The organism is Cupriavidus consociatus (assembly GCF_017814975.1).
GTDB lineage: Bacteria > Pseudomonadota > Gammaproteobacteria > Burkholderiales > Burkholderiaceae > Cupriavidus > Cupriavidus consociatus.
The window spans coordinates 56,270-98,814 of the sequence record NZ_JAGIQA010000031.1; the positions used below are offsets into that span (position 1 = coordinate 56,270).

Sequence of the window (42,545 nt, forward strand, 5' to 3'; positions counted from 1 at the left end):
GGCATCGTCGACAATGCCGCCGCGCGCAAGATTGACCAGCGTCGCCGTCGGCTTCATCAGCGCCAGCTCGGCAGCGCCGATGGCATGGTGGCTCTGCGGGCCATAAGGCAGCACCAGCAGCAGGTGGTCGGATTGGCGCAGCAGGTCCTCCTTGCTGACATAGCGGGCATTGAGCGTGCGCTCGGTGTCCGCAGGCAACTGGCTGCGGTTGTGGTACAGCACGCTCATGCCAAACCCGCTGGCACGGCGCGCCAGTGCCTGGCCAATGCGGCCCATGCCCAGGATGCCGAGCGTGCTGCCGTACAGATCCATGCCGACCAGCATGTCGTAGCTCCAGCGCTGCCACTTGCCCGCGCGAAGGTAGTGCTCGGACTCGGTGACGCGGCGCGCGGTGGCCATCAGCAGCGCCCAGCCGAAGTCGGCGGTGGTCTCGGTCAGCACGTCGGGCGTGTTGGTGGCGACGATGCCCGCAGCGGTCAGCGCCGGCACGTCGAGATTGTTGTAGCCCACGGCCATGTTGCACACCGCGCGCAGCGACGGCAGCGCGGCGACCAGGTCTGCGTCGATGCGGTCGGCGGCGTTGGCCAGCACGCCGGCCTTGCCTGCCAGCCGGGCCTTCAGCGCGGCGGCGTCAAGCACCGCGTCCTGCTGGTTGTCGTCGACATCGAAATACTGCACCAGGCGGTCGATCACTTCGGGATAGATGGCGCGGGTGACAAGGACGGACGGCTTCATGGCATCACACGTGGAAGAAGAGGAAGGTCATGATGACGAACAGCGGCATCAGGAAGATGCCCGAGTACAGCATGTAGCCGAAGAAGCTCGGCATGCGTACGCCGCGGTTCTCGGCAATGGCCTTGACCATCAGGTTGGGCGCATTGCCGATATAGGTGTTGGCGCCCATGAACACCGCGCCGGCGGAAATCGCGGCCAGAGTCGAGGCGTCGCGCGTCATCAGCGTGGCGGCGTCGCCCCCGGCGGTGTTGAAGAACACCAGGTAAGTTGGCGCATTGTCCAGGAACGACGACAGCAGTCCGGTCGCCCAGAAATACATGCTGTCGACCGGCTGCCCGTTGCTGTCGCTGACCGCGCGGATCACGCCGGCAAAGGCGCCGTCGGTGCCGGACTTGAGCATGGCGATCACCGGGATGATGGTCAGGAAGATGCCGGCGAACAGCTTGCCCACTTCCAGGATCGGCTCCCAGTTGAACTCGTTGCCCGCGCGCGCGGTGTGCGGCGTGACCAGCAGCGACACCACCGCCACCACGATCAGCAGCGCATCGCGCACCGCCGCCTGCAGCGGCACGTCGGTACCGAAGACATTGAACGAGATGGCCGGCTGCCACAAGCCGCTCATCAGCACCAGGCCGATCAGGGCCAGCAGCAGCACGAAGTTGATCTTGCCGTCGATCGTGATGCCGTTGGAGTCCGGCGTGGGATCGTTCTTCTGCGGCAGTTCTTCTTCCTTGTTGCGGTAGTAGTGGCGGTCGACCAGGTAGAACACCACCAGCAGCACCGCGCAGATAAACAGTGTTTCCAGGTAGATGTTGCGCATGGTCCAGAAGAAGTCCACGCCCTTCAGGAACCCGAGGAACAGCGGCGGATCGCCCAGCGGCGTCAGCGAGCCGCCGGCATTGGCCACCAGGAAGATAAAGAACACGACCACGTGCGCCACGTGCCGGCGATTGTCGTTGGCACGCAGCAACGGGCGGATCAGCAGCATGGCCGCGCCGGTAGTCCCCATGAAACTTGCCAGCACCGTACCAAGCGCCAGGATGCCCGTATTGAGCCCCGGTGTCCCATGCAAGTTGCCACGCACGCAGATGCCGCCCGCGACGATATAGAGCGAAGCGATCAGCGAGATGAACGGGATGTACTCGGCGAGCAGCGCATGCACCGCGCTGGCAGCGGCTGCATGCGTGCCGAACACCGCGGCGAACGGCAGCAGGAACAGCAGTCCCCAACCCGCGGCGATCTTGCCATAGTGGTGGTGCCAGAACTTTGGCGCGAGCAGTGGCCACAGCGCGATCGACAGCAGGATGCCGGCAAACGGCAGGCCCCATAGCGGCGACAGTGCGGCCCCGGCGAGGTCCGCGGCATGCGCGGCCACAGGGAAGACAGCAAGAACAGCTGCCAGCATGGTCAGCATCGGCAACTGTACGAAGGCACGTCGCATCAGGCAGGATCTCCTCGGGAACGCAGCATTCATGGTGCATCGAGCCCCGGCAACGAATGGCATGCGGGCTCTCACGGCAAGCCTGCAAGTGTAATCCAAGCTCCTCGCGCGACCGCGCTCCGTCGCGCGTTTACAGGCGATTCTTATGCTGGTGCCGACCCATGCATCAAGCCTGCTCGACCACGATCACATGCACCCGATACGGGCCATGCGCACCCAGCACGATGGTCTGCTCGATATCCCCGGTGCGCGACGGGCCGCTGATGATATTGGTCGCGCGCGGCAGCTCGCCGCGCTCGCTGCGCACCAGCGCAAAGGCGTCTTCCAGACCGGCGACCACGCGCGAGCGCGGCACCACCGCGATATGCGTTTCCGGCAGCAGCGCGGCGGAGGCAAACGTCGTCGGTCCCGACAGCAGCATCAGAGAGCCCGTCTCGGCGATCGCGCAGAAGCAGCCGGTGATCCCGACCAGATCGCCATGATCGCGGTCAGCCTCGACCTCCCGCAGAGGCGGACGGCATTCGACCACGATGCCGGCGTCCTGCCAAGGCAGCGTGCCCAGCGCATCCCATGCCACCGCGCGCTGCACCAGGTTCAGGCTGTCGAGAAAACGTCGCGCTGCCGCTGGCACCTGGTCCATGGTGTCGACACGATCGACGGTAGACGCCATGCGCTGGGCCTGCCCCAGGAAGGCTTCGACGAGATTGGCAGCCGGCACCGGGCGCGGGCCTTGCGGATGGCGCGCGAGGTAGTCGGCCACCGCGGCGCGTTCGCCCTGCGTGGGCTGGCGCGGCCTGCCCTGTGCGGCACGGATGCGGGCGAAGATGCGGTCGCGGGCGTCGTTGGTTTCCATAAGGCCTGGCAGTGCGGTTGGCGAGGATGCGCCGATTATAGTTGCCGCGGCACGGCACGGCGCGCCGAAATCCCCGCTATTGCCCCCGCTATGCCGGATGGACCGAGAACACCTGCCGCAGGTAGGACAGGTAGCCGGAATCGTCGCACATGGTCTTTTCCGGTGTGTCCGACAGCTTGGCCACGGGCTGGCCATTGCAGCGCACCATCTTGATCACGATCTGCAGTGGCGTGTAGCCAAGATCGTTGGTCAGGTTGGTGCCGACGCCGAAGGCCAGCCGGCAGCGGCCGTGGAAGCGCTGGAACAGCTCGATCACGCGCGGCACGTCCAGGCTGTCGCTGAAGATCAGCGTCTTGGTGCGCGGGTCGACGCGGTTGGCGGCGTAATGCGCCACCATGCGCTCGCCCCACATGATCGGGTCGCCCGAGTCATGGCGCACGCCGTCGAACAGCTTGCAGAAGTACAGGTCGAAGTCGCGCAGGAAGGCATCGAAGCCGTAAGTGTCGGACAGTGCGATGCCAAGGTCGCCGCGGTACTCGCGCGCCCAGCGTTCGAGCGCGTACACCTGCGAATCGCGCAGACGCGGCCCCAGTGCCTGGCAGGCCTGCAGGTATTCGTGCGCCATCGTGCCGAGCGGCACCATGTTGTGCAGGCGGGCGAAATGGACGTTGCTGGTGCCGGCGAGCTGCGGACCGAGCTCGCGCCGCATGGTCAGCAGCACTTCTTCCTGCCAGTCGCGCGAGAAGCGCCGGCGCGTGCCGTAGTCGGCGATGACGCAATCGGCCAGTTCCGGCGGCTGCAGCAGGGCAAGCTTGTCTTCCAGGCGGCGACGGCCGCCGGCGAGATCGGGCCGCGGCTGGGTGCGGCGGAAGTAGACCTCGTTGACGATCGCCAGCACCGGCACTTCGAACAGGATGGTATGCAGCCAGGGGCCGATGATCGAGATCTCGATCTCGCCGTTGCCCTGCGGCGCCTCGCGCACCGACACGTACTTCTCGTTCAGGTGGAACAGGCCGAGGAAGTCAATGAAATCGCTCTTGATGAAGCGCAGGCCGCGCAGGTAGGCGAGCTCGTCATCGGTAAAGCGCAGCTGGCACAGGTGCGCAATCTCGGCACGGATCTCGTCGATATACGGCGTCAGGTCGACGCCGGCGTTGCGGCACTTGAAGCGATATTCGACCTGCGCCTGCGGAAACTGGTGCAGGACTACCTGCATCATCGTGAACTTGTACAGGTCGGTGTCGAGCAGAGACTGGATGATCATGGCTAGCCAGACGGCGATGTGCCGGGTCAGTCCGACATGCTAACCGAGACTGCGCGGGTCCGGGGCGGTCAGGCGCCGTCGAGGAAGGGCTGCGGCGCGCGCAGGACCGGCTTTCCGGCCGCCCTGCCCTGCAGGCACCACAGCGCCCGGCCGTCGCGCCCGGGGCACGAAACCAGCGTGGCGGCGCTGCGCGGCACGCGTTGCGGCAGCGGTTCGGCAAAGGCGCCGTCCTCGGCAAGGATGCGCTCGGTGTAGACCGCCGCCCCCGCGCGCTCGAAGCGCAGCACCTGCATCCGGTCCCCCGGCTTCGGGTTCAGCTCGGGACCGCAAGGCATCAGGCCGGCGCGGCCGCAATGGGCGATGGCTTCGCCCGCGGGGGAATCGGTCACGGTGAAGTGGTCCCAGTCGAAGCCGGTCAACGCGGGCAAGGCGACCGGCGCCTCGGAGCGCGCGCGCCATGCCACCAGCCGGGACACCACGCTGTCCGCCATGCCCGGCTGGACCAGGGCTTGCGCACCGGCGGACGTTGTCATCGCGGGAAATGCCGCCAGAATCACAAGCAAGGGCAGCAAGGCGGCGCGGCGGCAATCACGAAGCTGGCGTAGCATATGAATCTCCCGGCGTGGAGGCATGGGGCACTCAGGCGGCCTCATCATGCCTGCGGTCGCGCAAGCACGCCAGCGTGCCCGCCATGTCTTGGATCAAAAGCACATAAAGAAATAAGAAAACTATCTGATCCAGCTATATAGACCCGCTATCCTTGCCAGAAGGCTCGGCTACAATACCGGTTCCCGAAAGGCCACGGCCGGCGCTCGTCCCGCCCATACCTGCCCGCCAAGGCAGATGGAGGCGTCCGCCGGCAAGAAGCGGCCCAACAGTTTCCCATCAAAAGCCGACCCGTTTTCCTGGAACCGAAATGACTCACGTTGTCACCGAATCCTGCATCCGTTGCCGCTATACAGACTGCGTTGACGTATGTCCGGTGGATTGTTTCCGCGAAGGCCCGAACTTCCTGGCCATCGACCCGGATGAGTGCATCGACTGCGCCGTGTGCGTGGCCGAGTGCCCGGTGAATGCCATTTACGCCGAGGAAGACGTGCCGGGCGACCAGCAGCAGTTCATCGAACTCAACGCCGAGCTGGCGCGCGCCTGGCCTTCCATCACCAAGACCAAGGCCCCGCTGGCCGAGGCCGAGGACTGGAAGGACACCACCGACAAGCTGCAGTACCTGGAGCGCTGAGCGTACCAGGCAGCAAAGAAAGCCGTCCCCACGCGCTTTCCGCAATGCCGGGCACCCGCGTGCCCAACCAACGTATCAGGACGAATATGGACTTGAGCATTCCAAATCCCGTTGCCGACGCGACCAAGCAGGTCGAAGGCGGCAGCCCCGCTGGCGGCCAGCCGCTCGAAATCGACGCGCTGATCGTCGGCGCCGGTCCGGTGGGCCTGTTCCAGGTGTTTGAACTGGGCCTGCTCGAAATCAAGGCCCACGTGATCGATTCCCTGAAAGTCGTTGGCGGGCAGTGCGTGGAGCTGTATCCGGACAAGCCCATCTACGACATCCCGGCCGTGCCCAGCTGCACCGGCCAGGAGCTGACCGACAACCTGCTCAAGCAGATCGAGCCGTTCGAGCCGACCTTCCACCTGGGCCAGGAAGTCTCCGTGGTGGAGCGCCGTGACGACGGGCGCTTCTTCGTCGAGACCTCGCTCGGAACCCGCTTTATCACCAAGACCATCTTCATCGCCGCCGGTGTGGGCTCGTTCCAGCCGCGTACGCTGAAGGTCGAGGGCCTCGACAAGTTCGACGGCAAGCAACTGTTCTACCGCGTCAAGGATCCGAGCCGCTTCCATGGCCGCAACCTGGTGATCGTCGGCGGCGGCGACTCGGCGCTGGACTGGACGCTGGACCTGGTCGGCAAGGCCGAGTCGGTGGTGATGATCCACCGCCGCGACGGCTTCCGTGCCGCGCCGGCCTCGGTGGCCAAGATGAAGGAACTGTGCGAACAGATGGAAATGCAGTTCCTGGTCGGCCAGATCGGCGGCTATGAAGAGAAGGACGGCGTGCTCACCGAGATCAAGGTGACGGGTGCCGACGGCGTGACCCGCCGCCTGCCGCTGGACGACCTGCTGGTGTTCTTCGGCCTATCACCCAAGCTCGGCCCGATCGCCGAGTGGGGCCTGGACCTGGAGCGCAAGCAGATCAGGGTGGATACCGAGAAGTTCCAGACCAACATCCCGGGTATCTTCGCGGTGGGCGACATCAACACCTACCCGGGCAAGAAGAAGCTGATCCTGTCGGGCTTCCACGAGGCCGCGCTGGCCGCGTTCGGTGCTGCGCCGTATATCTTCCCCGAGAAGAAGATCCACATGCAGTACACCACGACCTCGCCGAAGCTGCACAAGGTCCTGGGCGTGGAATCGCCGGTGTTCGACTGATCCGGCGCTGCACGGTGCCACAGAAAAAAGCCGCCGCAAGGCGGTTTTTTTCTGGCACAAACTAAAAACCGTCGCTATAATGCGGCCTCGCTGTCGAACACCAACGTGGGACGCAGCAGCCAGCGGCTCCGAAACACCTGACGACAAACAAAATGTTGACAAGGTGTTGACGACAAAAAGAGAAACTGGCTATAATCTTTTTCTCAGCTGTTCCCCGATAGCTCAGTCGGTAGAGCGACGGACTGTTAATCCGCAGGTCCCTGGTTCGAGCCCAGGTCGGGGAGCCAACCGATACGGAAGCCCGGTGCAAACGCACCGGGCTTTTTCGTTTGTGCCGTTTGTGGCTTGCGCCCGGGGCTGCCGCAGCCCCTGCCCCTCGCCACCCCTTCCCTCCGCTTTTATCCCTGCAGTGAACCGCCTGCGGCCTTCAGTGCCACAACGATAGCCTCCGCATTGGCCTCGACCCGATGCAGCGGGCCTGCCACCGACATCCCGTAGACAACGCCGCCGAGCGAGACCGGAATGGCGATGGCCCCCAGGTCCCGGAACGACTCGCCGAAATTCGGATACCACCCCTGCGCCTGCCATTGCTGCATCGCCGCCTCGAATACCCGCAGCGAGTCCACCGTGCGCCCGGTGCGCGACGCAAAGCTAACGCCGGCCAGCAGTTCCGCGCGGCTCTCCGCGGTCATGGTGCCGAGGATGGCGCGGCCGATGGAATTGACATGCGCGTCGCGCAGTTCGCCCGGCGCGGCGATATAGCGCACCGGGTTGGCGGACTCGCGCACCTCCAGGTACAACACGCGACCGTCGTCCTGCAGCTTGCCGAAAATCACGGTTTCGCCGGTGTCGTCGCGCAGCGACTCGAGTACCGGCTGCACGCGTTCGAGCAGCGGGTCGTTGCGCGCGATGCGCTGGGCGATATCGAGCAACCGCCGCGTGGGGTAATAGCCCTGGCGGCGGCCGGTTTCGTACAGGTAGCCCAGCGACGCCAGCGTGCGGATCAGCCCCAGGCAGCTCGACATCGGTGCGCCCAGCAGCTTCGCCAGTTCGGTCAGCGTCAGCGAGCGCCCTTCCCGCGCATAGATCTCCATGATCTCGATCACGCGCAGCGCCGTCTTGACGCTGCCATAGCCGGATTTTTCCGCCGCTTCGTTTTCTGCCATCGTAGGCTTCCTCGACTTCCGTGTGCTTTGGCCGGAATTGTACGCGGCGCGTTGGTACGCGACATGCGGGCGGCACCTGCCGATCCCGGTGCGGGCGGATCAGGTGCCGGTGTCGTCCTGCGCCTTTGGCAAGCCTTCCGGCCAGCTGCGGATATTACCGGGCGTGCGCGAGAACCGCGTGGGGATGCCGACGCCGCGCAGGCGTCCTTCGCTCGGATGGTCGTATTCGAACATCATGCCGGTGGCGCGCAGGTGCGGGTCATCCACCAGGCTGTCGAAATGCGGCAGCTCGCTGTGCGGGATATCGGCGTCGCGCAACAACGCTAGCCATTCCGCGGTGGTGCGCTGCGCGACGATCTCGGCCAGCGTGGCGTAGAGTGCGTCGATATTGGCGCTGCGCGCGGCCGGGGTCGCATAGCGCGGATCGCGCGCCAGTTCGGCATGGCCTGACAGGTCGAAAAAGCGCAGCCACTGCGCACTGGTATAGGGCAGCAAAGCAAGATGGCCGTCGCTGGTGCGGTACGGCTTGCGGTGGGCCGACATTACGCGCGGATAGCCGGCAGGGCCGAGCGGCGGCACGAAAGTCTGCCCGGCGAGCTGCTCGGTGGCGAGGAAGGACACCAGCGTCTCGAACATCGGCACCTCGATGGCCTGCCCCTGGCCCGATCGCTCGCGCTCATACAGCGCCATCGGGATCGCATAGGCGACGGTCAGGCCGGCGACCTTGTCGGCAAGGATGGTGTTGACATACTGAGGCCCCTCGTTCGAGTTGGCGCCCTGGAACTGCGCCATCCCGCTGCGCGCCTGGATGATGTCGTCGAAGGCCGGTGCGCCGGCGTAGGGCCCCTCCTCCGAATAGCCATAGGCGCCGCAATAGATCAGCCGCGGATGGTCCGCCCGCAGCGAGGCATAGTCCAGGCCGAGCTTGCGCAACGACTGCGGACGCACGTTGGAGACGAAGACATCGGCCGTGGCGATCAGCGACTTCAGCTCGGCAAGGTCGTCCGGGTGCTTGACGTCGAGCACCACGAACCGCTTGTTGCGGTTCAGGTTGAGAAAGCTGGCGCCCATCGCGGCATGGCGCGCCGGCTCGGCATGGCGGAACACATCGCCGGCGGGCGCTTCGACCTTGATTACCTCGGCGCCCATGTCGCCGAGGATCTGCGTGGCATATGGACCCATTGCGACCGAGGTCATGTCGATCACCCGCACGCCTGCCAGTGGCCCGGTCGCGGGAGGCGCTATGTCTTGCATCGTCACCTCCACGTTCAGTACGACTTGGGCAAACCCAGCACCCGCTCGGCGATAAAGCACATGATCAGCTGCGGGCTGACCGGCGCGATGCGTGGAATATACGATTCGCGCAGCAGGCGCTCGACGCGGTATTCACGCGAATAGCCCATGCCGCCCAGCGTCAGGATCGCGGTCTGGCACGCGTTGTGGCCGGCCTCGGCGGCGAGGTACTTGGCCGCGTTGGCCTCCGCCCCGCAGGACTGGCCCGCGTCGTAGCGCGCGGCGGCCTTCAGCATCATCAGGTTGGCCGATTCCAGCTGCATCCACGCCTGCGCAAGCGGGTGCTGGACGCCCTGGTTCATGCCGATCGGGCGGCCGAAAACCACGCGCTCCTTGGCGTACTGCGTGGCGATCGCCAGCGCCGCACGGCCCAGCCCGATGGCTTCGGCGGCAATCAGGATGCGCTCGGGGTTGAGGCCATGCAGGATGTATTCGAAGCCCTTGCCCTCTTCGCCGATCCGGTCTTCTTCCGGGATGAACAGGTCGTCGATGAACAGCATGTTGGTATCGACGGCCGCACGGCCCATCTTGTCGATCTCGCGGATCTCGATCTTGCTGCGGTCGACCTTCGTGTAGAACAGCGACAGCCCTTCGGTCGACTTCTTCACCTGCTCCAGCGGCGTGGTGCGCGCCAGCAGCAGCATGCGGTCGGCCACCTGCGCGGTCGAGATCCAGATCTTGCGCCCGCTCACCGAATAGCCGCCCGGTACCTTGCGCGCGAAGGTCTTGAGCTTGGTGGTGTCCAGCCCCGCGTCCGGCTCGGTCACGCCGAAGCAGGCCTTCTCCTTGCCGGCGATCAGCGGTGGCAGGAAGCGGCCCTTCTGTTCTTCGGTGCCGAACACCACCACCGGGTTCAGGCCGAACACGTTCATATGCACCGCCGAGGCGCCGGTCATGCCAGCGCCCGACTGCGAGATGGTCTGCATCACCAGCGCCGCTTCCAGGATGCCGAGACCGGCGCCGCCGAACGCCTCCGGCATCGCCACGCCCAGCCAGCCGCCCTCGCACAGGACCTTGTAGAACTCGTGCGGATAGGTGCCGGACTTGTCGAGGCGGTCCCAGTATTCCATGTCGAACTGCGTGCAGACCTGCTGCACGGCTTCGACAATCGATGCCTGTTCTTCGGAGAGATCGAAATTCATGTGCTTGCCTGTCTCGTTGTTTATTCCGGCTGGATGCCCGCGTCTTTCACCAGCCGCGCCCACTTCTGCAGTTCGGCCACGACAAACTGGTTCAGCTCGGCGGGCGTGCTGCCAAACGGCTCGAAGCCCAGCGCGTGGAACTGCGCGGCGTGCTGCTTGCTGGTGGCAATGGCAACCAGTTCGCGGTTGAGGCGCTCCACCACGGGCGCCGGCACGCCGACGGGTGCAAACACGCCGTTCCAGGACGTGATATCGAAGCCCTTGAGTTCTGGCGCACTGCCGACCGGCGGCAGATCGGGCAGCAGCGCACTGCGTTGCGCGGTGGTCACGGCCAGCGCGCGCAGCTTGCCGGCGCGCACATTGGCGATGCCCGCGGCAAAGTCGACGAACATCGCCTGCACTTGGCCCCCCATCACGTCGGTCATCGCCGGCGGCGTGCTCTTGTACGGCACGTGCAGCATCTTCAGGCCTGCCATCTTCGACAGCGTCGCGCCGGCAACAATGCCGGTGCTGTTGCCGCTCGCGTAGCTCATGCCAGGATGCGCCTTGGCGTAGTCGATGAACTCGCGCAGCGTCTTCACCGGCAATTGCGGATTGACCACCAGCATGAACGGCAGGTTGCCCATGCGCGAAACCGGCGTGAAGTCCTTGACCGGGTCGTAGCGCAGCTGTTTCATCAGTGACGGGTTGGCCGAATGCGTGGTGTTTGTGGTCATGAACAGCGTATAGCCGTCCGCCGGCGCCTTGGCGACGAACTCGGCGGCGATGGTGCCGTTGGCGCCGGGCTTGTTGTCGACTACCACCGGCTGCTGCAGCGATTCGCCCAGGTACTTCGCGGTCAGCCGCGCCACGGCATCGGTGCCGCTGCCGGCGGCGAACGGCACTACCAGGCGCAGCGGCTTGGACGGAAATTCATCGGCGGCAAGCGCCGGGGTTGCAAACAGCGCGGCGGCACATCCCAGCACCAGGCTGGCGAAAGCGGTCTTGAAGTACTTCACGGTCTGTCTCCTGTCGTTATATGAACCCTTACCGTGGCCGGCCGCGTCTCAGGCGGGCCGTATCACGCGCTCAGGCGATTCCTCGTACGGTGGGGAATAGATCACCAGGATCCTGGCTGGCTCTTCGCTTACCACCGTGAACACATGCATCTCGTCCGGTGGGAAGAAGCAGCAATCGCCCGGTCCCAGTTCCTTGCGCTGGCCGCCGACCTCGGCAATGGCGCGGCCTTCAAGCACGTAGCACACCTGCTCGATGCCGGGGTGCGCGTGTGGCAGCGCGCCCTTGCCCTTCTCGATAGTGCCGTGGATCACTTCCAGGTGGCGCGAACCGACGGTCTCGGGGCTAATCAGCCGGCGGTTCAGCGTGCCGACGTGGTTGGCGGGGTGGTAGCCCTCGACCTCGTCGGTCGAGATGAAATAAACCGGCGGTTTCGGCACGCTTCTCTCTCCTGTCTGGACCTCGCCATGCGAAGGCGAATAATTCATGTCTATGAATCTTAGTTTATACACATGAATTGCTTCGTCAAACAATTTATGGCGCTTTGCGGGTTTACCGTGAGGCCAGCAACGAGGTCGTCATCGCTGGTTCTGGCGGGAGTGGCCAGCGAGCGCGGAAATGCGGATAATTCGTGGCATGCCGACCTTTCTTGCGGCGCCCATCGCACGCCATTCTTGACAGGCGCGTCGTATACATGCCATAGTTACGGGCGTATAGCATTCATGGAAACCGGTACTGTCAGGCTCCAAGTTATATTCGGACCTGGCGCTATCACCCCTGACACTGGCTGCACGGACTGAAACGTCCACATCTTTCAGGTTCGCGGGGGCGCACCGGGCCTATGCCCAGCGTGCAATACCAGTCGCTCCGGCGACAGCAGTTTCCCCCCGTGTGAACCAGCCGTTACCGCGGCAATCCCCTAAAGGACTGAATTGACCAAGATCGTTTTGAAACCCGGTGAGCCCGTTGAAGTTGCAATGCGGCGTTTCCGTCGTGCCATTCTGCAGACTGGCCTGATCGTCGAACTCAAGAGCCGCACCGCTTACGAGAAGCCGACGACCGAGCGCAAGCGCAAGAAGAAGGCCGCCGAAGCACGCCTGCGCAAGCGCCTGCGCATGCAGATGCTGCCGAAGAAGATGTACTGATTCGGGCAAGCTTCACAAAAAACCGCCAGTTCGCTGGCGGTTTTTTTTATGCCCGCGGGGAATGCGCGTCCGGCCCGCGCTCCAGACTGGCAGCTTTTGCTGCACTGCGCCACCTGAGCGTTGCGCCGATGCCCGGCATAATGACGGATATTGCGTCTTCTGAAGGCGCCCAACGGACCCTGCCTTGACTGCCATCCTCGAGTTGCGCAAGGTGCGCAAGCAATACGGCGATACGGTCGTCGTCGACGACCTCGACCTCCAGGTGTTTCGCGGCCAGTGCTTTGGCCTGCTCGGCCCCAACGGCGCCGGCAAGACCACCACGCTACGCCTGCTGCTGGGCCTGACCACGCCGATGGCCGGCACGCTGACGCTGTGCGGCGAGCCCATCCCCGAGCGCGCGCCGCAGGCGCGCATGCGCGTGGGCGTGGTGCCGCAGTTCGACAACCTCGATCCGGATTTTTCGGTGATCGAGAACCTGCGCATCTTCGGGCGCTACTTCGGACTGTCGTCGGCCGAGATCGAGCGGCGCGTGCCCATGCTGCTCGAATTCGCCCGGCTGGAGAACCGGGCAGACGCGCAGGTACGCGATCTCTCCGGCGGCATGCGCCGGCGCCTGACGGTGGCACGCGCGCTGATCAACGATCCCGACCTGCTGGTGATGGACGAGCCCACCACCGGGCTTGATCCGCAGGCGCGCCACCTGATCTGGGAGCGCCTGAAGTCGCTGATGGCGAGCGGCAAGACCATTCTGCTGACCACGCACTTCATGGAAGAAGCCGAACGGCTGTGCAACTACCTGTGCGTGATCGACGGCGGGCGCAAGATTGCCGAAGGCAAGCCGCACGAGCTGATCGACAGCCAGATCGGCTGCGATGTGGTCGAGGTCTACGGCGATGAACTGGATACGCTGCGCGGCACGCTGACACCGCTGGCGCAGCGCACCGAAATGAGCGGCGAAACGCTGTTCTGCTACGTGCGCGAGCCCGCCCCGCTGCTGGCGGCGCTGCACGGCAGGAACGGCGTGCGCTACCTGCACCGCCCGGCCAACCTGGAGGACGTGTTCCTCAAGCTGACCGGCCGCGAGATGCGGGACTGAACCAGGGACTGACATGAGCGAACAGGATCCCCGCACCGATACGTCCGAAAGGCCCGCCATCGCCACCCGTAGCGCTGGCCCGGCCACGCGCCAGACCTATCCACAGCCGCTGCTGCCGCGAAACATGCGCAACTGGATGATGGTCTGGTACCGCAACTACCTGGTGTGGAAGAAGCTGGCCATTCCGTCGATGATCGGCAACCTGGCCGACCCGATGATCTACCTGTTCGGCCTCGGCCTCGGACTGGGGCTGATGGTGGGCCAGGTCAACGGCGTTTCGTACATCGCCTTCCTCGCCGCCGGCACCGCCGCATCGAGCGTGATGATGTCGGCCAGCTTCGAGTCTATGTACTCGGCCTTCTCGCGCATGCACGTACAGCGCACCTGGGAAGCGATCATGCACGCGCCGCTGACGCTGGGCGACGTGGTACTGGGCGAGATCTTCTGGGCGGCCAGCAAGGCGGTGCTGTCGGGCCTGGCAATCATGCTGGTGGCGGCCGCGCTCGGCTATGCGCAAATGCCGGGCGCGCTGCTGGCGCTGCCGGTGATCGTGCTGGCCGGCATCGCTTTCGCCGCGCTGGCGATGATCGTCACCGCGCTCGCGCCCAGCTACGACTTCTTCATGTTCTACCAGACGCTGGTGATGACGCCGATGCTGCTGCTGTCGGGCGTGTTCTTTCCGGTGGAGCAATTGCCGGAAGGCGTGCAGGCGGCAACCCGGCTGCTGCCGCTGGCGCACGCGGTCGAGCTGATTCGGCCGCTGATGCTGGGCCGGCCTGTGGAAGGCGCCGGCCTGCACCTTGCCGTGCTCGCCGCCTATGCGGCGGCCGCGCTGGTGGTTTCGCTGGTGCTGCTGCGCCGGCGCATGCTTCGCTGAGTTGCGCCGGGATTGGGCGCGGGCAGGCTCAGGCGCTGCCCGCCAGCTTGAGCCCGGCAATGCCGCACACGATCAGTGCGATGCAGCCGATGCGCGCCGCGGTCGCGGGCTCATTGAAGAGTATGATGCCGAGGATCGCGGTGCCGACCGCGCCGATCCCGGTCCACACCGCGTAACCGGTTCCCACGGGAATGTGACGCAGCGCCAGCGCCAGCAGGATTACACTGATGGCCATGCCGGCCAGCGTGATGACGCTCGGCACCAGGCGCGTGAATCCGTCGGTGTATTTGAGCCCGATTGCCCACACCACCTCGAACAGCGCCCTGCCAGGGCCAGCAGTGTCCATGCCATACCGAAAATTCCCGTTGCAACGTATCGTGCGCAACGATAGCGGAGAATCCGCCACCTTGCAGCGCGTTGCCGTGGCGCTGACAGCCGCGTTGGCCACCCTTTCGCTGAACGGCTGCATGGTGATGGCCGTGGGGAGTGCCGCGGTTTCGACCGTGGCGACGGTCGGCTCCGCAGCGGTCAGCGTGGCCTCGACCGCGGTAGGCACCACCTATGACATCACCGCTGCCGGCGTGAAAGCGGTGGCCGGCAGCGACGATCCGTCGCCGTCGCCGTCGCCGGAGCCGGCGCAGTAAGCGCTGCCGGCTTGCTTATTCGCCCAGGCCGCGAAGCAGGTCGGCCTTCAGGTCCTCGACCGACTCCAGCCCCACCGCCAGCCGGATCAACCCTTCTCCCACGCCTGCGGCCGCCTTGGCCTCCGGGCTCACGCGCGCATGCGTGGTGGTGTACGGGTGCGTGATGGTGGTGCGGGTATCGCCCAGGTTGCCGGTGATCGAGCACAGACGCGTGTTGTCGATCACGCGCCATGCGTTGGCGCGCTGCTGTTCGGGCGTGGCGCCTTTCAGTTCGAACGAAACGATCGCGCCGCCGCCGCTCTGCTGCCGCATCGCAATCTCGTGCTGCGGGTGCGACGCCAGCGCCGGGTGGAACACGCGCGCCACAGCCGGATGCGACTCCAGGAACTGCGCCAGCGCCAGCGCGCTGGACGAATGTCGCTCCATGCGGATCGCCAGCGTCTCCATGCCCTTGAGCAGCACCCATGCGTTGAACGCCGACAGCGTCGGGCCGGCGGTACGCACGAACGGGAATACCTTGCCCATGATGTAATCGTGCGAGCCCAGCACCGCGCCGCCCAGCACGCGGCCCTGGCCGTCGATATGCTTGGTCGCGGAGTGCACCACGATGTCGGCGCCGAACTTCATCGGCTGCTGCAGCGCGGGCGAGCAGAAGCAGTTGTCGACCACCAGCAGCGCATTGGCGTTGTGGGCGATGTTCGCCACGGCCGCGATGTCAGCCACTTCGGTCAGCGGATTCGACGGCGTCTCCAGGAAGAACAGCTTCGTGTTCGGCCGCACTGCCGCACGCCACGCTTCGAGGTCGGTCGGATCGACAAAGGTCGTCTCCACGCCGAACTTGCCGAAGATATTGTTGAACAGCGTCATGGTCGAGCCGAAGATCGCGCGCGAGCTGACCAGGTGATCGCCCGCCTGCATCGACGACAGCACCACCGACAGGATCGCGCTCATGCCCGATGCCGTGGCCATGCAGGCCTGCGCGCCTTCCAGCGCGGCCAGCCGCGACTGGAACATCGACACGGTGGGGTTGGTGAAGCGCGAATAGGTGAAGCCCTCTTCCGAGTTGGCGAAGCGTTCGGCGGCCTCGGCGGCGCTGTTGAAGCAGAAGCTCGAGGTCAGGTACATGGCCTCGGAATGCTCCATGAACTCGCTGCGCAGCGTGCCGGCGCGCACGCCAAGGGTATCGATGCCGAGCGATTCAGGATTGAGCGGTTCGTTCATGCTGGTGGCGCGGTCGTACCCGCGCGAATGCAATGGTTGCGGCATGCCGCGGCAGGCGGCCGGCCATGAAAAAAGCCCGTGCGATCGGATGGTCGGATCGACGGGCTTGCTGTTCTGCGGCGGCCTTCGGCGGGCTGTGGTGATTGGTGGAAGCGTTGCGCAGCGCTGTGCGCATTGGCGAATCTTGCCGGCCACCATCTCTTTAGCTGTTTCGGGCTGGACCCGCGTCCGCAAGCTGACTGTCAAATCGACGCCCGGCCATGTTACGGCCGGGCGTCGCATCCGTCAACGAAGGGACGTGCCCGCGTGGCGGGCTTGCGGCTTACTCGTTGTTGCCGGAGCGCTGCAGGTGCAGCGCCGAGCGCTCGGTATCGGACGCGGTGCCGTCGCGGTCGGCCTGGCTGCGCGCGGTTTCCAGGCGGTCCAGGTAGGCCTCGTCGATATCGCCGGTGACGTAACGGCCATCGAAGCACGACGCATCAAAGTCCTTCAGCGCCGGGTTGATGTCGCGCACCGCCTGCTTCATCGCTTCCACGTCCTGGTACACGAGCTTGTCCGCGCCGATGATCTTTGCGATCTCTTCGTGCGTGCGGCCATGCGCCACCAGTTCACTGCGGGTCGGCATGTCGATGCCGTACACGTTGGGGAACTTCACCGGCGGCGCGGCCGAGGCGAAGATCACCTTGTTGGCACCGGCGTCGCGCGCCATCTGCACGATTTCGAACGAGGTGGTGCCGCGCACGATCGAGTCGTCGACGATCAGCACGTTCTTGCCCTTGAACTCGACGCCCATGGCGTTGAGTTTCTGGCGCACCGACTTCTTGCGCACCGCCTGGCCGGGCATGATGAACGTACGGCCGACGTAGCGGTTCTTGAAGAAGCCTTCGCGGTAGTTCACGCCCAGGCGGTTGGCCACCTGCATCGCAGCCGGGCGGCTCGAATCGGGAATCGGCATCACCACGTCGATGTCGCCGGCCGAGATTTCCTGGCGGATCTTCTCGGCCAGGTAGTCGCCCATGCGCAGGCGCGCGTCGTAGACCGGAACGCCATCGATGCACGAGTCCGGGCGTGCCAGGTAGACGTACTCGAAAATGCAGGACGTCAGCACCGGATTGTCGGCGCACTGCTTGCTGTAGAGCTTGCCGTCCAGGTCGATGAAGATGGCCTCGCCCGCTGCCACGTCGCGCTCGAACTTGTAGCCGATGCCCTCCAGCGCCACCGATTCGGAGGCAACCATCCACTCCTTGCCCGACGGGGTCTCGACGCTGCCCAGGCACAGCGGGCGGATGCCGAACGGATCGCGCACCGCCAGCATGCCGTAGCCGGCGATCTGCGCCGCGATGGCGTAAGAGCCGCGCACGCGGCGGTGCATGCCCGCAACGGCCTTGAAGATGGTTTCCGGTTCCAGCGCCATGCCGTTGCTGGCGCGCTGCAGCTCGTCGGCCAGCACGTTCAGCAGCACTTCGGTGTCGGAGTGCGTGTTGATGTGGCGGCGGTCGCGGCGGAACATTTCCTCGCGCAGCTGTTGCCAGTTGGTCAGGTTGCCGTTATGCGCCAGGATGATGCCGTACGGGGCGTTGACGTAGAACGGCTGCGCCTCTTCCTCGCTCGAGGCCGAGCCGGCGGTCGGGTAGCGCACCTGGCCGATGCCCGCGGTGCCCGGCAGGCCGCGCATGTTGCGGGTACGGAAGACGTCGCGCACCAGGCCGTTGGCCTTGTACATGTGGAAAGTACTGCCGTTGGCGGTGGCGATGCCGGCAGCATCCTGTCCGCGGTGTTGCAACAACAGCAGGCTGTCGTAAATCAGTTGGTTGACAGGCGTGGCTGAAACCACACCGACGATACCGCACATGCCAAGCTCCCAGGAAAGGCTTTGAATCAGGGGGGCGCAGCCTGGTCCGGCTATCCTTCCGGACCGCAAGGCCTGCGTACTACTGGCCGGGCACCATGCCCGGCTTCATGTCATGTCTTGACGTACTTCGCCAGCTCCGGCGGCAGCCATGGCTTTACCGATTCCATGGCCTGCATCACGTAGGGGCGGCTCACCGCATCGCGCCAGAATGGTTCCTCCGGCAATTTCGTCAGGCTGGCGAGCGTCACCATCACCATCACGAGCAGCACGCCGCGCAGCAATCCGAACACCAGCCCGAGCCCGCGGTCCGCCGGCTTGAGGCCCGTGCTCTCCAGCAACTGCCCGACCACCATGCCGGCCAGCGACGCCCCGAGCACGGTGCCGATCAGCAGCACCACGAAACCCAGCGCGTGGCGGGCCAGCTCGCCGCCGGGCAGCGACTCGGGCATCCAGCCCGCGGCTACCGCGCCATAGCGGAACGCGACCCAGAATGCCACCACCCAGCCGATCAGCGACAGCACCTCGCGCACCAGGCCGCGCAGCACCCCCAGCGCGGCCGAGGCCAGCAGGATGAAGACCACGGCGTAGTCGAAGAAAGTCGGCTGCATCATTGCTCGCTGCCGCGCCCATGCGCCAGGCAGCGCTAGCCCTTTACTGTTCGATTACCTTCGAGGTCAGGCCCGCCGCGCGCACGCGCTTGTCGGCGGCATCGGCGGCGTCGCGGTCGCTGAAGGGGCCGGCGCGCAGCAGGATGCGCTCGCCGTCGGCCAGCACTTTCTTTTCCACATAGGCCGGCACCTTGCTCGCCTTGAGCTTGGCCAGCCAGGTCTTTGCCTTCTCTTCCGACGAGAATGCGCCAATCAGGATCAGGTACTTGCCGCTGCCCTGGGGCTTGGCCTCGGGCTTGGCTTCAGGCTTTGCGTCGGCCTTGGCCTCGGCGCGCTGGACGGGCTTGTCGGCAGGCTTGTCCGCCGTATTGACGATTTCCTCGCCGGCATCGAGCGCCGCCGCATCGTTGCGGGCCGCCGGCGCCGGCGGCAGCGGATCGGCCTTGCGCGGCTCGACACGGGGCTTGCTGCTGCCCTGCCCGCCGCTCACCTTGACCGCGACATCGTCGGCCACCGGGCGCGGCTTGGTCTCGAACACGATTGGCAGCACGATCACCGCGGCCACCACCAGCACCACGGCGCCGATCAGGCGGCGGCGTGCGCGCTGCTTCTGCGGGAATTCAGGATCAAGCGTGTCGTCGGCATATTCGTCGGCCAGACGGCGCGACGAGGCGATGCCTGCACCCGGGTCGTTGCGCTGGCGGCGCGCACGCTCTGGTGCCGGGTCGTTGCCCTTGCGGGAAGAAAACAGCGAAAGCAGGCCCATAGATTGGTTCGGTGCGACAGCCCCCTCTGACAGGGGCCGGTCGTTGCGTTTGCCGCTCAGTGCCAGGTCAGTTGGCTTGCGTGGCCCGGTAGGCCATCACGCCGGCGACGGTATAGAACGATCCGAAGACCAGAATTCTATCATTCTCGGTCGCTCTCTCCATGGCGTCGCGGAACGCCGCCTCCGGACTGGAAAAGCAGGCGGCGGTGGCGTCGGGGCCGGCGCGGAAACCGCCCCCCTCCAGCGTCGCCAGCACGTCCGCGGCGCTGGCGGCGCGCTCGGTCGGCAGGTCGCACAGGCACCAGTGGTCGACTTTGTCGGCCACGTGCTGCAGCACGCCGGCGATATCCTTGTCCTGCATCGCGCCAAACACCGCATAGGTGTAGCGGAAAAAGCCCATGTTCTCCAGGTTCTGTCCCAGCGTGGCGGCCGCATGCGGGTTATGCGCCACGTCGAGGATCACCGCGGGCCGTCCCGGCAGCACCTGGAAGCGCCCCGGCAGTTCGACGAACGCCAGCCCGTTGCGCACTTCCTGCGCACTCACCGGCAATTGCGGACGCATGGCTTGCAGCGCGGCCAGCACCGCGGCGGCGTTCAGCAGCTGGTTGGCGCCGCGCAGCGCGGGGTAGCCCAGGCCGTTTAGCTTGCGCCCGCCGCCGCTCCAGTCCCATTGCTGGCGTTCCTGGCCTTTGGCAGCGTGGAAATTGAAATCGCGGCCCACCAGCCACAGCTCGGCGCCGATGGCCTCGGCATGTGCCACCAGCGACTTGGGCGGCACCGGGTCGCCACACACCGCCGGCACGCCCGGGCGGAAGATGCCGGCCTTCTCGAAGCCGATTTCCTCGCGCGTGTTGCCCAGGTACTGGGTATGGTCGATATCGACGCTGGTGACGATGGCGCAGTCGGTATCGATCACATTGGTCGCATCGAGGCGGCCGCCCAGCCCGACTTCGAGGATGATCGCGTCCAGGCCCGAAGCCGCGAAGAAATGGATGATCGCCAGCGTGGTGAATTCGAAGTACGTCAGGCTGACCGGGTCGGCAAAGCTGTTGCGCGCACGCTCGACCGCCTCGAAGTGCGGCAGCAGTTGCGCATCGGTCGCCATCTCGCCATTGAGGCGCGCGCGCTCGTTGAACGAGATCAGGTGCGGCGAGGTATGGCAGCCCACCTTGTAGCCCGCCTCCAGCAGGATGCGCTCGAGCATGGCGCAGGTCGAGCCCTTGCCGTTGGTGCCGCCCACGGTGAAGACGGTGGCGTCGATGCGCAGGCCGAGGGCTTCCTTTACGCGCGTGATGCGCGTCAGGCCCATGTCGATGCCCACGGGGTGGCCGGTTTCGAGATGGGTGAGCCATTCGGGGAGCGTGTGGAAGACAGGCATTTCAGGTGGGCAAGGAAAGCGATGGAAAGCGTTTGCTACCAGATTCGGGCAGGCGGGCGCAAAGTCAAGGGCCAGCGCCGCGGGCGTCCAGAAAAGGCGAAAGGCGCGTCAACCACCCGCGCCTTCAGTACAGCGATATTCGTGGCGTTATGCCACCGCGTCGGCCGGCTGCTTCTGCAGCAGCGCCAGCAGCTGCGCCAGTTCGGCGCGCATCTTGCGGCGGTCGACGATCATGTCGACGGCGCCCTTCTGCAGCAGGAATTCCGAGCGCTGGAAACCTTCCGGCAGCTTCTCGCGCACGGTCTGCTCGATCACGCGCGGGCCCGCAAAGCCGATCAGCGCCTTCGGCTCCGCGATCACCACGTCGCCCAGGAAGGCGAACGAGGCCGACACGCCGCCCATGGTCGGGTCGGTCAGGACGCTGATGAACGGCAGCTTGCTCGCGCTCAGCTGGTTCAGCATGGCCGTGGTCTTGGCCATCTGCAGCAGCGACAACAGGCTTTCCTGCATGCGCGCGCCACCGGTGGCGGTAAAGCAGATGAACGGCACCTTCTGCTCGAGTGCGGCCTGTGCGCCGCGCACGAAGCGCTCGCCCACCACCGAGCCCATCGAGCCGCCCATGAACTCGAACTCGAAGCAGCTCGCCACCACCGGGATGGTGTGGATGGCACCGCCCATCACCACCATGGCGTCGGTCTCGCCGGTCTCGTCCATGGCCGCCTTGATGCGGTCCGGATACTTCTTCGAATCCTTGAACTTGAGCGCGTCGACCGGCACGATCTCCTGGCCGATCTCATAGCGGCCTTCGGCGTCGAGCAGCGCGTCCAGGCGCGCACGCGCGTTGATGCGCATGTGGTGGTCGCACTTCGGGCAGACGTGCAGGTTGGCCTCGACATCGGTCCGGTACAGGGTGGACTCGCACGACGGGCACTTGACCCACAACCCCTCCGGGATACCCTTGCGGGTACGGGGGTCGGTCTGTTGAATCTTGGGGGGCAGGAGTTTATCCAACCAGCTCATGAAAGCTCCTTTCGGATAGCTGCGCGCCGCCGGCAAACCCTGTATCAGGGCGAACTTCGGCAGGTGGCAGGGAATCAACCCGCAAATTTACCACGGCGGGCCGGTGACCTCGAAGCGCGGCGCATGTATTGAGCACGTCACGCCACTTTTTGAAGTCCATCGGGCCATGGTTAGATCACTTGGCGTCCAGCGCCTGGCGGATCTCCGCGATAAACGCCTGCAGCGCCACCACCGCCTGCTTGCGCGGCGTGTCTTCCAGCAACTGCACCAGGCGGCTGCCGATCACCACCGCGTCGGACACGCTGCCGATCGCGCGCGCGGTCTGCGCGTCGCGGATGCCGAAGCCCACGCCCACCGGCAGGTTGGCGTGCTGCTTGATCAGCGGCAGGCGCGAGGCCACGCTGTCCAGGTCGATCGATGCGGAACCGGTCACGCCCTTGAGCGAGACGTAGTAAAGATAGCCGCTGGCGACCTTGGCCACCGCCTCGATCCGCGCATCGGTGGAGGTCGGCGCCAGCAGGAAGATCGGGTCCATGCCGTTGTCGCGCATCAGCCCGGCGAACGACTCGCACTCCTCGGGCGGATAGTCGACCACCAGCACGCCATCCACGCCGGCCGCGCTGGCGGCCCTGGCGAAGGCCTCTTCGCCCATGCGCTCGATCGGGTTGGCGTAGCCCATCAGCACCACCGGGGTCCCGGCATTGGTCTGGCGGAATTCGCGCACCCACTGCAGTACCTGCGTCAGCGACACGCCCTGCGCCAGCGCGCGCTCGGAGGCGCGCTGGATCACCGGGCCGTCGGCCATCGGGTCGGAGAATGGTACGCCCAGCTCGATCACGTCGGCGCCGCCCGCCACCAGCGCGTGCATCAGCGCCACGGTCAGGCCGGGCTCGGGATCGCCGGCGGTGATGAACGGAATCAGGCCCTTCTTCTGTTGCGCGGCCAGTGCCGCGAACGTCTTCTGGATACGGGACATATCAGGGAATCAGGTGAGGCCGCGGCGCCGGCGAGGCGTCGTCATTGGCGGCGGCCAGGGTTGGGGTGGCGTCAGGCTCGATCGCGGGCATGGCTTGCGCGGCCGCGGCCACGCGCCCGCACGCCACCTGCACGTACTCCGGGTTGATCTCGTAGCCGACAAAGCGCCGGCCGTGGCGCAGGCACGCCACCGCGGTGGTGCCGCTGCCCGCGAACGGGTCCAGCACCAGGCCGCCCGGCGGGCAGCTCGACAGCACCATGCGCTCGACGATCTCCAGCGGCTTCTGCGTCGGGTGGTTGGCGCGTTCGGGATCCTGCCGATGGATGCGCGAGATGCTCCACAGGTCCTTGGGGTTGTAGCCCACCTCCAGCCACTTCTTGCCCTCGAAGCGCGGACGGCTGCGCGCCTTCTTGGTCTCGGGGTCGTACGGAATGCGGACCGGGTCGAGATCGAAGTAGTAGTCGCGCGCCTTGGCAAAGAAGCCGATGTTGTCGTGCACCGACGAAAACTTGCGCGTGGTGCCGCCCATGCTGGGCACGCGGCGATCCCAGATGATCTCGTTGATCATCGTCAGGCGCCGCTTGAGCATCACGAACAGCTCCGGCGAATACTGCCAGGTGCAGAACAGGTAGAGCGTGCCCTTGGGCGCGAGCTTGGGCACGACCGCATCCATCCAGCGCTCGGACCAGTCCAGGTAGGCCTGGCCGGACAGCAGGTCGGAATCGTTGCCGTAGTCCTTGCCCAGGCCATACGGCGGATCGGCCACGATCAGGTCGACCGAGCCGTCCGGCAGGCGGGCAATGCCCTCGAACATGTCTTCCTGGAACAGGTGCAGCGGCGGCGCATCGGTCGCGCCGGGCAAGCAGTCGGGACCGCCGACGGCAAGGCCCTGGGGGTGGGGCAGCGCGCGCATCAGAGCTTGAGCCCCGCGCGCTCGGCCACGGTATGCATGTCCTTGTCGCCACGGCCGGACAGGTTCACCAGCAGCAGCTTGTCCTTGGGCAGCGTCGGCGCCAGCTTGCAGGCGTAGGCGATCGCGTGGCTCGATTCCAGCGCCGGGATGATGCCCTCGATGCGGCAGCAGTCGTGGAAGGCCTTGAGCGCTTCCTCGTCGGTGATCGGCACGTACTGCGCGCGGCCGCTGTCCTTGAGCCAGGCGTGCTCGGGGCCGACACCCGGGTAGTCCAGGCCGGCCGACACCGAATGGGTCTCGATGATCTGGCCGTTGTCGTCCTGCAGCAGGTAGGTGCGGTTGCCGTGCAGCACGCCGGGCGTGCCGCCGGTCAGCGAAGCCGCGTGGCGGCCGGTGTCCAGGCCGTCGCCGGCGGCTTCCACACCGATCAGCTGCACGTCCTGGTGCTCGATGTACGGATAGAAGATGCCCATGGCATTCGAGCCGCCACCCACGCAGGCGATCACGGCATCCGGCTGGCGGCCGGCCAGCTCGGGCATCTGCACCTTGGCCTCTTCGCCGATCACGCACTGGAAGTCGCGCACCATCATCGGGTACGGGTGCGGGCCGGCCACGGTGCCGATGATGTAGAAGGTGTTTTCGACGTTGGTGACCCAGTCGCGCATGGCTTCATTGAGCGCGTCCTTGAGCGTGCGCGAGCCGCTTTCCACTGGCACCACGGTCGCGCCCAGCAGCTTCATGCGGTAGACGTTGGCGGCCTGCCGCTTGACGTCCTCGGCGCCCATGTAGACCACGCACTCCATGCCGAAACGGGCGGCGATGGTGGCCGTGGCCACGCCGTGCTGCCCTGCCCCGGTCTCGGCGATCACGCGCGGCTTGCCCATGCGCTTGGCCAGCAGCGCCTGGCCGATGACGTTGTTGATCTTGTGCGCGCCGGTGTGGTTCAGGTCTTCGCGCTTGAAGTAAATCTGCGCGCCACCCAGCGTCTCGCTCCAGCGCTGCGCGTGGTAGATCGGCGACGGGCGGCCGACGAAGTGCTTCAGCTCGCGACGGAATTCGGCATCGAACTCCGGGTCCTTCTGGTAGTGCGCATAGGCTTCGCGCAACTCGTCCAGCGCGTGGACCAGCGTCTCGGAAACGAAGGTGCCGCCATAGGGGCCGAAATGGCCACGGGAATCGGGCAGGTCGTACATGTCTAGGCTCTTCGGAACAGCGGCCTTGCCTCACTCGGCAAGGCTCGCCTGGTTGACTGGGTGCGCGATGCCCGCTATGGATATGTGAAAGCGGCGGGCGCAGCATGCGGAGGGAATCGGGCTTCGATCCGGCTCATCCGGCTCTGGCGCCGCGGACAGCGCGCACGAACTCGGCAATGCGGGCATGGTCCTTCACGCCCTTGGCGGCCTCTACCCCGCTGCTGACGTCCACAGCGTAGGGCCGCACGCGCTCAATCGCGCCAGCGACGTTTTGCGCGTTCAACCCACCACTCAAAACGATGCGAGGAGCGCCGCTTGCGTTCGGGTTGCCGGTTGCCGTAACCGGAGGATTGGGCGGAAGCCATGCCGGAGGAATCAGGGTCCAGTCGAAGACGTGGCCGCCACCGCCATAGCCTTCGACGAAGGCATCGAGCAGCAAGGCAGCGGCATCACGGTATTGATCGGCAAATTCTACCAAATCAAGCCCCGGGCGGACACGGGCGGCGCGCAGGAACGGCAGCCGGCAGCGCTGCGCGGCCTGGGTGCAGAACTGCGGGGTTTCGTCACCGTGCAGTTGCAGCAACGTCAACGGCACACGCTCCGCCACGTGGGCGATGTCTTCCAGTTCGGCGTTGACGAACAGGCCAGTCACCGCGACGAACGGCCCGGCGGCCTCGGCCAGCGCCGCGGCTTGCGCCACCTCGACGTAGCGCGGGCTCTTCGGGTAGAACACCAGCCCGATCGCGTCCGCGCCGGCATCGACGGCGGCGCGCACGTCATCCTCGCGGGTCAGGCCGCAGATCTTGATGCGGGTACGCTGCGGCAGGTGCACCGGACTGCCCTCAGGCTGCGTCATCGAACACTCCATGGAACAGGCTCGCGGATGGGTCGGCCGCGGGGATCGGGTAAGCATCAGGATACTTGACCCCGACCAGGTAGAGGCCGTCCGGCATGAACGTGGGCGCCGCCAGCTTGCGGTCGCGCCCGGCCAGCACCTGCGCCAGCCATTGCGGCGGGTAGCGTCGACGGCCCACCGCCACCAGGCAGCCCATCAGGTTGCGCACCATATGGTGCAGGAAGGCGCTGGCACGGAAGCGCAGGAACACCCACTTGCCGTCGTCGCGGATAGTGACGTCATACATGGTCTTGACCGGCGACTTGGCCTGGCACTCCGCGGCGCGGAACGCGGAAAAATCGTGCTCGCCGATCAGATGCGCCGCGGCTTCGCGCATGGCGTCGACGTCGAGGCGTTGTCCGGGCGGCAGCATCTGGTAGCCGGCGCGGCCATGAACCATTGGCACCCGGTGCGGACCGGTGTAGAGCGCGTAGTAATACATGCGCTCGTACGCAAGGAAGCGGGCATGGAAGCCGTCGTCGACCGGCAGCGCCCACTGCAGCGCGATCGACGCCGGCAGGAAGGCATTGACGCCACGCACCCAGGAAAAAGGCTCGCGTTCCAGCTCGGTATCCAGGTGGATCACTTGCCCCAGCGCGTGCACGCCGGTATCGGTGCGCCCCGCAACGGTGGTCGGCAGGCGCACGCCGGCGAAGCGCTCGATGGCGTCTTCCAGGTGGTCTTGCACGGTGTTGCGGTGCGGCTGCGACTGCCACCCGGAAAAGGCGGCGCCGTCGTAGTGCAGGCCAAGTGCGATGCGGTTCATGTCGGGGGAAAATACATGGCGGCGAGCAAGCAATGCGCGCCGGAAAGCAAATGCGCCGGAAGGGACGCTTCCGGCGCATCGCTTCATGCTGCGGCAGCGCGTGCCGCGGCGGACCGCCAATGATAGCTCAGGCCACTTCCAGCAGCAGCGAACGGGCTTCCGCCTGCAGCGGGTCCTGCGACTGCTCGACCACTTCCTGCAGCAGCTCGCGGGCACCTTCCTTGTCGCCGATCTCGATATAGGCGCGTGCCAGGTCGAGCTTGATCTGCATGTCGCGCCCACCGTCGACACCATCGATCGACAGCGTGCTGGGCGAAACGCCGCGAGCGGTGTCGGGATTGGTCTCGTCGGGAACGCGCGACAGGTCGATCGGCGAGGCCAGCTTGCCACCATGCAGCATGGTCGTCGCGGGCAGCGGCGCGAAAGGCTCGTCCGCCCCGGCAGCCGGCGAGCCGCTGGTGCCCGAAGGCTCACTGCCCAGGTCCAGTGACAGCGCCGACATGTCGAACTCCAGCGGCCGCGAGCGGGTGGGCGTTTCCAGGCGCGGCACGCCGTGCGCGTGCTCGTCCATACCGTCGGCCAGCGGGTCGGTGGCACCGGCCGGGAAGTCCAGGTCCAGTCCGCCGTCCAGGCGCACGGCCGGCTCGGTCGGGTCCGAATCCCCACCGAACATCATCGCCGCCGACGCCGGCGCCACGATCGGGTCGCCCGCCGCGGGCGCCGGGAAGGCGTCCAGCGGCAACGCCAGGTCCCCCAGCGAGGGCTCCAGGCGCGGGATCGAAGCCGGATTCTGCGAGGGGTCCTGTGTGCGCCACTGGTCCGTCGCCGGCGAGGCCGTATCCGGACCCGCGGCCTCCGGCGTCACCACCAGGTACATCGCGTTGCCCGGCTCGAGCGCGCGCCCCATTTCTGCTGCCTTCAACCATTCCGCACCGTGCCCGCCGGTCTGGGCGAACATTTCTTCTGCTATCACGCGGAAACCTTCCACATCCCGTCTGTTGCTGTAAATCTCCAGGAGCTTGAGCCGCACCGGCTGCTGCTCCGGGTTTTTCTCCAGGGCTTCGCGCAGGATTTCTTCCGCCTGCACATCGCGCCCGTAGGCGATATAGACCTCGGCCTCGGCAATCGGATCGACCTCGTTGGCTTCCGGCGTGTTGTTGCCGATGCGGAAGTCGGCACCAAACACGCTGTGCTGCGAGGTGTCGACACTCTGGCCGCCGGCGGCACCGAACAGCGAATTGGTGCCGGCCATCACGGTGCTTTCCTGCGACAGGATGCTGTCGCCGAAGCCGGTCGCCTCGCCTTCCTTCTGTTGCCGGCGGCGGCGATAGATCGCATAGACGCCGAGCAGCGCCACCACCAGGCCTCCGCCGGGCAGCAGCATTGGGTTGGCCAGCAGGCCGTCGAGGAACGACGGCTCCTGCACCGGCGCGGGCTGCGCCACCACAGGCGGCGCCGGCTTGGCTGCGGGGGCCGATGCCGGCGCGGCAGCCGCTGCAGCAGCCTGCGGCGCCGAAGCCCCGGCGGCTGCCACGGCGGGCGCTGCGGCCGCGGCGCCACTGGCGGCATCGGGCACTGCTGCTGCGGCGGCAGCGGCCGCCGCTGCTGCCGGCTCCGCGGCATCGGCCTTCGGCGCCTGGGCAGCCACCACGTTCGGCGCGGCTGCTTCGGGCTTGGCCACCGCGGCCGCCTTTTCCTTCTCCTTGTCGGCCAGCGCCGCCTGGTTGGCCTGGCCCAGCTTGGCGATCTCGGCGTTCTTCAGCTCGAGCAGCTTCTGCATGTCGCCGATATTTTTTTCCAGCTGCGCCAGGCGCGCCTCGGCTTCCTTGACCTGGCGCTCGCGCGCGACGTTGGCCTCGGCCTTGGCGGCCGCATCGGCCTGCGCGCCCCGCTCGGCCTTGCTCAGCTTCAGCTCGTCGCGCGGACCATCGGTCGGGGCCGCCTGTTCCTGCACGCGCGCCGTCACGTTGCCTGATTGCTGGCGGCCGCTATCGGGCTCGACCGACTTGGCCGCGGCGGCACTCGCCAGGCGGCTGCGATAGGCATCGAAGCCCTGCGTGCGGGCCACCACCTCGCGGCGCGCCTCCTTCGGCGTGACGGCCTGCGCCTGTTGCTGGGTCGGCACCTGCAGCACCGCGCCGCTGCGCAGCCGGTTCATGTTGCCGCCGATAAAGGCATTGGGATTGTTGCGATAGAGCGCGACCAGCATCTGGTCCAGCGATACCGATTCGGTGCCCTGCACGGCTTCGCCGGCAATCCCGTACAGCGTATCGCCGCGCTTGACCGTGTAGCCACCACCCGGCGCCATGTCGGCGCTGGCCGCGGGCGCCGCGGACGGGGTGCGCCTGGCTTGGCGTGCCGGGCGCACCGGCGCTGCCGGACGGGCGGATTCGGCGGCGGGCGCGGCTCCTGGTGCGGCTCCCTGCGCAGCCGCTTGCGCCGCTGCGGCAGCCGCAGGCTGCTGCGCCGTGGCGGGCGAAGCGTCGGGCGTTGCCGCCTGCACGACCGTCGATGGCGAGTAGGTCTCGTTGGAGGGCTTGGCCCCGGCGGGATCAAGCAGGAATGTATAGGCGCGCGAAACCTTGCCGCTGGCCCAGCTCATGTCGACCAGGATATCGACGAACGGCTCGCTGATCGGCTGCGTCGAACGGACCTTGGCGACATAGCTGCCGTTCGGGCGGCGCTCGATCTCCAGGCGCAGCGTGCTGACCGCGGGCTGGTATGTCAGCCCCGCCGCGGCATACGCCCCTGGCGACGCCAGCTTGACGTTCAGCGCGGCGGCCTCTTCAGGCGTGACCCCGCTGATGTCGATCTCAGCCTGCAGCGGCTGCCCCAGATTTGACTGAACCCGCAATTGCCCGAACCCCGCGGCATATGCGGCCGGCTGCGCAAGCAGCAGGCCCAGTGCCGTGACGGCCAGCGTTGACCAGCGCTGACGGGCAGTAGGCGCATCTTTCCGGCGATGTTGGCTCACACTCACCTTATGCTCCGTTATGTTTTAGTAGCGATATACATCGACAAACCGACCCCATAAACAGGTCCGGCAAGCTGGCGGGGCATTCTGGTTGCACCCCTTGACCAGCCGGCGCGCAGGCGGCGACCCCTGCGGGCCGGGACGCATGCCGGCGTATTGTGACGCATCGCCCGGGAAAATAGGCGCCCGGATACAACAACGCCGCGCGTGGGCGCGGCGTTGTCGGCAAAGCGGTCGTTTCTGTTGCCTGGCTGCAACGGACACAACCAGGCACGCTGCTATCAGCTAGCCATCAGGATTCGATCAGGATACGCAGCATGCGGCGCAGCGGCTCGGCCGCGCCCCACAGCAGCTGGTCGCCCACCGTGAAGGCCGACAGGTACTCGCCGCCCATCTGCATCTTGCGCAGGCGGCCGACCGGAATCGTCAGCGTGCCGGTGACGGCCGCCGGGGTCAGGTCGGTCATGCTGGCTTCACGCGTGTTCGGCACCACCTTGGCCCACGGGTTGTGAGCGGCCAGCATGCCTTCGATCTCGTCCAGCGGCACGTCCTTGCGCAGCTTGATGGTCAGTGCCTGCGAATGGCAGCGCATCGCACCAATGCGCACGCACAGGCCGTCGACGGCAATCGGCGTGGCGCCGGTTGCGCCCAGGAAGCCTTCACCACGGCCCAGGATCTTGTTGGTCTCGGCGCCGCCCTTCCATTCTTCCTTGGACTGGCCGTTGCCCAGGTCCTTGTCGATCCAGGGGATCAGGTTGCCGGCCAGCGGCACGCCGAACTGCTTGGTTTCCTCGGCGGACAGGCCGTGCTGGGTCGCCAGGATCTGGCGGTCGATTTCCAGGATGGCCGAGGCCGGGTTATCCAGCAGCGACTTGACCGACGCATTCAGCGTGCCGAACTGCGTCAGCAGCTCGCGCATGTGCTGGGCGCCGCCGCCCGAAGCGGCCTGGTAGGTCATCGAGGTCATCCATTCGACCATGTCGGCCTGGAACAGGCCACCCAGGCCAATCAGCATGCAGCTGACCGTGCAGTTGCCGCCGATGAAATTCTTGACGCCCTTGGACAGCGCGTCCTTGATCACACCCTGGTTGACCGGATCCAGCACGATGATGGCATCGTCCTTCATGCGCAGCGACGAAGCCGCGTCGATCCAGTAGCCCTTCCAGCCCGCCGCGCGCAGCTTGGGGAAGACCTCGTTGGTGTAGTCGCCGCCCTGGGCGGTCAGCACCACGTCGCACTTCTTCAGTGCCTCGATGTCGTTGGCATCCTTGAGCGTGGTTTCGTTCTTGGCCATGGCGGGCGCCTTGCCGCCGGCATTGGACGTGCTGAAGAAGACGGGCTCGATGTGGTCGAAATCACGCTCTTCCTGCATGCGTTGCATCAGGACGCTGCCGACCATACCCCGCCAACCGACGAGACCTACAATCATGATTTACCTCGGATGTGATTTTTACTTCCCCGCCATTTTCCTCGCCCGGCGTGGCTGCGCGGGGAAGACGGGCAGGCACGACGAACGGATCTAGGCGATCGCGGTTTTAATAATGGTTTTAATCGTCGTTGCGGTCTGGCCGAGCGAAATTGTGCCGGCCGGGCCGCGGGTGGCGGTCAGGGCGACAACAGCAGTCAGGGTGGACTGGGAAAATCGGGCCATTCGCAGAGTCTACACGATTTTGCGGCGCTGCCGCAGCGTGGAAATCGGGGACAAATAAAACAAAGGGCACCGCCGCAGCGGTGCCCTTTTGGGGGTGCGGCTTACAGTGCCGCCAACACCGCTTCACCCATCTCGCGGGTGCCGACTTGCTTGCAGCCCGGCGTCAGGATGTCGCCGGTGCGGTAGCCCTGGGCCAGCACCTTCTTGACGGCATTCTCGATGCGGTCGGCCTGCTCGGCGCGGTTCAGCGAGTAGCGCAGCATCATCGCCGCCGACAGGATGGTGGCCAGCGGATTGGCCACGCCCTTGCCGGCGATGTCCGGCGCCGAGCCGTGCGACGGCTCGTACAGGCCCTTGTTGTTCGCATCGAGCGACGCCGACGGCAGCATGCCGATCGAGCCGGTCAGCATGGCGGCCTCGTCCGACAGGATGTCGCCGAACATATTGCCGGTGACGATCACGTCGAAACTCTTGGGCGCCTTGACCAGCTGCATGGCCGCGTTGTCGACATACATGTGCGACAGCTCGACGTCCGGGTATTCCTTGCTGACATCGATCACGATGTCTTTCCAGAACTGGAAGGTCTCGAGCACGTTGGCCTTGTCGACGCTGCACAGCTTCTTGCCGCGCTTGGCCGCGGCCTGGAACGCCACATGCGCAATGCGGCGGATTTCCGGCTCGCTGTAGCGCATGGTGTCGAAGGCTTCGCGCTCGCCCTTGAACAGGCCGTCCGGCGCTTCGCGCAGGCCGCGCGGCTGCCCGAAGTAGATGTCGCCGTTCAGCTCGCGCACGATCAGGATGTCCAGTCCTGCGACCAGCTCGGGCTTCAGGCTCGAGGCGCCGGTCAGTTCCGGATAGCAGATCGCCGGACGGAAGTTGGCGAACAGCTGCAGGTGCTTGCGCAGGCCCAGGATGGCCTGCTCGGGGCGCAGCGCACGCTCCAGGCTGTCGTACTTCCAGTCGCCGACGGCGCCGAACAGGATGGCATCGGCCTCCTTGGCCAGCTTCAGCGTGTTCTCCGGCAGCGGATGGCCTTCGGCCTCGTAGCCGGCGCCACCCACGGGCGCGGTTTCCAGTTCAAACTTCTCGTCGAGCGCGTTCAGGACCTTGACGGCCTCCGCGACGATTTCGGGACCGATGCCGTCACCCGGCAGGACTGCGATCTTCATTGTTGTCTTCCTCGGTTGAGTCTTATCCGACCAGGCGGTTGTTCAGCCACGGCATCTTCGCCACGCGCTCGGCCTCAAAAGCCTTGATCTTGTCGGCATGGCGCAGGGTCAGGCCGATATCGTCGAAGCCATTCAGCATGCAGTACTTGCGGAACGGAGCAATGTCGAATTCATAGCCCTGGCCCGACGGCGTGAGCACCACCTGCTTGTCCAGGTCGATGGTCAGCTGGTAGCCGCTGAACGCATTGGTCTCGTTGAACAGTTGGTCGACCTGCTGCTCGCTCAGCACCACCGGCAGCAAGCCGTTCTTGTAGCAGTTGTTGAAGAAGATATCGGCAAAGCTGGGCGCAATCACGGCGCGGAAGCCGTATTGCGTCAGCGCCCACGGCGCGTGCTCGCGCGAGCTGCCGCAACCGAAGTTGCGGCGCGCCAGCAGGATCGACGCGCTCTGGTAGCGCTGCTGGTTCAGCACGAAGTCCGGGTTCAGCGGACGCTTGCTGTTGTCCATGCCGGGCTCGCCGACATCCTTGTAGCGCCACTCGTCGAACAGGTTGGGGCCGAACCCGGTGCGCTTGATCGACTTCAGGAACTGCTTCGGGATGATGGCGTCGGTGTCGACGTTCTCGCGATCGAGCGGGGCCACGAGGCCGCTGTGTACAGTGAACTTGTCCATGTCTCTTTCCTTACTTCTTGGCCGCGCGCTCGAGCGAGCTGCCGGCGGCCTGCGTGTCCTTGCCCAGTCCGGCCATGGTATTGCAGCCAGCCAGCTGCAGCATGCCCAGGCATGCCAGCAATCCGATCAGGGTCCTTTTCATCTGCCGCGCTCCGCTCAGCCCAGCTTGCGGATGTCGACGAAATGGCCTTCGATGGCGGCAGCGGCTGCCATCGCCGGGCTCACCAGATGGGTGCGGCCACCGGCGCCCTGACGGCCCTCGAAGTTGCGGTTCGAGGTCGACGCGCAGCGCTCGCCCGGATCGAGGCGGTCGGCATTCATGGCCAGGCACATCGAGCAGCCCGGCTCGCGCCATTCAAAGCCGGCGGCCTTGAAGATCTTGTCCAGGCCTTCGCGCTCGGCTTGTTCCTTGACCAGGCCCGAACCCGGCACCACCAGCGCCAGTTTCACGTTCGAAGCGATCTTGCGGCCCAGCTTCTGCACCACCCACGCGGCGGCGCGCATGTCTTCGATGCGGCTGTTGGTGCACGAGCCGATGAAGACCTTGTCGATGTTGATGCTTTCGACCGGCACGTTGGGCTGCAGGCCCATGTATTCCAGCGCGCGCTCCATGGCGTTGCGCTTGGTCGAGTCCTTTTCCTTCTCGGGATCCGGCACGCGGTCTTCGATGCTGATGACCATTTCCGGCGAAGTGCCCCAGGTCACTTGCGGGCGGATCTCTTCGGCACGCAGCTCGATAACCTGGTCGAATTTGGCGCCCGCATCCGAATGCAGCGTGCGCCAGTAGGCCACCGCCTGCTCCCACTCCACGCCCTGCGGCGCGTATGGGCGGCCCTTGACGTATTCCAGCGTGACGTCGTCCACTGCCACCAGGCCGGCGCGCGCGCCCGCCTCGATGGCCATGTTGCAGACGGTCATGCGCCCTTCCATGGTCAGGTCGCGGATGGCCGAGCCGGCAAACTCGATGGTGTAGCCGGTGCCGCCGGCGGTACCGATCTTGCCGATGATGGCCAGCACGATGTCCTTGGCGGTGCAGCCGCGCGGCAGCTTGCCTTCCACCTTGACCAGCATGTTCTTTGCCTTCTTGCCCAGCAGCGTCTGCGTGGCCAGCACGTGCTCGACTTCCGAGGTGCCGATGCCGTGCGCCAGCGCGCCGAAGGCGCCGTGCGTGCTGGTATGCGAGTCGCCGCACACCACCGTCATGCCCGGCAGCGTCGCGCCCTGCTCCGGCCCGATCACGTGCACGATGCCCTGGCGGTGGTCGGTCATCTTGAACTGGGTGATGCCGAAGCTGTCGCAGTTGGCATCGAGCGTATCGACCTGCAGCTTCGACACCGGATCGGCGATGCCCTGGCTGCGGTCGGTGGTCGGCACGTTGTGGTCGGACACGGCCAGGTTCGCGCTGATGCGCCATACCGGACGCTGCGCCATCTTCAGGCCCTCGAACGCCTGCGGGCTGGTCACTTCATGCAGCAGGTGGCGGTCGATGTAGAGCAGCGTGGTGCCGTCTTCCTCGACGTGGACGGTGTGGTCATCCCAGAGTTTGTCGTAGAGCGTCTTGGCCATGATGCGATGGCGGGCCGAATGACCGGTCCCTTGCAGGAGGGGTCCGCGGTGACCGCGCAGTAGTTTGCAGGGGTTTTTGTCCGCTTCGGGTCGCGGTGGCGAACACGGGCGTCGATTGCGATGATCGCGCCGGAAGCCGCCTGAAGCGAGCGTTATTTCAAGCGTTGCCGCAATGCTTGACTTGGCAATCGATTATGCCACAGGGGGTAAGGGGATCAGCGCCCTGCCCGGCCGGGACGGCGCCCGGAATGTAATGTGATTGGCGAAAGGGGGCTTTCGCGGATGGCGAAAAGGCCGGCGTGGTGCTGGTTTGCTCCCCTCTCCCGCGCGCGAGGGGCCGGGGTGAGGGCAGGCGCTGGCCGAAGCTTCCGGGTTGGATAAAACCACAGGCCTTGCGAAGGCCGCCATGCCAGAAAAAAAACGTTGGCCTCGCTTCTAGTGGTTCCTTGCTAGTCCACCCCTCACCCCAACCCTCTCCCCATGAGGGGAGAGGGAGAACACCTTGCTTAGGCTAGCTCTGGCGGCTTGGGCGCACCCAAAACCGCTCTCTCCTTCCGGGTTTTCGGGCGGCTTCGTCAGCCGCCCAGGTACGCAGCCTTGATCCGGTCGTTGGCCAGCAGGTTGGCACCGGTGTCGGCCAGCACCACCTTGCCGGTTTCCAGCACATAGCCCCGGTCCGCGACCTGCAGCGCCTTGTTGGCATTCTGCTCGACCAGGAACACAGTGACGCCCTCGTCACGAATGGTCCTGATGATGTCGAAGATCTGCGCGATGATCAGCGGCGCGAGGCCGAGCGTGGGCTCGTCCAGCAGCAGCAGACGCGGCCGGCTCATCAGCGCGCGGCCGATCGCCAGCATCTGCTGCTCGCCGCCGGACATGGTGCCGGCACGCTGGCTGGCGCGCTGGTTCAGCCGCGGGAACAGCTTGAAGACGTGCTCGATGCCAGCCTCGATCTGGTCGCGCTTGGCGAAAAAGCCGCCCATTTTCAGGTTTTCCAGCACCGTCAGGCTCGGGAACACGCGCCGGCCCTCGGGCGAGATCGCCATGCCCAGCCGCATGATCTCGTGCGTCGAGCGATTGGTGATGTCCTCGCCCTCGAACAGCACGCGCCCGCTGGAGGCGCGCGGCGTGCCGCACACGGTCATCATCAGCGTCGTCTTGCCGGCGCCGTTGCTGCCGATCAGGGTGACGATCTCCCCCTTGTTGACTTCGATCGATACGCCCGACAGCGCCTCGACGGCGCCGTAGTGGGTATGGACCTGTTCCAGCTTCAGCATCAGTCCTCTCCCAGGTAGGCCTTGATCACGCGCGGGTCGTTGCGCACTGCTTCCGGCTTGCCGATCACGATCGGCTTGCCGTGCTCCATCACCAGGATGCGGTCGGACACGCCCATCACCAGGCTCATGTCGTGCTCGATCAGCAGCACGGCAATGCCGAACTCGCGGCGCAGCTGGTCGATCAGTTGCTGCAGTTCGACTTTTTCCTGCGGGTTCAGGCCGGCGGCGGGCTCGTCCAGCATCAGCAGGCGCGGCCTGGTGATCATGCAGCGGGCGATCTCCAGCCGGCGCTGGTGGCCGTACGACAGCGTGCCGGCCTCGCGGTTGGCAACCTTGGTCAGGCCCATGCGCTCCAGCCAGACCGCGGCGCGCTCCAGCGCCTCGCGCTCGGCACGGCGATAGGCCGGGGTGGCGAACAGGCCGCGCAAAATGCCGGACTGCACCTGCAGGTGTTGCGCCACCAGCAGGTTCTCCACCACCGTCAGGGACTTGAACAGGCGGATGTTCTGGAAGGTCCGCACCAGACCCTGCCTCGCCACCTTGTGGCTGGGCAGGCCGGCGATGGCGTGGCCGTCCAGCGTGACCTCGCCGGCGGTCGGCTTGTAGAAGCCGCCGACGCAGTTGAACACCGTGGTCTTGCCGGCGCCGTTGGGGCCGATGATGGCGAAAACCTCATCCTTGCGGACATCGAAATCAATGCCGTCCACGGCGAGCAGACCGCCGAAGCGCATCTGCAGGCCGGATACTTTTAGCAGCTCGGCTTGCTGCAAATCAGTCATCGGCGCATTCATCGAGGAAGCTCCACGTGGGGACGGCTCGCGGGCAGCAGGCCCTGCGGACGCCACATCATCATCAGCACCATCACCAGGCCGAAAATCAGCATGCGATATTCAGCAAAGCCACGCGCCACCTCGGGCAGCACGGTCAGCAGGATCGCCGCCAGGATCACGCCCAGCTGCGAGCCCATGCCCCCCAGCACCACCACGGCAAGGATCAGCGCCGATTCGATGAAGGTGAACGATTCCGGATTGACCAGCCCCTGGCGCGCCGCGAAAAAGGCGCCGCCGATGCCGGCGAACGATGCGCCCAGCGTGAATGCCGACAGCTTGATGCGGGTCGGGTTCAGGCCCAGCGAGCGGCACGCGATCTCGTCATCGCGCAGCGCTTCCCAGGCACGGCCCATCGGCATGCGGATCAGGCGGCCGGTGACGAACAGCGTGAAGCCCACCAGCAGCAGCGCCAGCAGGTACAGGAAGATCACCATATGCTGGCCGCTGTAGTCCAGTCCAATCAGCTCATGGAAGGTCCTGGCACCCTCCACGCTCGCGCTGCGCGCCATCTCGATGCCGAACACGGACGGCTTCGGAATGCCCGAGACACCATCCGGGCCGCCAGTCAGGCTGGTCAGGTTGTTGGCCAGCAGGCGGATGATCTCGCCGAAGCCCAGCGTCACAATGGCGAGGTAGTCGCCGCGCAGCCGCAGCACCGGGAAGCCCAGCAGGAAGCCGAAGGTTGCCGACATCGCTGCGGCGATCGGCAGGCATTCCCAGAAGCCCAGCCCGAAATGCTGGTTCAGCAGCGCATAGGTATAGCCCCCGATCGCATAGAACCCGACGTAGCCCAGGTCGAGCAGGCCGGCATAGCCCACCACGATATTCAGGCCCAGCCCCAGGATCACGTAGATCAGCGCCAGCGTGGCCACGTCAACCGCGCCGCGCGAGCCGAAAAACGGCCATACCAGCCCAACCGCCAGCAGCACCCAGATGGCCACGCGTTGCTGGCGCACACCGAGCTGCGGCACCGACGGCAGGCGCACGGCACTGCCGGCACGCGACAGCATCGGCTTGAACAGCTGGAACAGGAACACCGCCGCCACGGCAATCCATACCGGACGCCAGTGCGGCTCGAGCACCACCTTGTAGCCCTCCAGCCTGAGCTGCAGGCCCAGGATGGGAATGGTCAGGATCGCGGTCATCACCGCCGCCGTGATCGCGTTCTTCAGCGATTGCCCCGGCGTCGTGCCGCGCACGACGGCCTTTCCCGCCGGCATTGCAGAAACGTTGTTGGTCATTGTCTCGCCCTCCCTCACACCTTCTCGACATCAGGCTTGCCCAGCAGCCCGGTCGGACGGAACAGCAGCACCAGCACCAGCAAGCTGAATGCGACCACGTCCTTGTATTCGGCCGGCATGTAGCCCGAGGCGAAGGTTTCCGCCAGGCCCAGCAGCACGCCGCCAAGCATCGCGCCCGGGATGCTGCCGATGCCGCCCAGCACCGCGGCGGTAAAAGCCTTGATGCCGGCGATAAAGCCGATAAAGGGATTGAGCTTGCCGATGCTCAGCCCGATCAGCACGCCGCCGACGGCGGCCAGCATCGCGCCCATCACGAAAGTGAACGAGATCACCTTGTTGGTATCGATGCCAAGCAAGTTGGCCATGCGCATGTCTTCGGCGCAGGCACGGCAGGCGCGGCCCATGCGCGAACGGCCGATGAACAGCGTCAGCGCGATCATCATCACCAGCGTCACGCCGACGATCAGCAGGCGCGAATACGGCACGGTCACGGTGAAGTCGCCGCCCATCTGGAACTCGATGGCGCCCGAGATCAGCACCGGCACGGACACGTCGCGTGCGCCCTGCCCGATCTGGACATAGTTCTGCAGGAAGATCGACATGCCGATGGCAGAAATCAGCGGCACCAGCCGCGGACCGCCGCGCAAGGGCCGGTATGCCACCCGCTCGACCGCAAAGCCGTAGACGCCGGTGACCAGCACCGAGACCAGCAAGGCGGCGCCCAGCACCAGCGGCAGCGGGTAGCCTGCCTGGGCGCCGATCGCGGTGAGCGTGACCAGGCCGACATAGGCGCCGATCATGTAAATCTCGCCGTGCGCGAAATTGATCATGCCGATGATGCCGTAGACCATTGTGTAGCCGATGGCGATCAGCGCATAGATCGCACCCAGCGTCAGGCCGTTGACCAGCTGCTGGGTGAACTGTGGAAGGAATTCATTCATTGGGGAAGCCTCAGGAACTTGAAGCCCGATACCAGAACGCCCCGCCCAGGGTACGGGCGGGGCGTGTGCGGGAGGGAGCGCCTGCTTAGTTGGCGGCGGTCTTGCTGGCGTCCTTGTGCCAGGTGTAGACCACGAACTTGAAGGACTTCAGGTCGCCCTTGTCGTCGTATTCGACCTTGCCGATCGGGGTGGTGAAGGCGTTCTTGTGCATGTACGCGGCGACCTTGGCCGGGTCGGTGCTCTTGGCGCCGGCGATGGCGTCGCCGATGATCTTGACGGCGGCGTAAGCCGGCATCTGGAACGGACCGTTGGCGTCACGCTTCTTGTCGGCGAATGCCTTCACCAGGCCAGCGTTGGCCGGATCGGCCGAGAAGTCGGCCGGCAGCGTCACCAGCATGCCTTCCGACGACGGGCCGGCGATCGCGGTCACGTCCTTGTTGCCAACGCCCTCGGGGCCCATGAAGGTCGCCTTCACGCCCTGCTCGCGCGCCTGGCGCAGCAGCAGGCCCATTTCGGGGTGGTAGCCGCCGAAGTAGACGAAGTCCACGCCCTGCGACTTGAGCTTGGTGATGACGGCGGAGTAGTCCGAATCGCCGGCATTGATGCCCTCGAACACGGCCACCGGAATCTTGGCCGCTTCCAGGTCCTTCTTCACCGAGCTGGCGATGCCCTGGCCGTACGACTGCTTGTCGTGCAGCACGGCGACCTTCTTCGGCTTGATCTTGCCGATGATGTACTGGGCGGCCGCAGGGCCCTGCTGGTCGTCGCGGCCGATGGTGCGGAAGATGAACTTGCGCTTCTTGGCCTCGGTCAGCTGCGGCGCGGTGGCCGACGGCGTGACCATCACAATGCCTTCGTTCTCGTAGATGTCCGAGGCCGGGATGGTCGAGCCCGAGCACACGTGGCCGATCACGTACTTGATGTTCTGGCTGACGATCTTGTTGGCCACCGCGACGGCCTGCTTCGGTTCGCAGGCGTCGTCCATCATCACCACTTCGAACTTGTTGCCGCCGGCGCCGCCGGCTGCGTTGATCTGTTCGATGGCGGTCAGCGCACCGGCCTTGACCATGTCGCCGTACTGCGCCACCGAGCCGCTCATCGGGCCGGCAATCGCGATCTTCACGGTTTCGGCGTTGGCCGCGGCGCCAAAGGTGGCCAGCACGGCGGCCAGCGAAATGGACGTGATGCGGGACGTAAGACAGGACAGCGTCATCAGGAGCTCCTCGATTTATGTTTGGGTCATCCGGGCAGAAACGGAATGACCTGCGCAATCGAACAACACCCGCGGACAACAGAGATCGGAACGGCAGAAAGGCAGCCCGAGACGCGGAAGACGGGCCTGCGGAAAAGCTCAAGAGATGCGGGGCCCGGCATGTGTCAGTCCCGCTGTGTATGGGGACCAAGGTTCGGAAAGACAACGTTTGATGCGTTCTCTATTGCGCAAGCGATTCGCCTGCCCCGCTTGCCGCACCGCATGCCGGAGGGATGGCCCGGCTGCCGTCGGCAAAGCAGCCCGCATTATAGGGTCAAATTCCCTGCGTTACGCGACAATCGCACAATAAATGCGGAACCCCTTTGGGAAAACGCGACACAATTTTCCACTAATTGCGCCCCGGACCATTCGGGGTGCAATTTTCTGCCCTTGCCGGCGCTGCAACGCACAACGCGCGCCGCCGCAGAAAAGACAAACGCCCCGGCGGGCCGGGGCGTCTGCAATTGCTGCACTGCGCAGCGGATCGGGTGAGCTTGCGCTTAGCGCTTGGCCACGTCCGGCACGTCGCGCGTGGCGGCGCCGACGAACAGCTGGCGCGGACGGCCGATCTTGTATTCCGGATCGGTGATCATCTCTTCCCACTGCGAGATCCAGCCCGGGGTGCGGGCCAGCGCGAAGATGCAGGTGAACAGCGAGGTCGGGATGCCCAGCGCGCGCTGGACGATGCCCGAGTAGAAGTCGACGTTCGGGTACAGCTTGCGGCTGACGAAGTATTCGTCTTCCAGCGCGATCTTTTCCAGTTCCATGGCCAGCTTGAACAGCGGGTCGTTGTGCAGGCCCAGTTCGTTCAGCACTTCATGGCAGGTTTCGCGCATCAGCTTGGCGCGCGGATCGTAGTTCTTGTACACGCGGTGGCCAAAGCCCATCAGGCGCACGCCCGAGTTCTTGTCCTTGACCTGCTTGATGAACTCGGGGATGTTGTCGACGCTGCCGATCTCTTCCAGCATCTTCAGCGCGGCTTCGTTGGCGCCGCCGTGGGCCGGGCCCCACAGGCAGGCCACGCCGGCGGCGATCGCTGCGAACGGGTTGGTGCCCGACGAACCGGCCAGGCGCACGGTCGAGGTCGACGCGTTCTGCTCGTGGTCGGCGTGCAGGATGAAGATGCGGTCGAGCGCGCGCTCCAGCACCGGGTTCACGGTGTACGGGGCGCACGGCGTCGCGAACAGCATGCGCAGGAAGTTGCCCGAGTAGGACAGGTCATTCTGCGGATAGATGTACGGCTGGCCGATGTTGTACTTGTACGCCATGGCGACCATGGTCGGCATCTTGGCGATCAGGCGGATGGCCGAGATCTCGCGCTGGTGCGGATCGTCGATATCCATCGCGTCATGGTAGAACGCGCTCATGGCACCCACCAGGCCGGTCAGCACGGCCATCGGGTGGGCATCGCGGCGGAAACCGCGCATGAAGAACTGCAGCTGCTCGTGAACCATGGTGTGGTTCATCACGTGGCCGACGAATTCTTCCTTCTGCTTGGCGTTGGGCAGTTCACCCTTGAGCAGCAGGTAGCTGGTCTCGAGGTGGTCGCACTTCTGCGCCAGCTGCTCGATCGGGTAGCCGCGGTACAGCAGTTCGCCCTTGTCGCCGTCGATATAGGTGATCTTGGAATTGCACGAAGCCGTCGACATGAAACCGGGGTCGTAGGTGAACTTACCGGTTTGTCCGTACAGCTTGCGAATGTCGATCACGTCCGGGCCAACGGTGCCCGTATAAATCGGCAGCTCAACGCTGGGGGAACCATCGGAGAACGATAGCGTGGCTTTCACATCGGACGGCGTCATGTCGGATCCTTCAAATGCTGTGAATAATAATGTTGACCAAAACTCAGACCGAACGCAGCAGGTTCACTACGCGCTGCATCGGGGGCGTGTCGAGCTCACCGTCCAGTTCCTTGCGGGCAAGGAGCAGGTCCATCAACTCGTTGTCGCTGAGCTCGAACAGCTGGCTCAGCGCAGCCACGTCCTCGTCGGACAGGCTCTCCTCGTAACGGTTGAAAAAACGTTCGACGATGATGTCGTTCTCCAGCAGGCCGCGGCGGGCGCGCCAGCGCAACCGTGCGCGCTTGTGCGGATCGGCCTGATGGGAGAAGGTGGTGGCAGGACTCTCAGTCATGGCTTCCTACTTTCGGTGCGCCCGCCAGATATAGCCGCTCTGGCTGACCCACCGCTTACTACTTAGACAGCCGCAGGATCACACCGCGCGGCGGACCATCAGCTCCTTGATCTTGCCGATGGCCTTGGTCGGGTTCAGACCCTTGGGGCACACGTCGACGCA

General features: G+C 65.7%; 41 protein-coding genes, 1 tRNA gene and 2 pseudogenes (1 of these 44 cut by a window edge). 7 read left to right on the plus strand and 37 right to left on the minus strand.

The annotated features are described in order from the left end of the window. From J8I82_RS30985 to J8I82_RS31005, 5 genes are all read right to left on the minus strand, one after another. Positions 1–735, minus strand: the 5' portion of a protein-coding gene (locus J8I82_RS30985; protein WP_209763382.1) for a 2-hydroxyacid dehydrogenase. Its footprint begins 261 nt before the window's first position; only the first 735 of its 996 coding nucleotides appear in the window; its start codon is at positions 733–735; its stop codon lies off the left edge, out of view. Positions 736–739: 4 nt separating this feature from the next. After that, positions 740–2,176, minus strand: a complete 1,437-nt coding sequence (locus J8I82_RS30990) for a sodium:proton antiporter (RefSeq protein ID WP_209763384.1) — start codon at positions 2,174–2,176, stop codon at positions 740–742. A 166-nt stretch (positions 2,177–2,342) separates the two neighbouring features. After that, on the minus strand, positions 2,343–3,029 hold the full coding sequence (locus J8I82_RS30995; protein WP_209763386.1) for a LutC/YkgG family protein: 687 nt from the start codon (positions 3,027–3,029) through the stop codon (positions 2,343–2,345). A gap of 88 nt (positions 3,030–3,117) precedes the next feature. Then, the gene (pncB, locus tag J8I82_RS31000; protein ID WP_209763388.1) at positions 3,118–4,293 is read right to left on the minus strand and encodes a nicotinate phosphoribosyltransferase; all 1,176 of its coding nucleotides are present in this window, start codon (positions 4,291–4,293) and stop codon (positions 3,118–3,120) included. A gap of 68 nt (positions 4,294–4,361) precedes the next feature. Next, complete coding sequence (locus J8I82_RS31005; protein ID WP_245180315.1) at positions 4,362–4,826, minus strand: hotdog family protein; 465 nt, start codon at positions 4,824–4,826, stop codon at positions 4,362–4,364. Between the two features lie 383 nt (positions 4,827–5,209). On the opposite strand from J8I82_RS31005, the gene fdxA reads away from it, so the two are divergent. From fdxA to J8I82_RS31020, 3 genes are all read left to right on the plus strand, one after another. After that, complete coding sequence (gene fdxA / locus J8I82_RS31010) at positions 5,210–5,533, plus strand: ferredoxin FdxA (RefSeq protein WP_133095510.1); 324 nt, start codon at positions 5,210–5,212, stop codon at positions 5,531–5,533. 86 nt (positions 5,534–5,619) lie between these two features. Then, on the plus strand, positions 5,620–6,729 hold the full coding sequence (locus J8I82_RS31015) for an NAD(P)/FAD-dependent oxidoreductase (RefSeq protein WP_209763392.1): 1,110 nt from the start codon (positions 5,620–5,622) through the stop codon (positions 6,727–6,729). Positions 6,730–6,940: 211 nt separating this feature from the next. Continuing rightward, positions 6,941–7,016: transfer RNA gene (locus J8I82_RS31020), tRNA-Asn, on the plus strand. A 111-nt stretch (positions 7,017–7,127) separates the two neighbouring features. Here J8I82_RS31020 and J8I82_RS31025 read toward each other — a convergent pair. From J8I82_RS31025 to J8I82_RS31045, 5 genes are all read right to left on the minus strand, one after another. Then, positions 7,128–7,895 carry an IclR family transcriptional regulator gene (locus tag J8I82_RS31025; RefSeq protein WP_209763393.1) on the minus strand — a complete coding sequence of 256 codons (768 nt, stop codon included), beginning with the start codon at positions 7,893–7,895 and terminating at the stop codon, positions 7,128–7,130. 99 nt (positions 7,896–7,994) lie between these two features. Then, the gene (locus tag J8I82_RS31030) at positions 7,995–9,149 is read right to left on the minus strand and encodes a CaiB/BaiF CoA transferase family protein (RefSeq protein WP_209763394.1); all 1,155 of its coding nucleotides are present in this window, start codon (positions 9,147–9,149) and stop codon (positions 7,995–7,997) included. A gap of 14 nt (positions 9,150–9,163) precedes the next feature. Continuing rightward, a complete protein-coding gene (locus J8I82_RS31035) occupies positions 9,164–10,330 on the minus strand; it encodes an acyl-CoA dehydrogenase family protein (RefSeq protein ID WP_209763395.1) in 1,167 nt (388 codons plus the stop codon). Positions 10,331–10,350: 20 nt separating this feature from the next. Continuing rightward, a complete protein-coding gene (locus J8I82_RS31040; protein ID WP_209763396.1) occupies positions 10,351–11,328 on the minus strand; it encodes a Bug family tripartite tricarboxylate transporter substrate binding protein in 978 nt (325 codons plus the stop codon). Between the two features lie 48 nt (positions 11,329–11,376). Beyond that, entirely contained in the window at positions 11,377–11,766 is a 390-nt protein-coding gene (locus J8I82_RS31045) for a cupin domain-containing protein (protein ID WP_209763397.1), read from the minus strand. Between the two features lie 492 nt (positions 11,767–12,258). On the opposite strand from J8I82_RS31045, the gene rpsU reads away from it, so the two are divergent. The 3 genes from rpsU (at position 12,259) to J8I82_RS31060 (ending at position 14,444) form a co-directional block, all read left to right on the plus strand. After that, on the plus strand, positions 12,259–12,471 hold the full coding sequence (gene rpsU, locus J8I82_RS31050; protein ID WP_010814647.1) for a 30S ribosomal protein S21: 213 nt from the start codon (positions 12,259–12,261) through the stop codon (positions 12,469–12,471). 184 nt (positions 12,472–12,655) lie between these two features. Then, positions 12,656–13,567 (plus strand): nodulation factor ABC transporter ATP-binding protein NodI, encoded by a 912-nt coding sequence (gene nodI, locus J8I82_RS31055; protein ID WP_209763398.1) that lies wholly within the window; start codon positions 12,656–12,658, stop codon positions 13,565–13,567. 13 nt (positions 13,568–13,580) lie between these two features. After that, complete coding sequence (locus tag J8I82_RS31060) at positions 13,581–14,444, plus strand: ABC transporter permease (RefSeq protein ID WP_209763399.1); 864 nt, start codon at positions 13,581–13,583, stop codon at positions 14,442–14,444. A 28-nt stretch (positions 14,445–14,472) separates the two neighbouring features. Here J8I82_RS31060 and sugE read toward each other — a convergent pair. Further along, positions 14,473–14,795 (minus strand): annotated as a pseudogene (gene sugE, locus J8I82_RS31065) (quaternary ammonium compound efflux SMR transporter SugE). Between sugE and J8I82_RS31070 the strand changes: the two are divergent. Further along, complete coding sequence (locus tag J8I82_RS31070) at positions 14,789–15,088, plus strand: hypothetical protein (RefSeq protein WP_245180317.1); 300 nt, start codon at positions 14,789–14,791, stop codon at positions 15,086–15,088. The pseudogene sugE and the gene J8I82_RS31070 sit on opposite strands and share 7 nt — an antisense overlap. A 15-nt stretch (positions 15,089–15,103) precedes the next feature. Here J8I82_RS31070 and J8I82_RS31075 read toward each other — a convergent pair whose 3' ends face one another. The 26 genes and pseudogenes from J8I82_RS31075 to sdhB all read right to left on the minus strand — a co-directional run. Then, positions 15,104–16,309 (minus strand): O-succinylhomoserine sulfhydrylase, encoded by a 1,206-nt coding sequence (locus J8I82_RS31075; protein WP_209763400.1) that lies wholly within the window; start codon positions 16,307–16,309, stop codon positions 15,104–15,106. A gap of 322 nt (positions 16,310–16,631) precedes the next feature. Next, positions 16,632–18,161 (minus strand): amidophosphoribosyltransferase, encoded by a 1,530-nt coding sequence (gene purF / locus J8I82_RS31080; protein WP_209763402.1) that lies wholly within the window; start codon positions 18,159–18,161, stop codon positions 16,632–16,634. Positions 18,162–18,271: 110 nt separating this feature from the next. Next, positions 18,272–18,769: a CvpA family protein gene (locus J8I82_RS31085; protein ID WP_209763429.1), complete on the minus strand. Its 498-nt coding sequence runs from the start codon at positions 18,767–18,769 to the stop codon at positions 18,272–18,274. Between the two features lie 43 nt (positions 18,770–18,812). After that, the gene (locus J8I82_RS31090; RefSeq protein ID WP_209763404.1) at positions 18,813–19,535 is read right to left on the minus strand and encodes an SPOR domain-containing protein; all 723 of its coding nucleotides are present in this window, start codon (positions 19,533–19,535) and stop codon (positions 18,813–18,815) included. A 67-nt stretch (positions 19,536–19,602) separates the two neighbouring features. Next, complete coding sequence (folC, locus tag J8I82_RS31095) at positions 19,603–20,913, minus strand: bifunctional tetrahydrofolate synthase/dihydrofolate synthase (protein WP_209763405.1); 1,311 nt, start codon at positions 20,911–20,913, stop codon at positions 19,603–19,605. A gap of 147 nt (positions 20,914–21,060) precedes the next feature. Further along, entirely contained in the window at positions 21,061–21,933 is an 873-nt protein-coding gene (accD, locus tag J8I82_RS31100) for an acetyl-CoA carboxylase, carboxyltransferase subunit beta (RefSeq protein ID WP_133095497.1), read from the minus strand. A gap of 175 nt (positions 21,934–22,108) precedes the next feature. Next, positions 22,109–22,909, minus strand: a complete 801-nt coding sequence (gene trpA, locus J8I82_RS31105; protein WP_209763407.1) for a tryptophan synthase subunit alpha — start codon at positions 22,907–22,909, stop codon at positions 22,109–22,111. 1 nt (position 22,910) lies between these two features. After that, on the minus strand, positions 22,911–23,822 hold the full coding sequence (locus J8I82_RS31110; protein ID WP_209763409.1) for a DNA-methyltransferase: 912 nt from the start codon (positions 23,820–23,822) through the stop codon (positions 22,911–22,913). Continuing rightward, positions 23,822–25,015, minus strand: coding sequence for a tryptophan synthase subunit beta (gene trpB, locus J8I82_RS31115; RefSeq protein ID WP_116346157.1), 1,194 nt, complete (start codon positions 25,013–25,015; stop codon positions 23,822–23,824). Before trpB ends, J8I82_RS31110 begins: the two co-directional genes overlap by 1 nt. 133 nt (positions 25,016–25,148) lie before the next feature. After that, complete coding sequence (locus J8I82_RS31120; RefSeq protein WP_209763410.1) at positions 25,149–25,871, minus strand: phosphoribosylanthranilate isomerase; 723 nt, start codon at positions 25,869–25,871, stop codon at positions 25,149–25,151. Next, on the minus strand, positions 25,858–26,676 hold the full coding sequence (gene truA / locus J8I82_RS31125; protein WP_209763411.1) for a tRNA pseudouridine(38-40) synthase TruA: 819 nt from the start codon (positions 26,674–26,676) through the stop codon (positions 25,858–25,860). Before truA ends, J8I82_RS31120 begins: the two co-directional genes overlap by 14 nt. Positions 26,677–26,803: 127 nt before the next feature. Further along, positions 26,804–29,656 carry a motility hub landmark protein FimV gene (locus tag J8I82_RS31130; RefSeq protein WP_209763412.1) on the minus strand — a complete coding sequence of 951 codons (2,853 nt, stop codon included), beginning with the start codon at positions 29,654–29,656 and terminating at the stop codon, positions 26,804–26,806. Positions 29,657–29,942: 286 nt separating this feature from the next. After that, on the minus strand, positions 29,943–31,079 hold the full coding sequence (gene asd, locus J8I82_RS31135; RefSeq protein ID WP_209763413.1) for an aspartate-semialdehyde dehydrogenase: 1,137 nt from the start codon (positions 31,077–31,079) through the stop codon (positions 29,943–29,945). Between the two features lie 90 nt (positions 31,080–31,169). Continuing rightward, the gene (locus J8I82_RS39180; protein WP_280908552.1) at positions 31,170–31,301 is read right to left on the minus strand and encodes a hypothetical protein; all 132 of its coding nucleotides are present in this window, start codon (positions 31,299–31,301) and stop codon (positions 31,170–31,172) included. Between the two features lie 101 nt (positions 31,302–31,402). Next, complete coding sequence (leuB, locus tag J8I82_RS31140; protein ID WP_209763415.1) at positions 31,403–32,470, minus strand: 3-isopropylmalate dehydrogenase; 1,068 nt, start codon at positions 32,468–32,470, stop codon at positions 31,403–31,405. Between the two features lie 22 nt (positions 32,471–32,492). Then, positions 32,493–33,143 carry a 3-isopropylmalate dehydratase small subunit gene (gene leuD / locus J8I82_RS31145; RefSeq protein WP_209763416.1) on the minus strand — a complete coding sequence of 217 codons (651 nt, stop codon included), beginning with the start codon at positions 33,141–33,143 and terminating at the stop codon, positions 32,493–32,495. A 10-nt stretch (positions 33,144–33,153) separates the two neighbouring features. Further along, on the minus strand, positions 33,154–33,285 hold the full coding sequence (locus J8I82_RS31150) for an entericidin A/B family lipoprotein (RefSeq protein WP_209763417.1): 132 nt from the start codon (positions 33,283–33,285) through the stop codon (positions 33,154–33,156). A gap of 14 nt (positions 33,286–33,299) precedes the next feature. Beyond that, the gene (gene leuC / locus J8I82_RS31155; RefSeq protein ID WP_209763418.1) at positions 33,300–34,709 is read right to left on the minus strand and encodes a 3-isopropylmalate dehydratase large subunit; all 1,410 of its coding nucleotides are present in this window, start codon (positions 34,707–34,709) and stop codon (positions 33,300–33,302) included. 575 nt (positions 34,710–35,284) lie between these two features. Next, the gene (locus tag J8I82_RS31160) at positions 35,285–35,986 is read right to left on the minus strand and encodes an ABC transporter ATP-binding protein (protein ID WP_209763419.1); all 702 of its coding nucleotides are present in this window, start codon (positions 35,984–35,986) and stop codon (positions 35,285–35,287) included. Next, on the minus strand, positions 35,986–36,765 hold the full coding sequence (gene livG / locus J8I82_RS31165; RefSeq protein WP_209763421.1) for a high-affinity branched-chain amino acid ABC transporter ATP-binding protein LivG: 780 nt from the start codon (positions 36,763–36,765) through the stop codon (positions 35,986–35,988). The genes J8I82_RS31160 and livG overlap by 1 nt, the downstream gene beginning before the upstream one ends. Positions 36,766–36,773: 8 nt before the next feature. Beyond that, complete coding sequence (locus tag J8I82_RS31170; protein ID WP_431831596.1) at positions 36,774–38,057, minus strand: high-affinity branched-chain amino acid ABC transporter permease LivM; 1,284 nt, start codon at positions 38,055–38,057, stop codon at positions 36,774–36,776. 14 nt (positions 38,058–38,071) lie between these two features. Next, positions 38,072–38,998, minus strand: a complete 927-nt coding sequence (gene livH, locus J8I82_RS31175) for a high-affinity branched-chain amino acid ABC transporter permease LivH (protein WP_209763422.1) — start codon at positions 38,996–38,998, stop codon at positions 38,072–38,074. 85 nt (positions 38,999–39,083) lie between these two features. Next, entirely contained in the window at positions 39,084–40,211 is a 1,128-nt protein-coding gene (locus J8I82_RS31180; RefSeq protein WP_209763423.1) for a branched-chain amino acid ABC transporter substrate-binding protein, read from the minus strand. Between the two features lie 539 nt (positions 40,212–40,750). Next, positions 40,751–42,052: a citrate synthase gene (gene gltA, locus J8I82_RS31185; protein ID WP_209763424.1), complete on the minus strand. Its 1,302-nt coding sequence runs from the start codon at positions 42,050–42,052 to the stop codon at positions 40,751–40,753. A 43-nt stretch (positions 42,053–42,095) separates the two neighbouring features. After that, the gene (locus J8I82_RS31190; RefSeq protein WP_116322295.1) at positions 42,096–42,383 is read right to left on the minus strand and encodes an FAD assembly factor SdhE; all 288 of its coding nucleotides are present in this window, start codon (positions 42,381–42,383) and stop codon (positions 42,096–42,098) included. Between the two features lie 78 nt (positions 42,384–42,461). Next, positions 42,462–42,545: pseudogene (gene sdhB / locus J8I82_RS31195) on the minus strand (succinate dehydrogenase iron-sulfur subunit); the annotation flags it as partial.

Bases quoted from the DNA above. Each gene is read 5' to 3' on its own strand.
- J8I82_RS30990 (WP_209763384.1), bottom strand. From the start codon at position 2,176: ATGCGACGTGCCTTCGTACAGTTGCCGATGCTGACCATGCTGGCAGCT.
- J8I82_RS30995 (WP_209763386.1), bottom strand. From the start codon at position 3,029: ATGGAAACCAACGACGCCCGCGACCGCATCTTCGCCCGCATCCGTGCC.
- pncB (WP_209763388.1), bottom strand. From the start codon at position 4,293: ATGATCATCCAGTCTCTGCTCGACACCGACCTGTACAAGTTCACGATG.
- J8I82_RS31005 (WP_245180315.1), bottom strand. From the start codon at position 4,826: ATGACAACGTCCGCCGGTGCGCAAGCCCTGGTCCAGCCGGGCATGGCG.
- fdxA (WP_133095510.1), top strand. From the start codon at position 5,210: ATGACTCACGTTGTCACCGAATCCTGCATCCGTTGCCGCTATACAGAC.
- J8I82_RS31015 (WP_209763392.1), top strand. From the start codon at position 5,620: ATGGACTTGAGCATTCCAAATCCCGTTGCCGACGCGACCAAGCAGGTC.
- J8I82_RS31025 (WP_209763393.1), bottom strand. From the start codon at position 7,895: ATGGCAGAAAACGAAGCGGCGGAAAAATCCGGCTATGGCAGCGTCAAG.
- J8I82_RS31030 (WP_209763394.1), bottom strand. From the start codon at position 9,149: ATGCAAGACATAGCGCCTCCCGCGACCGGGCCACTGGCAGGCGTGCGG.
- J8I82_RS31035 (WP_209763395.1), bottom strand. From the start codon at position 10,330: ATGAATTTCGATCTCTCCGAAGAACAGGCATCGATTGTCGAAGCCGTG.
- J8I82_RS31060 (WP_209763399.1), top strand. From the start codon at position 13,581: ATGAGCGAACAGGATCCCCGCACCGATACGTCCGAAAGGCCCGCCATC.
- J8I82_RS31070 (WP_245180317.1), top strand. From the start codon at position 14,789: ATGCCATACCGAAAATTCCCGTTGCAACGTATCGTGCGCAACGATAGC.
- J8I82_RS31075 (WP_209763400.1), bottom strand. From the start codon at position 16,309: ATGAACGAACCGCTCAATCCTGAATCGCTCGGCATCGATACCCTTGGC.
- purF (WP_209763402.1), bottom strand. From the start codon at position 18,161: ATGTGCGGTATCGTCGGTGTGGTTTCAGCCACGCCTGTCAACCAACTG.
- J8I82_RS31085 (WP_209763429.1), bottom strand. From the start codon at position 18,769: ATGCAGCCGACTTTCTTCGACTACGCCGTGGTCTTCATCCTGCTGGCC.
- J8I82_RS31090 (WP_209763404.1), bottom strand. From the start codon at position 19,535: ATGGGCCTGCTTTCGCTGTTTTCTTCCCGCAAGGGCAACGACCCGGCA.
- folC (WP_209763405.1), bottom strand. From the start codon at position 20,913: ATGCCTGTCTTCCACACGCTCCCCGAATGGCTCACCCATCTCGAAACC.
- accD (WP_133095497.1), bottom strand. From the start codon at position 21,933: ATGAGCTGGTTGGATAAACTCCTGCCCCCCAAGATTCAACAGACCGAC.
- trpA (WP_209763407.1), bottom strand. From the start codon at position 22,909: ATGTCCCGTATCCAGAAGACGTTCGCGGCACTGGCCGCGCAACAGAAG.
- J8I82_RS31110 (WP_209763409.1), bottom strand. From the start codon at position 23,822: ATGCGCGCGCTGCCCCACCCCCAGGGCCTTGCCGTCGGCGGTCCCGAC.
- trpB (WP_116346157.1), bottom strand. From the start codon at position 25,015: ATGTACGACCTGCCCGATTCCCGTGGCCATTTCGGCCCCTATGGCGGC.
- J8I82_RS31120 (WP_209763410.1), bottom strand. From the start codon at position 25,871: ATGACGCAGCCTGAGGGCAGTCCGGTGCACCTGCCGCAGCGTACCCGC.
- truA (WP_209763411.1), bottom strand. From the start codon at position 26,676: ATGAACCGCATCGCACTTGGCCTGCACTACGACGGCGCCGCCTTTTCC.
- asd (WP_209763413.1), bottom strand. From the start codon at position 31,079: ATGATTGTAGGTCTCGTCGGTTGGCGGGGTATGGTCGGCAGCGTCCTG.
- J8I82_RS39180 (WP_280908552.1), bottom strand. From the start codon at position 31,301: ATGGCCCGATTTTCCCAGTCCACCCTGACTGCTGTTGTCGCCCTGACC.
- leuB (WP_209763415.1), bottom strand. From the start codon at position 32,470: ATGAAGATCGCAGTCCTGCCGGGTGACGGCATCGGTCCCGAAATCGTC.
- leuD (WP_209763416.1), bottom strand. From the start codon at position 33,143: ATGGACAAGTTCACTGTACACAGCGGCCTCGTGGCCCCGCTCGATCGC.
- J8I82_RS31150 (WP_209763417.1), bottom strand. From the start codon at position 33,285: ATGAAAAGGACCCTGATCGGATTGCTGGCATGCCTGGGCATGCTGCAG.
- leuC (WP_209763418.1), bottom strand. From the start codon at position 34,709: ATGGCCAAGACGCTCTACGACAAACTCTGGGATGACCACACCGTCCAC.
- J8I82_RS31160 (WP_209763419.1), bottom strand. From the start codon at position 35,986: ATGCTGAAGCTGGAACAGGTCCATACCCACTACGGCGCCGTCGAGGCG.
- livG (WP_209763421.1), bottom strand. From the start codon at position 36,765: ATGACTGATTTGCAGCAAGCCGAGCTGCTAAAAGTATCCGGCCTGCAG.
- J8I82_RS31170 (WP_431831596.1), bottom strand. From the start codon at position 38,057: ATGACCAACAACGTTTCTGCAATGCCGGCGGGAAAGGCCGTCGTGCGC.
- livH (WP_209763422.1), bottom strand. From the start codon at position 38,998: ATGAATGAATTCCTTCCACAGTTCACCCAGCAGCTGGTCAACGGCCTG.
- J8I82_RS31180 (WP_209763423.1), bottom strand. From the start codon at position 40,211: ATGACGCTGTCCTGTCTTACGTCCCGCATCACGTCCATTTCGCTGGCC.
- gltA (WP_209763424.1), bottom strand. From the start codon at position 42,052: ATGACGCCGTCCGATGTGAAAGCCACGCTATCGTTCTCCGATGGTTCC.
- J8I82_RS31190 (WP_116322295.1), bottom strand. From the start codon at position 42,383: ATGACTGAGAGTCCTGCCACCACCTTCTCCCATCAGGCCGATCCGCAC.